This window comes from Flavobacterium piscis, assembly GCF_001686925.1.
Classification (GTDB): Bacteria; Bacteroidota; Bacteroidia; order Flavobacteriales; family Flavobacteriaceae; genus Flavobacterium; species Flavobacterium piscis.
Genome location: NZ_LVEN01000027.1, coordinates 288,358 through 346,028 on the forward strand (window position 1 = coordinate 288,358; position 57,671 = coordinate 346,028).

Consider the following 57,671-nt stretch of genomic DNA (forward strand, 5'->3'; position numbering starts at 1 on the left):
TGATTTTTGGTTAGTCACAGTTTTGATTTGCAATGCCATTTTGGATTTAGGTAATAACAGTACGAAGTTTTCTGTTAGAAAAAACTTAGTCCAAAATGGCATTCTTTTTTTAATGTTTACAAAAATGTAAACGAATCAAATAGTAATATGAAGTTTAATACAATTCACTTTTTTATATGGTTATTAGTTTTAAATGCTTTTTCGTTAAGTATTTATGCTCAAGACAAAGTAAGTTTAAACTCTTCTGATATCGTTTGGAAAGTCAAACCGCAGGCAGAAGTAGGACAGGACAGTCTTAAAATATTTACCCCAAATTATTCAGGAACAAATTGGGTAAATGCCGTTGTTCCGGGTACCATTTTCAATTCGTATGTCGTAAGCGGATTAGAAAAAGATCCTAATTATGGCGACAATATTTATCAGGTTGATAAAGCAAAATACGATCGCAGTTTTTGGTATCGCACCGAATTTAAAGTTCCGGAAAATTTTACAAAAGATATTATTTGGTTAAATTTTGAAGGAATCAATCGCGAAGGTGATGTTTACCTTAACGGAAAAAAAATAGCCACACTTAGCGGAATGATGCAACGTGGTAAATTTGATATTACTAAGTTGGTGCATCGCAGCGATAAAAATGTTCTGGCAGTTTTGGTAAGCATTCCCAAAACGCCTTTAAATAATTACGGAAGTCCAACCTATATTTCAAGCGCCGGCTGGGATTGGATGCCGTATGTACCAGGATTAAATTCCGGTATTACAGATGATGTTTTTCTAAGCAATACAAATAAAATTACGATTGTAGATCCTTGGATTCATACCAATTTACCTTCGAATGCACGAGCAGATCTTGATGTAAAAGTAGAATTGAAGAATTCTTCGGCACAAAATCAGGAAGGAGTTTTGACAGGAGTAATTATGCCCGGAAATATTACTTTTTCTAAAAAAATAAGTTTAGATGCAAACGCAATTACAAGCGTACATTTAAATAAAGAACAATTTCCGGAACTTTCGATTCAGAATCCTAAATTATGGTGGCCAAATGGTTACGGAGATCCTAATTTATATACGTGTCAGTTTACTTTGAAAATTGGAGATGTAGTTTCGGATACTCAAAAAATAACTTTTGGAATCAAGAAATATACTTACGATACAGAGGGCGGAGTTCTGCATGTTTCGATAAACGGAAAACGTGTTTTTCTAAAAGGTGGAAACTGGGGAATGAGCGAATATATGCTTCGTTGCAGAGGAGACGAATACGATCTAAAAGTGAAACTGCACAAAGAAATGAATTATAATATCATTCGTAACTGGTTAGGTTCTACCACAGATGATGAATTCTATGAGGCTTGTGATAAATATGGAATTATGGTTTGGGATGATTTTTGGTTAAATGCAAATCCAAACTTGCCATTAGACATTCACGTTTTTAATAGCAATGTAATCGAGAAAATAAAACGAGTAAGAAATCATGCGAGCATAGCAGTTTGGTGCGGGAATAACGAAGGATTACCACAACCTCCGTTAAACGGCTGGATTGCCGAAAATATAAAGACTTTTGACAATAATGACAGATATTATCAGCCTTGTTCAAACACGGGAAACTTAAGCGGCAGCGGACTTTGGGGCAATAAAGATCCGAGGTTTTATTTTACCAAATATCCTGCGGCTTATGTGGGGACAGGAGATGGCCCAAGTTGGGGTTTAAGAACTGAAATTGGTACAGCCGTTTTCCCAAACATTGAAAGTTTTAAGAAATTTATTCCTGAAAAAGACTGGTGGCCAAGAAACGATATGTGGGACAAACATTTCTTTGGGCAGAAAGCTTTTAATGCTTCGCCCGATAATTATGATAATAGCATAAATGAACGTTACGGAAAACCAAATAACCTCGAAGAATATACCACAAAAGCCCAATTATTAAACATCGAAACCAACAAAGCCATGTACGAAGGCTGGTTAGATCATATGTGGGAAGATGCTTCAGGTATCATGATCTGGATGAGTCAATCTTCTTATCCTAGTATGGTTTGGCAAACGTATGACTATTATTATGATTTAACAGGAGCATATTGGGGCGTAAAATCAGCTTGTGAGCCCATGCATATTCAATGGAATTCAGTAAATAATTCGGTTAAAGTAATTAACACGACAGGAACTGATTTCAAGAATTTAAAGGCCGAAGCCGAAGTATTTAATATGGATGGAAAATCAGTATCGAAATTCAAACAAAATGCGACTGTCGATTCGTATTCGAATACTGCGACAGAAAGTTTCGTGATTCCGTTTTATTCGAACCAAAAAGATCTTGCTTTTCAAAAAAATGCAACAGCTTCTTCAACAGACGGAGGAAATCTAAGAGACGTTACAGACGGAGATTCAAACAGCCGTTGGGCAAGTAAATCAACAGATAATGAATGGATTTATGTAGATCTTGAAAACGAATATACCATAAACAGAGTAGTTTTAAATTGGGAAAATGCCTTTGGAAAAGAATATAAAATTCAGGTAAGTATAGATGCCAAAAACTGGACAGATGTAAGTGTTATAAAAGGGGGAAAACAAGGTCTTGAAACCATTTCGTTTGACGAAGTAAAAGCGCGTTATGTTCGAATGTTGGGTGTAAAACGCGGTTCAGGTTGGGGGTATTCACTTTACGATTTTAAAGTTTTTGGTGCCGATGCCAATACTTCAGATTTAAGTCCGGTACATTTTATTCGATTAAAATTAAAAGATGCCCAAAACAAATTAGTTAGTGAGAATTTTTATTGGAGAGGAATCAACATGAAAGATTTCACAGAACTTAATAAACTGCCAAAAGCAAACGTAAATGTTTCCAGCAAAGTGGTAAAACAAAACGGAAAATATGTGATAAAAGCAAAAGTTTCAAGCCCACAAGGAATTGCTTTTGGAATTCATATTCAAACATTAAATGATAAAACCGGAGCTCAGATTTTACCAGCAATTGTAAGCGATAGTTATTTTACTTTGCTAAAAGGAGAAAGCAAAGAAATTATAGTAGAATTTGATGAAACACTTTTGAAAAATGGCGAAAAACCGGTTATAAAAGCTGTTTCTTATAATAAATGACAAAGTATTCTCAAAGCAAACCTGTCAGGTTTAATAATAACAAAATCGGTTAAATAAATTTACCACTAATTAAAATCATTTCAAATCCTTTAATCAGTGGCAAAAAAAGATAATTATGAATATCAAAAAATACAAAGCATTACTTTTTATATTACTGCCTTTTTTAGGTTATTCGCAAAGTAATCCGTTAGAATTATGGTATACAAAACCTGCATCTCAATGGGAAGAAACTTTACCATTAGGAAACGGGCGTTTAGGAATCATGCCGGATGGCGGAATCACAACCGAAAAATTGGTGCTAAACGATATTACTTTATGGAGCGGATCGCCACAAGACGCCAACAATTATAAAGCCTATACTTTTTTACATCAAATAAGAGAATTATTATTAGCCAATAAAAACAGTGATGCCGAAAAACTAATTAATGAGAATTTTGTCTGTACAGGCCCGGGTTCAGGAAGCGGAGACGGAGCCAATGTACAATTTGGCTGTTATCAGGTTTTGGGAGATATGACTTTAAAATTTGATTACAAAACCAAATCGCAGCCTGTAAATTACAGCAGAAATCTCGACATACAAACGGCAGTTGCAGCGACTCAATTTGTACTTGACGGAGTTACTTACAAGCGTGAATATTTTGCAGGTTTTGGCGATGATGCGGCTTTTATCAAATTGACTGCAAGCAAAAAAGGGAAATTAAATTTTATTGTTCAGTTAGACAGGCCAGAGCATTTTAAAACCGTAAATGGAAACGATAATTCACTTGTAATGTCAGGTCAGTTAAACAACGGCAGCGACGGAAAAGGAATGCGTTATAAAGCAAAAGTAAAAACGCAGTTAAAAGACGGAAATGCATTATATACTAATAATACAATCGAAATAAAAAATGCAACCGAAGTAGTACTGTTTATTTCGATGGGAACAGATTTTAAAGATAAAAACTTCGAATCTACAATAGATAAAATTTTAGAGGCAGCGATGCAAAAGAAATATCAGGATCAGAAGAAAACACATATCGACAACTATCAAAAGTTATTCAATCGTGTGGCTTTGAATTTCGGAAAATCAACAAAAAAAGCGTTGCCTACAAATGAGCGTTTAGATGTTTTTATGAAAGATGCTGATTCAGATACCGGACTTCCTGTTTTGTTTTACCAATACGGGCGTTATTTAAGCATCAGCAGTACCAGAGTTGGATTATTACCGCCAAATTTACAAGGATTATGGGCGCATCAGGTTCAGACACCCTGGAACGGAGATTACCATCTTGACGTAAATGTACAAATGAATCACTGGGCATTAGAAACGGGCAATTTATCAGAATTGAATCTTCCGCTAAAAGATTTGGTGAAGCAAATGGTGCCTTACGGCGAAAAAACAGCCAAAGCCTATTACAATGCCGATGGTTGGGTAGCACACGTAATTACAAATGTTTGGGGCTTTACAGAACCGGGAGAAAGTGCTTCATGGGGAATTGCAAAAGCGGGTTCCGGCTGGTTGTGCAACAATTTATGGAACCATTATTTGTATACAAATGATAAAGAATATCTCGCTGAAATTTATCCAATAATAAAAGGTGCGGCCCAGTTTTATAACAGCATGTTGGTAAAAGATCCGGAAACGGGCTGGTTGGTCACTTCACCATCTGTATCGCCTGAGAATTCATTTTTCTTGCCAAACGGACAGGATGCACACGTTTGTATGGGACCAACAATTGACAATCAAATTGTTCGTGAATTATTTGATAACGTAATCGCAGCATCTACAAAATTAGGATTGGACAATGATCTCAGAATCGAACTTGAAAAACGATTAAAATTATTACCTCCGGCGGGAGTAGTTTCGCCTGACGGAAGAATTCAGGAATGGCTAAAAGATTATAAGGAACCAGACGCTCAACATCGTCACATTTCTCATTTATACGGACTATATCCAGCGTCTTTAATAACTCCGGAAAGTACGCCAGAATTGGCAGAAGCCGCTAAAAAAACACTTGAAGTAAGAGGTGATGACGGGCCAAGCTGGTCAATCGCCTATAAAATGTTGTTTTGGTCTCGTTTGAAAGAAGGAAACCGAGCTTATAAATTATTAAAAACAATTCTTAGACCAACGCTTGCAACCAACATAAATTATGGAGCAGGAGGAGGAGTTTATCCTAATTTACTTTCGGCGGGACCGCCATTTCAAATTGATGGAAATTTTGGTGCAGCTGCCGGAATTGGCGAAATGCTGATTCAAAGTCATGCAGGATTTATCGAATTATTGCCCGCAATGCCAGATGTTTGGTTAAATGAGGGAGAAGTAAAAGGGCTTAAAGCCGAAGGGAATTTTACCGTAAACATCAAATGGGAAAAAGGTAAAGTAACTAAATATGAGATTCTATCTCCAATACCATCAAAAGTAAAAGTGAAGGTAAATGGAGAATTAAAAGAAATCACTTCTTCTAAATTGTAATAACAACAAGACCTAACAGGTTTTTAAAACCTGTTAGGTCTAATAATTGAATAGCCCCCAGCTTTAGCTGGGGATTATAAAATGATTATGCAATATGGCTTTAGCTGAAATCATAATGTATTTCGGCTAAAGCCATTTTTATATTCGACTCTTTTGATCTCCAGCTAAAGCTGGAGTCTATTCATAATGAAATTCAACACGATCTTGTTATTTTAATTCCAAAGCTTCTAAAGAGAGATCACACAAGAAACTCCGCAACTAAAAGAACTAATCTTTGTCGATTTACTAATGTGATCCTTCGTTCAGAATGACAAGATTACGTAAAGTTAATTATGAGCAAAATAAAAAATCCGTATTTATCTGCGTTTTCGCGAAGCGAATCCGTATAATCCGCGTACCATATTCTATTCTGAGAATGACAAGATTATGACAATAAAAAAAGGTTTGATGAAATTAATCATCAAACCTTTTTTGTTTCCAAAGACCTGAGAGGTTTTCAAAACCTGTCAGATCTAATATTTAAACTACTAACTTAAACAGAAACGGATTCTTCATTCCTCAATAAAGACAAATGAATCGTAACTCCTGAATGACTTTTTTCTTCAGATAAAACACTTTCAAAAACTTGCTCAGCTTCCGCTTTTTTATCCAAACCTAAAAGTCCTAATCCCTGCATATACAAACAGTGAATTTTGTTGCGTTTATCTAAATCGTCTTCCCAAATCATAAGATCCGGAAGTGAAACTGCAAAATAATCTATTGTAACATGATCGTTGAGGTGTTTTTTAGCGTAAGCGACTAATTTTTCAAAACGTTTATCAGCTTCAGATTGTTGGTTTAATTTTAAGAAAGCCCAGCCCTGATAGAAAATTTTATCCGGTTGCTGATCGTTATAGAAAATCGCTGCCGTTGGTTCTTCTAAGCCCTGAGTTGCTTTGTTCCACCAGTTTTTGGCTTCTTCCGGATTATTCTTTTTCTCAAAAGCAACACCCAACCAATAATGAATATCATTTTCCTGAGCGCCAGGTAATTTTCCTTCACCTAAATTATCAGGATACGTTTGTGCTTGTTCCAAAAGTTCAATGGCTTTATCGTAATTTCCTTCGGAGATTTGTTGTTTAGCAATTTCGGTTAAAGCAACCAGATATTGTCCGCTTACTTTTCCTTCGCCGCCTTCCCACGGATGGAAAATTCGGTTTTGTAATAAGGTTAGCGCTTTGTCGTGTTTTCCTAAAAGGTTGTATAAGGCCACTCTTTCTAAGTAAACATCATCACGCTGAATTACCAATTCTAAATGTTTTTCTAAGAAAGCCAATCTAAAAACCAAATCCCTGTTCAAACGTTTGTACAACTGGTCTAATTCCATTAAAATTCTGGAATCTTCTACATCTAATGAAAATGCTTTTTCTAAACTAGAAAGTGCCTTTTGTTCGTTTTCTAGTTTGTTATAATACGCCAAAGCCAAATTACGGTGCACCGTTGGGAAACGATCATCTATAGCGACAGATTCTTCCCAACAAGCAATAGCATCGTCATAGAATTTTGAAGCGTACCAAAAGTTGCCTAAAAAATACAACGCTTTTGCATCATTGGTTTGCTTCTGAATTACATTTTGAAGTACCAATGCAGCTTCAATCTGGTTAGGGAAACAATAGTCCGGTTTTGCTTTAGAAGCCATTTTGAAGCATTCTTCGGCTTGACCGAAATCATTTAATTTTTCATAGAAAGAACCCGCATAATACCACGCCATTGGATACGTTTCTTCGTCTTTTAAACCTTCAGATAATAAATTTACAGCTTCCTTATATAAACCTGCCGCGGCGTAATCTAAAGCATATTCTATATACGTATGAATATTATTTCTGATCAATGAGTTGAAATATTTCAGCTCTTTTTTGTCATTGCTTAAAAGGTATTTCTCGTAAAGCAATCCAAAATTGAAACAATCATTTTCTAAATAAGTATTCGCCAATTGAAGCGCTTTTTCTTTTTGATTTAACTTTCTAAGAAAGGCAACTTGCAAATGCAGCGCTTTATGATCTTCGGTATTTTTAGAAATCGCTTTTTTAATGTGTGTTAATGCCAATTCATAATCATCGTTTAAAGCATCCAATTGCGCTACATAAAAATAGCCTTGATTTTGCCAGGCCGCATTCCACGTTGATTTGTAGAACGCATCGTAAGCTTCCTGGTTTTTATTCTGATATTTAAGGCACAATCCTAAATTAAAATAAGCTTCACCTTCATACGGATTTGGATTTCGTTGTGTCAATGTTTTAATAGCCGCTCTAAAATAAGGTTCCGCTTCTGCAAATTTTGCTCTTCGCATTAACCACAATCCCATTGCATTATTCGAGCGAATATCTCCTGCATCACGTTTTATGGCTTCTTTATAATACGGAATCGGACTGTAAGTGGCGTGTCTGTATTGTTCTAAATGTTGTGCTGTCAGGAACAATTGTTCGTTGTTTTCGATCTCTTCGGGAGCTAGAGCTGGTTTTGCAGCTTCAGGAATTTCGTCTTCATTTTGTCCTTCATAAATCCAATCTACCAAAACTTTATCATCAGCATCAGTTACAGAAATCGATAATCCTTCTAAAGAAGTATTCTCAAAATCAATCGTTTCTTCAAATGAATTGTAAGGTGAAGCATCATATTGTTTTTGGAATAAAACAGTTTCATTATTCTTTAAAGTAACCGTGGTATTCGGATAAACGCCAGTTGTATACGCTTTTATGACTAAATTGTTTTCGATACTTTCCAGATTTACCATTGCATTTTTGGTCGCATTTTTTACAATACCTAAATCACGATACGGCATAAAATACTGCGTAAAATCTTTTTGTTCACCCGGCATAATCCAGGTAAAATCGGGTTGATTATCGGTGTAAACGCCACACATCAATTCGATATACGGCCCATCTTCATCGGTAAGATTGCGATCCCAGGCACGACCAAAATCGCCGTGACCCCAAGTCCATTGTTTTTTTCCCGGAGAAACATGGTGATTGGCTACGTGCAATAATCCGCCTTTAGAATCATTTTCGTAGCCTCCCACAAAATTATATTTGGATGCAATCGCCATATACGACGTTGGAACCGGAATGTTTTTATAGCGGGAAATATCAGTTCCCGGCGAATAATCGACTTTATAATAGGTTCCTTTCGCAATTGGGAAAGACGAAACATCACGTTTACCATGATCAAAAACAGCATTTACGTCCGGCGGAAAAACCGACTGATAATCATCATTTACCTTAACAGCAGGATTGGCCCACCATAAAAACGTTTGCGGAAACGATGTTCTGTTATACAATTGCGCTTTAATTTCCAGATAAGCTTTGTCAGGATACAACCTGAAACCCGCCATACCTTTGGTTCTGAACATACGTTCGACTTCGCTGCACCAAACGGTTGCGCTGCCGTCTTCGTGTTCTTCAATTGTAAAATCAACAGGATCAAAAGTCGTTGGTCTGTGGTGTTGTGGCCAGTTAAATTCGATTCCGCCAGAAATCCACGGACCGGTAAGTCCAACCAAAGCCGGTTTCACCACCTGATTGTAATATACAAAATGACGTTCTTTGGTTTTATCATACGCCATATGAACGCGCCCGCCAAGTTCAGGCAGGATCATTATTTTAACGAACTCATTTTCAAGATAAACGGCTTGATATTCTTTGTCGATTTTTTCGTCTGCTATTTTTTCAATAACCGGATAAGGATATACAGATCCGTTACTTCCCTGATACACTCTTTTCTCAATAAATACAGGATTTTTTTCAGGTTTGCCCACCTCATAGGTTGGCAGGATTATTTTTTCCTTCCAAACATTTACTTTTTGCATGATGTAATGAAATTTAAATTATAGAATATTCTTTGATTTTTTATCAGAAACCATCAGTTCTTCAATCTCTTCGAGACTTTTGTTTTTGGTTTCAGGAAGTTTTCTAAATACAAACACAAATCCTAAGGCACAGATAATACCGTACAACCAGAAAGTGCCTGATGTGCCCAGATATTCGTTGAAAATAGGGAAGGTTTGTACTAAAAGTGCAGAGGCGATCCATAGCGCAAATGTGGCTACAGACATCGCAACACCTCTAATTCGGTTAGGGAAAATTTCAGATAAAATCACCCAGGTAATAGGAGCGAGGGACATGGCGTAGATTGCAATCGCCAGTAATACCAGTAATAATAAAGGGAAACCAGTAACATTCGTATAATAAAAATAACCCAATAAAGCATAGATTACGGCAAGTGCGCCGGAACCAAAAAGCATTAACTTTTTACGGCCAATTTTGTCTACAGTTCCCATGGCAACCAACGTAAAAATCAGGTTGATACTTCCGGTAATGACAATATTCATAAACAAATCATTGATGCTGTAACCAGCCGAAACAAAGATTTCCTGAGCATAGTTAAAGATGATATTGATCCCGCACCATTGTTGAAAAGCAGCTAATACGATCCCAATTACAAGTATGGGCAATGCTTTTTTGTCCAATAGCATTCTGAAATCGGTTTTCTCTGTTTCATGAGAGAACGTTTCTTTTATTTTTACCGAAGCTTCTTTGGCGTAAGCCAAACCGCCAATTTTGGTAAGTGTATTTTCTGCCGAATCATAATTTCCTTTTTTAGCCAAATATCTCGGACTTTCCGGAATTAAAAACATTAAGATGAAGAATAAAACTGCCGGAAAAAATCCTGCCCAAAACATCCATCTCCAACCCGTTTGTCCGTTCCAGGAAGCCAGAATCTCAGCGTGCGTATAACCAGCCGGAATAACTTCGGTGATTAACATATTGGTAATTTGCGCGGCAAGAATACCAATAACGACGGTAAGTTGATTGATCGATACAAAAAGTCCTCGGGTTTCTTGTGGCGCAATTTCGGCAATATATAAAGGTGAAATTGTCGATGCAATCCCAATTCCGACACCGCCAATAATTCTCCAGATAATAAAGATCGTAAAGGTTTCTGAAGCCCCAGTTCCAATCGCCGATATAGAGAATAATACTGCGGCAGCGATCAACATTGGGCGTCTACCGTAAGAGTCTGCCAGTTTTCCTGCAACGGCTGCACCGGCAACACAGCCCACAAGTGCACTACTCATTGCCCAGCCTTGTAAAGCCGGAGAATCTGAAATGCCAAAATAAATTTCGTAAAATGGTTTTGCACCACCTATTACAACCCAGTCGTAACCAAAGAGTAAACCACCCAATGCTGCGACAAGGCTAATTGATAGTAAAAAGGTATAATTATAATTTTTCATAAAAAGGTTTTAATAGCTTTTGTAAAATTAGCAGAATGGGAACCTTTGATTTATGGATATTTTTTTTGAATAGATGGACTATAATACGATTTTTTTGTGCTTTATCCTAAAATACGAAAACAATTGCGCTACTGCTTGTATTCGGTGCGATATTGTATGGGCGAAGTACTCATTATTTTTTTGAATAAACGAGAGAAATACAACGGATCATTAAACCCCAAAGCAAAGCTTATTTCCTTTATGCTCATAGTGGTAAAACTAAGATACTGACAGGCTTTTTGCATTTTTAAGTAATTGAAATAATGTATAGGAGAGTAACCAGTTTGCTTCTTGAACAAGGTAAAAAAGTGAGAAGATGAATAGTTGAAATAAGCCGCCACATCATTGATTTTTAAAGATAGATCAAGATGTTTTTTCATGTAATCAATGGCAGACTCAATAGTATTATCCTCTGAAAAGATCCTGTTTTTTTTGATGAAAAATCGCTCATATAAAAAGGCATTCAATAATTGCCATAACGAGAGATTGGCATATTCGAGATTGCTGGCGCTGTAACCGTCTTCCATAACGTCCAGAATATTTTCAAAAAGTTCAATTCGTCTTTCTTCCAGCGATAATTGGGGCGCTGTGTCCGGAAATTCGGTGATGAATTTTTGATAGAAATGCGGTGCTTGCGGTCCGGTAAAATGAATCCAGTAAATGCTCCACGGATTTTGCTTTAAAGCATAATAATCATGTGCCACTTCGGGAGGTATTATATAAAAGGTATTCGCCTTAAGGGTTATGGTTTTATTTTCTTTACTAATAATGCCTTCACCTTTGTAACAATAAATCAGGATATATTGTTTGCTTCCATGTTTTCGTTTGATCGAATGGTGGCTTGCATTGGGGAAAACGCCAATATCAGTAAAATACAAACTGGCAATAAGTGCATTTTGCTTAATTTCTGAAAGTATGTTTTTAGGAATCACAATCATACGCTGTCCTAAAAAACCTTCTTTAACTTTTGTTTTTTCCTTTTGTGCTGAATTCTTCATTTTGATGAGACTATTTTTCAAATATCGTAATTTAATCCATGTTTTTAGAAAAAATGTCCATTTTGATGCAAATAATCAGAATTACATTTGAAACATTAGAATAACAATGATGTTTTCAATCTCTTTTTTTAATCAATATGAATCCTAATAATAAGATTGTACACGAACCTTTTGGAGTTTGTGAGGGCAAAGAAATCTTTAAATTCAAACTAACCAATGTTCAAGGAAATTCCGTTGAACTGCTTAATTATGGTGCCGTAGTAAAGTCCATAGTAGTGCCGGGTAAAAATGGAAAGAAAGAAAATGTAGTTTTAGGATTTTCAACTTTAGAAGGATATTTACAAGATACCTCTTATATAGGAGCAACAGTTGGGCGTTTTGCCAACAGAATCAATAATGCCGAGTTTTCTATCGAAAATAAAACTTTTCATCTCGATAAAAATGACGGTAAAAACAATAATCATAGCGGTTCGGCAGGATTTAATAACAAGATATTTGATTTTATTGTAAACGAAGATTCGGTGGTTTTTTCTTTAGAAAGCAAAAATGAAGAAGGCGGTTTTCCTGGAAATGTAAGCACAAAAATCATTTATAAATGGACGGATAAAAACGAACTTAAAATTGAATTTTTGGCTGTAGCCGATGAACCAACACCGCTCAATTTTACCAATCATTCCTATTTTAATTTATCGGCCTGCGCCGAAAAAATACACAATCATAAACTGAATATTCAGTCGACTAAAATTCTCGAAAGTACTCCGAATTATATTCCGACAGGAAAAATAATTCCCGCTGATGATTATTTGTTTTTTAATTATAAACTAACTGATGTAATGCAAAATAACGGATTGAATATCTATTATGTTTTTGATAGAATTTCGGCCAATGAAAATGCGGTCTGCGAATTATTCGAAGAAAAATCAGGAAGACTAATGCGCGTTTATACCTCATATCCAGGCGTGCAATTGTATACCGGAGATTATTTAAACAGCGCGACAATTGGAGAACATTCAAAAAAATACAAACCATTTGACGGACTTTGTTTAGAATGCCAATATTATCCGGATAGTCCTAATCATGCCAATTTCCCCAATACCATATTCAAAGCAGGACAGATTTATAATGAAACGATTACATATGCTTTTGATGTTATGATTCCAAAATATGCCACAGATTAAAAGATTTTTTTCTGCCACGACCCGAGCCTGAAAGAGCGAACGGACGAAGTAATTCCACGAATCAGCACGAATTAATTTGTGAAAATTTGTGCAATTTGTGGCTAAAAAAACTTAACGTAAAACAATGTTCACGTTTTTTTTTGCGACGATTTGCAAAAAGTAATTCGTGAATTCGTGGCGAAAAAAAACTTTACAAACCAATAAGACTTTACAAACTAATAAGACTTTACAAACTAATCTTTAAAAACTATATAAATGAAAAAAAATTTTATTCATCGCTCTTTAAGTTTGCTGATACCTGCACTATTTTTTGCACAGGTCAGCGTTAAAGCACAAAATGAAGGACTTTCTCTGAAGTCAAAAGACAATCTAAATAAAATTGAATTGTCTTTAGCCGAAGGAGGAAAGCTGTCTTATAAAGTTACCCGCAAGGATAAAACGATAATTTTAGATTCTCCGCTTGGTTTGACTTTCGAGAACAATGATTTTACATCTGGTTTATCAGTTGTAAAAGTTTCACCTGTCGAAGAAAAGCGTGAAAAGTATGAGCTTAAAGTAGCCAATAATAAAGTGGCAGATCATGTTTTTAAAAGCAAAAGCATAACATTCAAAAACAACCAAGGCGCTTTAATGACAATAGATTTAATTGCCGGCGCAGAAGGCGTTGCTTTTCGATATAAGTTTACTGAAAAGGAAGATCAAAAAAGAGTGGTTACCAATGAAATTACAGGATTTCATATCGAGCAAAATGCAAAAGGCTGGCTTCAACCGTATAATAAAGCAGGAGATTATACGCCGGGTTATGAAGATTTTTATGTTAATGTAAAGTCAGGCGATCCAATAAGTGGTGCGCGAAATGAATCTGTAGGTTGGTGTATGCCGGCGCTTTTTAATGTAAATGGTACTAAAAACTGGGTGCTGATTGCAGAGTCAGGAGCAGATGGCACATTTCCGGGCTGTCATTTATTACCAGATGCTAAGAATGGAATTTACAGCATAGGATTTGCTAAAAAAGACGAAAAATTTACCCTGCCTTTACCGGATAAGGAGGCATATCCCGAATCAAATTTACCATGGACAATGCCTTGGAGAGTGATTATGATTGGTGATAAAGCTGGTGATATTTTATTGTCGACGATGATTACAGATTTGGCTCCGGCCTCTAAAATTGAAGATACTTCCTGGATTGTACCGGGAAAAGCAGCTTGGTCTTGGTGGTCACATCCTGAAGATTTTACGCCTGAAATGTATAATAAGTTTACGGATGTTTCGGCTTCGTTTGGATTCAGATATACACTTTTTGATGCCGGATGGGAAAAGGCCAATAAAGAAGGAAAAATTATTGATTATGCTTTGTCAAAAGGAGTTCAGCCTTTGGTTTGGGGATATTCGGCAGAATATTTTGATTCGCAAAAAAGAAAAAACAGGTTCAAAGAATTGGCTCAAATGGGTGTAAAAGGTGTTAAAATAGATTTTTGGTGCTCAGATCGTCAAGAGGTTATGGCAGCGCTGCAAGGCGTTTTTGAAGATGCCGCCAAAGAACATTTATTGGTAAATTTACACGGTACAACAATACCAAGAGGCTGGCACAGAACATGGCCTAATTTTGTAACGGCAGAAGCTATTTTAGGAACCGAAAGTTATTTTTATGAGCCAAGATTTCCAGAAAAAGCAGCAGAACAAAATACAGTATTGCCTTTTACAAGAAACGTAGCCGGACCAGCTGATTATACACCGTTTGCGTTAACTTTTAGAAAATATACACGTTTAAATACTGCAACACACGAACTTGCAATGGCGATGATTTATACCTCGGGTGTTATTCATTTTGCCGATTCGGAAGAAGTTTTTAATTCACTTCCTGATGCGCTCAAGAATTTATTGAAAGAGATGCCTGCAACTTGGGATAAAACAGAATGTATAATTGCAGATCCGGGTAAAGCAATCGTTTTATCACGCCAAAAAGACAATCTTTCTTACATAGTGGGGATAAATGGTACAAATGCAGCAGAGCCAATTTCAATAGATCTTAAAAAATACGGTAAAGGTTTTTCGAAATTCAGAATTATCTCTGAAGGAAAAGATCCTTTAATGGATTTTAAAGTTGAAACATATCCTTTAACTTCAAAATGGCAATATAATTTAGCTCCAAAAGGCGGATTTATTATTCAGTTTATAAAGTAATACGACTTTTTTAATTGTTGGGATATTTAGCCGCAAAGCACGCAAAGTTTTTTGCTAAGCAGGATTTTATAAAACGCAAAGTTCGCAAAGCTATATGTAGAAATAGCTTTGCGAACTTTGTGTAAAAACCTTGCGCACTTTGCGGTAAAAAAACTTTACGGTTAAAATACCCTGCGGTTAAAATTCCTCCATCCAAAACCAATCAACAATAAATTGAAAAATAGTAAAGGCAAAAAGGCTTTGGCAAAACTGATTTCTGACGGATCATGAAACGTTTTAACTTTAAATTTAGACCAGTTTTCTTTGCTAACCTCTGCATTATCAAAGATTTTTGGATAAAAATACAAACGCATTCTTTCATGAAACTGCTTTGTTTCTTTCAAAAATAAAAGCTGATTTCCTAAGTCAGATTGGGCAATTTCGTTCAGTTGAAGCTGCGTATGCAAGGTAGGAATAAATTGCGCTATAAGCTGACTCGCTTTATTGCGTTGCTGTAATTTATGCTCTAATTCCTGAGATTGTTTCGCCGAATCATCATCGCCGGCTTGTTGCATGGCGTAATACCAAAGCCAGCTGAATTCCTTATCCGGCAAAGGATAAGTTTTAAATTGCGGATAATGATTGTAGAATTTATCCATCGTTATTTTTTTATCCATATCCCATTTTTCATGATAGGCATTTCGTTGTTTTACCGTTAGTTCCAGAGCTTCGGGAATTGGAAATTTATTGACAATATAAGTATTGATTACGGCTGGTAAAATAATAATCAAAAACAACCAAATTGTTAATAAAATAACCGCATTAAAGTTGGAATTCTTTTGTAAGGAAACAATGAAAAAGCTAATTGCAAACCAAAAAAGAATGTACAGAATTCCGAGCCCGTAAAATGTAAAAAGTGACTGGTTTAAAGGAATATTCAAAAACAGAATGGCTATAAAAAGCACAATCGTTAGTAGTGCAATCAGACTTAAAATTCGGATATAAAACAATTTCAGAATGTAGAAAAAAGTGTTTTGGCTTTGAGTAGCCACAATTTTCCAGGTGCCGCTTTCTTTTTCCTCTGAAACCAGATTATAAGAAAAGGCAATGATTAAAAGCGGAAAAAGATAAATCAAAACAAAGCTAAAATCGATATTTCCGGACAAAAGATTATTAGGGTTGTTAAGTTCCGAATCGTATTTCTGACCTTCTAAACCACGAATCGTCACACTTTGTATCGACGGATTTACATCTCGCTGACCAATAGCCAGACTATTAACGGGCAAAGTTGCATTAACCAGCGAAAATTTGATGTAATAGAGCAGAAGCCCCATTTCGTCTTTATGAAAAGCAGCATTTCGGGCAATATGTTCTTTTTGATAAAGTGCCGCTTCTTTGATATTATTTTGTTGCTTTTGCTGAAATTGCTGACCAATCAAAAGGCTTATAAAACAAATTACTAAAAGGAAAACCAGTCCAATTTTGGTTCCTTTAGATCGTATGAAATTTTTAAAAAGTAATGCTAACATATTAAATGGCTTTAAGGTTTTTAGCTGCAATTCGAATCAAAACAAAAAGCATTATTATCCAGAGAATTATAGAAATAAAAGAAAAAATTTCGGATTTTAAAACCTCCAGAATTCCTTTTGGTTCATAGTGAAATTCGGCCACATCAGCCCAATGTTCTTTGTTGATTGTTAAAGGTTTGTCATTAGGGCCAGGTTTTTTATTACTGATGTATTTTACCTGCAAACCATTCATTTTTTGCGCCATATTGTAGCGATAATCCTCGGCTTGTTTTTGAAAATCGATATACGAATCGTAATCTGTATTCGATAATCCCATCGATACGTTTTTTATCGCGATATAGGGATTTAAAAAAGAAACGGTTTTAGAAAAACTATTTTGCTTTTTATACACTTCAAGTAATTTTTCTAAATGCTGATTGTATATTCTGGAGCTTATTTTTTCGCCTTCGGTCATAATAAATCCGGAATAATTGAAAGGAAGTTTTTGTACCGAATCGACTTTGTAAACGCTTAAAAGAGAATCCTTAATGGCTTTATAATGCAAATCATTCGGATTATGGCTGTCTCCTTGTGTAAGGATGTCTTTTTCGATATCACTCTGAAACTGGATTTTAGATGGTGCTTCAAAAATATAAGCCCCAATTGCCTGAGTGGTTCTTGGTAGAATAATGGTAAAAACCAGCCAAATCCCGATCAATGAAATCAATGCTTTTTTTGATGTTTTGCTTGATGCAGAAACTAAAACGGCAATGATGCAAAAGAAGATCAGATAAACAAAATGAAACAAAATAAACAACAGCATTTTGATGGTTTCATCTGCAGAAATGCTAAAATTCTGAAGTAATAACCAGATCAAAACCAATACAATAATTGTGGGAACGAAAAGAATCATGATCACGCCTGCAATTCCGAGTATTTTACCTCTTAGTAATTGTTTCCAGCTAATTCCCTGACTTAAAAGCAATTTTAAAGTTCCGTCTTCTCTTTCGGCGGCGACCGCATTAAAACCTAAGAAAAAGATCAATAAAGGCAATAAAATTTGCAAAACCATGGCAATACTTATTTCTCCAAATCGAAGCATACTGTTCGAAAATCCTGCTTCAGAGAAATTGGCAGTATTTTGTTTGTGCGCTTCGAGAAAAATAGCATTCCCGAAAAACGGCTCCATTCCAAATTCAAAAACACTTAAGGGTGTACTTTTTCTGAAGGCAAAATTCCCGTAATGTGCCATTCGATGCGGGTTTTTGTCCGGATTTTTCAACCAGTCTTCTCTGGATTCGTGTTGGTATTTTTCGCTGGTTTCGTTTTGATTGCTATAATTTTCCCAACCTGAAAACGCAGCATAAAGTAAAATGATCCCAATAAAAAGGGTAATAATAAAAACTGCCGTATTCTTAAAAACGGAGTTCTTTAAATGTTTGGCGATTAAAATTTCTATGTATAATGATTTCATACCAATTAAAATTTATAAGTTACAGTCAGGCTAAAATTTCTGGGAGCACCGGGAAATAATCTCAGGTAATTCTGAGCACCTAACCAATATGTTTTATTGAATACGTTACCCGCATTAAGCGCAATTTGCATATTGCTTTTGTTGGGTTTGTAGTAAACAGCGGCATCAAAAACGGTAAAATCAGGAAGTGTAAAAGCTCTTGTAAACCACGGCACTTTGCTGCTCTGGTATTGCATGCCAAAACCAATTCCTAAATCCTTCAAACCCGAATCGGAATTGAAATTATAACGTGTCCATAAATTGGCGCTGTTTTTTGGCGTATTTTGTTTTCGTGCACCAATTAACGAAGCATCGCGATCGTTTGTAATTTTGGCATCGATATAACTGTACGAAGCATTTATTTGCCAGTCGGCCGTGATATAACCTGCCAGATCACACTCGAAACCACGGCTTCTTTCAGCACCTCTGGTGACCAGTAAATCGGGATTGGCCGGATTATTAGCATTCATCAGAATATTACGCTGATTGATCTCGTAAACTGCTGCATTAAAACTCATCGAATTATTGAAGAAAGTCGCTTTTAAACCTACTTCTTTCAAATTACTTTCAAGCGGATCAAACAAACTTCCGGCAGGTAAAGACCCCGTTTGAGGCATCAAAGTCACGGTATTCGATTGTGGCTGATAACCTTCAAGATAAGTTGTGTAAACATTAATTTCGTTGTTAATAGCATAAGTAACACCCACACGAGGCAATAAAGCCGACTTTTTAACCGTCAATTCATTGTTGGATTCATAATTGGTAATGTCTTCAAACCATTCGTTTCTCAAACCCAGTAAAAAAGTAAATTTCTCCCACTGAATCTGATCCTGAATATAAATGGCATTTGTAGTAGTCAATGCAGATGGCAGCGCTGTTCGAACATTTAGCGTATAATCATCTGCGCTCGTAATAGTATACGTTGGATTATTCAAATTGAAATAATTGACATTGGGTTTTGGTAAAATGACACCATCAATCGTCGTCGTTTGATAATTGGCAGCGTTTGCCGGAACAAAAGTACCCGCTACAGTTCCGTCTTTTAGTACATAACCTCTTGCTGCATTTTGTCCGCCGCCTTTGGTTTTATTCCAGGAACTTAAATCGTATCCAGCCAATAGTTTATGTTTGATTTTTCCGGTTTTTAGATCGAAATTAAAATACGCACTCAAATTATCGATATCCCAATATTGCTGGCGTTGTACAAATTGCATCATGGCCAGACTGGTTACCGGCTGATTGTTCATATCAACTGCAAAACCGTTTGTCGTTCTGTGTTCCTGAAGATCTTCTGTCCAGGATTGTTTCATGTATTGGGCATTAAAACCTATTTTAGAACTGAATTTATGAGCGAAACTTGTCGTAAAAATCATTTCTTTCGACTTGAAAAAATCGCTGGGAGCGCCCAGATTTAAACTAATTGGTGTTTTATTTAAATTCGTAACTCCCGCAACCGCACCAAAAATAGGCTGACCACGATCGAGAATTCCAGTCATGTCACTCAATATCAATTCAGTATTAATCGCCGTTTTTTCATTTGGGATATAACTGAAAGACGGAGAAATCAAAAACGACTTATTATTCACTAAATCACGAAAGGATTTGGCTTCCTGATACGCTCCGTTTACTCGGTACAAAAGTGTTTTAGATTCGTTAAGAGGCCCCGTAAAATCTAAGCTTCCGCGAAAAGTACTAAAACTCCCTACACTCAGACTCACTTCTTTTCGATCGATAGATAAAGGTTTTTTAGTCACTAAATTGATGCTTCCGCCCGGATCTACAGAGGAAAATGTGGCACTCGACGGACCTTTAATCACTTCAACACGTTCGATATTGGTAGTTAAAGGCTGTAAAAAGTAATATTGACGGGTTCGCATTCCGTTGATGATCTGTCCTTCTTCATTTTGGCTGATACCGCGAATTGTATATTGATTGTAATAACTCGCCGGAATCACGCCGCTGGCCATCTTCACGGCATCGGCAAGATAAAAAGCACCTTTGTCAGCGATTAATTCTTTGGTAATTGTCGATATTGATTGCGGAATATCTTTGTTTAAAGCCGCAGTTTTTGTGGCAGCAAACGAATAATCACTATTGTATTTTTTTGATGAACGACCAACGATTTCAACTGTTTGCAATTCATTTCTGGCCACTTTTACAGAGTCTGGTGCAATGCTGTCTTTGGTTTTTTTGTTAATGATTTGAGATTGTACGCAGTGAGTACCAATGATTAAAAATATAAAAGGATATATATGTTTCATTTTATGTTAATGGAAATTATACTTCCTTTTTTATACCGTTTGTAAATACAAGTCTTCCAGTTCATTTGCCGATATTTTATCGGCTTCAATAACTGTTACCAGATTGCCTTGTTTCATGATCCCAATATGAGAAGCAACTTCCCTGGCTCTGAAAATATCGTGTGTAGCCATCAAAATTGCCGTTCCGTCTGCAGAAAGTTCTTTCAGGATTTGCGAAAATTCGTTTGAAGCCTTTGGATCTAATCCGCTTGTAGGTTCATCCAGCAGCAATACTTTTGCTTTTTTTGCAATGGCAATGGCAATACCTACTTTTTGACGCATACCTTTAGAATATCCGCCAAGGTTTTGTTCGTGAGCTGTGACTTGTAAGCCCGCTTTAGTCAGGAAATAAGTCAGTTCGCCTGTAGAATATTTAAATCCGGCAAGAGACGAGAAGAATTTCAGGTTTTCTAAACCGGTAAGATTAGGATACAGCATTACGGTTTCAGGAATATATGCAACATATTTTTTGGTTTCCTGAGCATTTTCTATAACCGAGATATTGTTGATTTTCAATTCTCCTTCTGTTGGCTCAATAAAACCAAGAAAGAGATTAATTGTAGTCGTTTTTCCGGCACCATTCTGACCTAAAAGTGCAAAGATTTCACCTTCTTTAATGGTTAAATTCAATTTATTCAAAGCAGTATGTTGGCCATATTTCTTGGTCAGGTTTTCAGCTATAAGCATAGTTTTTATGTATTTGGAATGATTTAATTTTGTTTTTTAGTTGTAGTCTCAGTCGCAGTTTTCAGTCTCAGTCTCAGTCTCAGTCGCAGTTATTGAGAGTCGCAGTCACAGTTTTGATTGTGAGGATAGGGATAGTTTATTACGGTTTCTGTAGAAAGAAATATTAGTATTTTTAAATAAGAATGATCAGCTAATGTTAATAAAGTAAAAAAACATAACCAACGGTTTCAACCGTTGGGGCGCATTTATTATGACATTTCAATATGACATTTTTCAATATGAGATTTCATTGCCAATAACTTATCCCAAGATTAAAATTTTAGGCTATTATTGAAATAATAAAAGATAATATTGAATTCTTTCTCACTTTAAATACTTCATTTCTAAAGTTCAAATGTGTGTTGATCCGTAGGAAGCATTCTTAATTTTTCGAATAAAATGTAGTAAACTAGATTAGGGCAGGAGGCGCTCTAAGGGCAAAAAGACTGCCTTTAAAGAAGGTTGAAGCCACTTTTGTATAAAAGAATACACAACAAGTTTGGGTATTTACCTTTTGAAAAGATAAGGATTGAAATGTGTTGGGAATAAATGTGCTAAAAGCAAAATGACAAATGTGACAATTGCCATCTACAGTGTGACTGTGGGTGATTTGTTTTTGTCCTTCAACATATTGATGATCACAAGGTTTTTCTGTTAGTTGCTTGTAAATATGTTCATAAGAATGCACAGTCTGAAACAGCATTGCGAACAATACAGTCAAAGACATAAAAAGATTAATTAAGACAATTTTCTTTTTCATTCTTGTTTTGTAAATCCTTTGTTTATGGCGAGTACATGAGTTTTTAACTAACGCAACTCGGTTGCAAAGATAGATATCTTAATTAAAAAAGTACCGGAATTGAATATTAATTTTAAAAATAGAAACTCAAAATAGTGAGTGCTACTTCTTAAAAATTACTATACAACAATTGCAGCGTATGAAAATCAGAAGATCCATCGAAATATTTATCTAATACTTCTTCAAATATGGGTTCCGAATTTTGAACGCTGGCAAACAAAGTCATACACGATTGTAATTTTTCATTATCAGGATTTCCAAAAATATCTTCAGCCGTTTTTTCGTCTGTTTTGATTAATTCGGCCGTAATTTCGATAAGATGTTTCCCCAGAATGGGATGTTCAAGAAAAGCGATTGCTTCATCGGCATTTTTAATTTCGTAGAATTTTGAGGTATCACAAGAGCCAAGCCCTTTTATCTGCGGAAAAATAAACCACATCCACGGAGATTCTTTTTTACCTTTTTTAATTTCTGAAAGTGCAGACAGGTATAATTTATTTTGCGCGTCAAGAAAACGAACCAACTCTTTATTATTGTAAGCCATTATGTACTGATTTTATTTGGGGCAATCAGGTCGTAAAACTACTGAAAATAAATAAAGTGAAGTATTCTGAAAGTTTTTTTTACGTCTGTTTTTTTCTATATATTAAGCGGGAAATTATCTGTAGTATTTATCGGAAATTTTGGCTGATTTGAGAGAAATTTTTGTTTTAGAAGTAAAGAAAATAATCTCGCGCAATCCCGATAGCTATCGGCAGCAAAGGCGCAGAGTTTTTTATTTGATTCTTTTTAAGTTTTTTAACTTGGCGCCTTTGCGTCTTTGCGCGAAATTGTAGACGTATATAGAATGCAAAAAAATAATCTCGCAATCCCGATAGTTATCGGGAGCAAAGGCGCAAAGTTTTTATTTGATTCTTTTTAAGTTTTTTAACTTGGCGCCTTTGCGTCTTTGCGCGAGATTTAGGCGTATATAGAATGCAAAAAAATAATAATCTCGCAATCCCGATGATTATCGAGAGTAAAGTCGCTAAGTTTTTATTTTAATTTGATTTAGAATTTTGAATCATTTTTAATCCTTTAATCTGTGGCAAAATAAAACTTTGCGATCTTTGCGAAAAACCTTTGCGACCTTTGCGGTTAAGAAAAATCCAATAATACTAAACTTCTAATAATATAAAATGTTTTCACATTATTATTCCTGTTAAGAAAGCTATTTTTTGTTACATATCCCGGAAATGGTGAGAGATCTTGTTATAATATTTCTATTTTTACTAATAGAGTTTCATTATCTGCTTAGATAATAATTGATTTTTTGATTTGACATTAGTTTTAAAAAATGTCAATTTCTGTAAACGGGCGTTCTGTCCAATAAAAAAATAAAATATGAAAATAGGATTAATCGGATTTGGAAAAACTGGAAAATCAGTAGCATCAATACTACTTGAAAACAAGAAATTTTGCCTGGAATGGGTTTTAAGACAAAGTACTGTTTTAGAACACAGATCAGTTCCCGAATTTTTTGGAATTCAGTCAGACGAACCCGGATTAATTTATTCCAGTTCAAAAACTACGATGGAAGAGTTGTTAGACAAACACCCGGTTGATGTAATCATTGATTTTTCGTCTAATGAAGGGATTTATACGTATGGAAAACTTGCCGCAAGCAGAAACATTAAAATTATTTCGGCCATCTCACATTATAAAGACAAAGAATTGCAATTATTAAAAAAACTGGCCCATAAAACCACCGTATTTTGGTCGCCAAATATTACACTTGGAGTTAATTATCTACTTTTTGCTGCTAAATTTTTAAAAAAAATTGCGCCATGGGTGGATATTGAAGTTAATGAAGAGCATTTTAAAATGAAACAAGGAACATCGGGAACGGCTGTAAAAATCGCAGAAGCTTTGGATGTTGATAAAGAAAATATCAATTCGGTCAGGGCAGGAGGAATCGTGGGTAAACATGAAGTAATCTTTGGTTTTCCGTATCAAACAGTTCGGTTAATTCACGAGTCGATTTCGAGAGAAGCTTTTGGTAACGGAGTTGTTTTTGTGGCCGAAAATTTGGAACACAAACAAAAAGGATTATACAATTTTGAAGATATTTTGACACCTTATTTTACTGTTTAGTTTTACTGCTAGTTTTATTGCTAGTTGTTTTGCTAGTTGTTTTGCCACAAAGGCACTAAGACACAAAGTTTTTTAATAAGGTGTAAAATAATCTAGCAATCCCGATGTCTATCGGCAGCAGAGACGCAAGTTTTAACCACAATCTTGTCATTTCGACGGAGGAGAAATCTTCGCAAGTAACTCCGCAACGAAAACCCAATCTTTGTTCAGCTTCTCTCGAAGATTTACTTCGTCTGTTCGCTATCGCTCGAGTCTCCTTCGATGAAATGGCAAAAAAAACATCAATAATTTGCACGAAATTCTCATTTCTATTGCAAAAAAAAAAACTTATTTCCTTTACTGTTAACCCGACGGATTTTTTAAATCTGTCGGGTTTATTGTATACGCTAATTTGATTCGAATAATAATTAATTCAAAACTATTTGATATATCAAATAAATAATTATATTTGATATATCAAGTAATTTTCAAGTTAAAGAATTATATATGAGTCAGAAAACCCCAACAGGAACAGTTCTCTACACAATAGAACAAGCGATAAAAGAATACAGGAAAGTGTGCCAAAAAAACATTCAGAAGATTGTTAGTGACATTACAGTCGATCAATGTTTGGTATTGATTATCTTAAACGATAACGCAAAAATTTCTCAGATAGAAATAGCTAGATTAATTTTTAAGGATAACGCATCGGTTACAAGAATAATTGAATTGATGGTTAAAAAAGATTATCTGACCCGGGAAACAGATGAATTGGATAAAAGAAAAACCAAACTAAAAATTACTAAAAAAGGCAGCGATACCATTGTTCTTTTGACTCCTGTTTTTAAACTTAATCGTAAAACAGCCCTTAACGGATTATCAACGGATGAAATCCAATTACTGGATCAAATCCTTCATAAAATAATTTTAAACTGTAAAACTTCATAAATAATGAAACACCTATTTGCCTTAGTATTGCTAATATTTTCGATTGGTTCGTATGCCCAAAAAGAATCAGCAGCAAAAGAAGATATTACTTTTAATGAATTAGATAAAAAACAAATTATTGATTCATTGACCAAACAACTTCAAGAATTCTACATACGGCCAAATGCTGTTGGTGATATTAAAAAGAAACTGAATGACAATTATAAAAAAGGGCTTTACAAAGACATGATTAAACCAAATGATTTTGCTGGTAAGTTAAGCTCAGATCTTATAGAAGTTAGTAAAGATTTGCATTTTGCTGTAAGGTATGATCCTGAATGGGTAGAAAGTCAGTTAAAAAAAGGAGATAAAGAGGTAGAAAAGAAAATTAAAGCTGAGGAATTAAGCGAAGCAAAAAAGAAGAATTTCGGTTTTGAACAAGCGCAAATTTTGGAGGGAAATATAGGCTATTTAAAGTTTGATTATTTCGAAGATCCGGCAATAGCTAGTGAAACTGCAGCATCGACTATGCAATTTTTAAGCAGTACTGATGCACTGATTATCGACTTACGTCAAAATAATGGCGGTGCTATGGAAATGGGACAATTTTTAAGCAGTTATTTCTATTTAGGTAAAGAATTACCTCTTTATAAATATTATTATAACGAAAAAAACAGAAAAAAAATCGAAAGAGAAATGTGGCTATTGCCATCTGTTCCCGGAAAACGTATGGAAGACATCGACATTTATATCCTGACAAGTTCAGTTACTTTTTCTGCTGCTGAATGGATGAGTTATTCGCTTCAAAATTTAAAACGTGTTACAATTGTTGGCGAAAAAACGGCTGGAGGCGCACACCCAATCGATCGAAAAGTATTACCGCATGGTTTTTCAGTTAATGTCCCTTTTGGAGAAGTAAAAGATCCTATCACGAATCTGGATTTTGAAGGAAAAGGGGTTATGCCTGATGTTTTATGCAAAAGTGAAGAAGCTGTAAACACTTCGCATATACTTGCTTTGCAAAAGCTTTCGGCAAAGAATAAAGATGCATTAAACAATCTGGACTGGTATATTCCGATAGTTAAAAACAGACAAAAAAACGTAAATATTACTACTGAAATTTTAAAGTCTTATGAGGGTAAATACGGGAAAGCCGAATTAAAATACGAAAACAATAATCTGTATTATAACTGGAATAATATAGCAACGCTGTTATTAAAACCTTTGGAACAGGATTTATTTTTGCTTGATGGAATAAATGATTTCCGCATAAAAATCGTTTCAGAAAATAATGTTGTCACGGGAATTAAAAGAATTTATCAGGACGGGCAGGAGAAGTTTTACAAAAAAGAGTAAAGGTTTTTAGAATTTAATCTCGCAATCCCGATGGCTATCGGGAGCAAAGGCGTAAAGTTTTTTGTCATTTCGACCGAAGAGAGAAATCACACTAGAAATGCCGCAAAGAAAATAAACTAATCTTTGTCGAATACGAGTGTGATTTCTCTCTTCGGTCGAAATGACAAACTTAACGGTTACAGATTGAAAAAAACTTTACGACTCTGCGTCTTGCGAGAAATTTTTTATTCCTATTAATCACTTCCTAAAAATCAAAGATTTACTATATTCCTCATTCATTTTGGCGATCGATAGAAAAACTCTTTTTGAAGTGTCGTTGTATCTAAGACTTCATTTATGTAAATTCCCAACAATGTTTTATGAATTATCTAATTCCCAATGATTTCTTTCCTGTGCAAAGTTCCCCATTCACTTAATGCTCCAATCACACTATACAAAGTGTGGCTGTGTTCTGTTCTTGCGTATTCAACAGTTGGCGGAAACGTATCATAAACCGTTCTGGTAACAAGTTTGTTTATTTCCAGATCTTTAAGTTCTTTCGAAAGCATTTTATCTGTAATTCCGTTGATGTCTTTGGAAATTTCCTTAAATCGTTTTGGCCGGTTTGATAATGCAATCAATATGGGCAGTTTCCATCTTCCGCTTAAAACTTCTAATGCGTCTCTTACAGGACGTAATGCTCCCAGACATTCTTCTGGTTCACAATTCATCTCTTTTGTTATATCGATTTTTGTTTTCATATAGGATTGTAGCATTTATTTTGTGCAGGTTTTGCAGATTAAAATCAATCTTTAAAAACCAGCTGGAGTCTGCGTAGAACTTTATTCATTTGAATTAAGACATTACTATCCTCAAGGATAGCACTATCCTTGAGGATAGTACTATAAAAGAGATAGCAAATGTAGATAAGTTTGTATTGTAAAACAAAATAGTCATAAAATGAGTAAAAAGATTCTGAATATAGTAACAAGTATCAAAGGAGATGCTTCATTTAGTAATAAATTATCCACTGCAATTCTTGAAAAACTGACAAAAGAATATCCGGCAAGCGTGGTAAAAACGTTTGACCTTTCAAAAACTCCTTTGCCGTATTTGGATGAATTGCAGCTTAATGCATTTTATACTCCTGAAGAAGCGCATACAACAGCTCAGGTAGAATCTATTCGACTTTCTGATGATGCGATAAAAGATTTATTAGAAGCTGATATCATTGTAATTGGTGTGCCTATTTATAATTTTGGAATTCCGGCATTATTGAAAGGATGGATTGATCAGGTCGCAAGGGCAGGAAAGACTTTTAGTTATGACGAGAATGGACCAAAAGGTTTAATAAGCGGTAAAAAAGTCTATTTGTCTGTAGCCTCAGGAGCTGTGTTTTCTGACGGACCTTATAAAAGTTATGATTTTGCTGAACCGTATTTGCGTGTAGTTTTGGGCTTTTTAGGCATAACTGATGTTACAACTTTTCGCGTAGAAGGAACTGCAATTCCTGATTTTGCAGCTAGTGCTTTGCCAAATGCTTTAGCAACTGTCGAAGAATTTGCTTTTTAAATTGACATAAAAGTACGAGAGTTGGACATTTTCGTAAATAAGAAACCCGACAGATTTATTTAAAATTGTCGGGTTTTAATATTTTGTAGTTCGCCACTAATTACACCAATTTTCACGAATTATTCTAAAGAGTTTGACACTAAAATTCGCTAAGATTGGTTTAATTTGCGGTTAAAAAAAGTACAATCTTAAAAAAATGGTTTGAATTTATTAGCTTTTATATCGTTCATCAAGATGAAGCTCTTTATTAAATTGATTGTTTGAGATTTCTTTCAGAAGATCTATAAATGAAATTTTCATTTTAACAATCACCGGATCGGCAGCGTAAACAAAGGAATATACATCTAAATTTTCATCGACGGCGAGATAGTTGCCGTCTTCTAAATCGTAAAATTCGTAATACGTTTTTCCGTCAAAATCCGTATCAAATACATTATTATAATCTAGCCTTTGTTTGATCTCATTGTCTAACTGATCGTAAAAGAGATCGACTTTACGTGCGGGAAATTCAAAATGGTTTTGGCTTAAATTGATGTTTTTAATAGAGGATAAATCAAATTCATCGGCTTCATAATTTGAATTGTGAATTTTTATCGCCCAGAGCAAATTATCCCAAAGCAGAATTTCAATTTCTTCGAACTTGTTGTTTCGTTTAGAAAATATCTTAAGTCCGGAAATTTTGCTGTTTTCGCCTCTTTTCTTGAATTTAATATAGTTTTCTCCTGGATAGGTAATCTCTACATATTTAAAATCAGGATGTAAGGACCATTTTTTAAAACCCCAAAAATTATTTTCGACAGGTTGTCTTTTTATATCCGATAAATAATCAGGTAGTGCATTAATAATGGCTTTAAAAAGTTTTTCCTGTTCTCTTAAAACCAGATCGGCTTTGTATTTTGGAGAAATCGCCCCAAACATTTTTTGTAAAAAAGTCATATTTATTTTTCGATTATCATAGTAACACCTTGTCCTCCGGCAGCACAAATAGAGATAAATCCTCTTCCGGAACCCTTTTCGTTTAATAATTTTGCCATAACACCAATGATTCTTCCTCCGGTTGCGGCAAAAGGGTGGGCGGCAGCGAGACTGCTTCCTTTTACATTTAGTTTTTCCCTGTCAATCGCGCCAAGCGTTTTCTTTAAACCCAATTGTGTGCTTAGTTCCGGACTTTCCCATATTTTTAAAGTAGCCAGAACCTGAGCTGCAAAAGCTTCGTGAATTTCATAATAATCAAAATCCTGCAAAGTCAACCCGGCCTTATCAAGCATTCTGCTGGCTGCAAATAAGGGCGCTAACAAAAGGTTTTGTTGGTTTTTGACATATTCAATCGCAGCAATTTCGGCAAAAGTAATGTAGGCCAAAATAGGAAGTCCTTGTTCCTTTGCCCATTCTTCGCTCGCCAAAAGTATACAGGAAGCCCCATCTGTAAGTGGAGTCGAATTTCCTGCCGTCAGCGTTCCGTTTACTTTATCAAAAGCAGGATTTAATTTGGCCAGCTTTTCAATTGTACTATCTTTTCTAAGATTATTGTCTTTATCCAATCCGTTAAACGGGCTAATCATATCCTCAAAAAAACCTTCGTCGTATGCTTTTGCCATATTCAAATGACTTTTAAGCGCCAGATGATCCTGATCTTCACGTGAAATTTTATAATGTTTTGCCGTAATTTCAGTATGCCCACCCATCGAAAGTCCCGTTTGAGACTCTTCGTTTTTAGGCACCAAAGGCGATAAATCCTTCGGTCGAAGTTTTAGAAACCATTTTATTTTTTCACCAAATGATTTCGCTTTTCTGGCATTCAGTAAAATTTTTCTCAGATTTTCGCTAACCGCAATTGGCATATCACTTATAGAATCTACACCGCCCGCAATACCTGATTCTATTTGCCCTAAAGCAATTTTATTGGCAATATAAATGGCACTTTCTATTCCGGTATCGCAGGCTTGCTGCAAATCGCAGGCAGGAGTTGCAGGATTAAGAGACGTTTTCATGACACATTCTCTGATCAGATTATTATCATAAGTATGCTTAATAACGGCACCTCCGGCGACTTCACCCAATAATTTTCCTTTCAGATTGTATTTATCTATAAGTCCGCTGAGGGCAGCTGTCATCATTTCCTGATTTCCAACATTCGCGTAAGCGGTATTTGCCCTTGCAAACGGAATTCGGTTGTATCCAACAATGGCAACTTTTCTAATAGTGTCTGTGGTATTCATAGCGAAGGTTTTTGTTTCCGTAAAGTTTTTTTCCAGATTAAAGATAAGCAGAGTTGGTTGTTATTTAGGTATTTTAACTAAAAAATCTTTGACTAGTATAAGAAAAATCGATTTTTATGTCAATAATTATAATGCGCTTTTAAAAAGTCAATATACTTGAAAATGAATGACTTATTTCTTTTTTTAATTCTTCTTTAGAAAAAACTTGAGATTGTTTTTTATTCCTTATTTAGAATAATTAAAAATAATTTTGGTTAAGAAGGTTTTAGGAATTACTTTTGCCATCGAAATCAAAACTCACATAATAATGAATATCTTAAATATAAAAAAAGCGCTATTTATCTTACTTTTTCTAACGTCATTGCAAATGATGGCTCAGGAAGCAGGAAAAGTAACAGGAAAAATTTCGTTAAGCGGAAACGTTCCGGCAGAAAATGTTTCTGTTGCTCTAAAAGGAACAAAATATACTGCTGTTACCAATGAAAATGGTAGTTATGAGATTAGAAATGTTAAACCTGCCACGTATACAATTAGTATTCATGCTGTTGGGATTCATCCGGTTGAAGCTCAGATTACCGTAAATGCAAAACAAACGGTAACCAAAAACTTTATGCTTACTGAAAGTCAGCAGGATCTTGACGAAGTAGTAATTACCAAAAACAAGTACAAACAGGATAAACCTTCTTTGTCGTTACGTCTTCAGACTCCGGTACTTGAAATTCCGCAAAATATTCAGATTATAAGTGCTCAGACTTTAAAAGATCAGCAAATTACAAGTATGAGTGACGGAGTAATAAGAAACGTGAGCGGTGCTGTACGTTCAGAACACTGGGGAGATTTATACACAAATATTAAAATGCGTGGTTCTCAGGTTCAGGCTTTTCGTAATGGTTTTAATGTAGTGTCTTCTTCGTGGGGACCTCTTACAGAAGACATGAGTTTTGTAGATCATATCGAGTTTGTAAAAGGACCGGCGGGATTTATGCTTTCGAGCGGTGATCCAAGCGGACTTTATAATGTGGTAACTAAAAAGCCAACCGGAATTACTAAAGGTGAAGCTACTGTTATGGCAGGAAGTTATGACTTTTACAGAGCAAGTATTGATCTTGACGGAAAACTGGATAAAAAAGGAAAATTATTATACCGTTTTAATGCAGCGGCACAAAACAAAGGTTCTCACAGAGCATATGAACACAATGACCGTTATGTAATTGCTCCGGTGATTACGTATCAGGTTGATGATAAAACAAAAATTACTGCCGAATATAATTTTCAGTATGCGAACATGACTGAGGTGGGTTCTTATTATGTATTTGGTCCTCAATCTCAAGGATACGCAACTTTACCAGTTGATTTTACTATGACACAACCGGGATTGCCTGATACTAATATTCAGGATCATAGCGGTTATCTTATGTTCGAGCATAAGTTTGATGACAATTGGAAATTGACGGCACAAACTTCTTATTTTAAATATTTACAAGAAGGATATAGTTCATGGCCAAGTGCTGTAGGTTCTGAAAAAAATACATTAGGAGTAGGCAACATTATAAGAAATGTTAGTATTTGGGATGCAGAAAGCAATATGTACTTAGGTCAGATTTTTGTAAACGGAAAATTTACTACCGGACCAATTACTCATAAAGTTTTAGGTGGTGTAGATTTAGGAAGCAAAGATTATATGGCAGATTGGGGACAATCGCATAATCTTGATACTCCTGCAAATCCGTTTAATGTTTACAATCCAAATTATGGTCCACCAGTAAATGGTATGCCCGCTTTTGATCGTATAACGCCGCTTTCAGTAAGAGCTGGCGGAAAAATAACTTCAGAATATGCAGCGGCATATATTCAGGATGAACTTGGTTTTCTTGAAAATAGATTACGATTGACTCTTGCTGCCAGATATACCTGGATTACTCAGTCAAGTTTTGGAGGAACCCAGGAGGACAGCCATATTACACCACGTGTTGGAGTTAGTTTTTCTGTAACGGATGATTTGGCTGTGTACGGATTATATGATCAGGCTTTTACACCACAGTCAGGTATTGTTAAAGAAGGTAAAATAAAACCACTTACAGGAAATAATGTTGAATTTGGTATCAAAAAAGATTGGTTTGATGGTTCTTGGAATACCAGTTTATCTGCTTACAATATTTTAAAGAAAAATGAGCTTACTTCTGACCCGAAAAATATTCCGGGTGGTCAGCAATATAGTGTTGTTCTTGGAGAAAAAAGAGCTCAGGGTATTGAATTTGACGTAAGAGGAAAAATCTTTGATGGTCTTAATTTAATTGCTAATTACGCTTTTACAGAATCTATTGTACTTGATTCAGATGTTACAACTATTAAAGAAGGTTCTGTTGTTCCGGGATATTCTAAACATACAGCGAATGCATGGTTGAATTATACGGTTCAAAACGGAAAGCTAAAAGGATTAGGTGCTTCTATTGGAGGTACTTATCTTGCAGGACGCGAAACGGATACGTGGAGCGTAGCATCAGAAAGATTACCGGACTATTTTAAACTTGATGGTGGTTTATCTTATGAAACAGGAAAAATAAAAATTACTGCTAACGTATTTAATATTTTGGATAAATATCTTTACAGCGGTTCTTACTATGAGTGGCTTGAATCTTATTACTGGCAAACAGAAGCACCAAGAAATTTTAGAGTTGGTGTAACGTATAAATTCTAATTTACAGGCCACAGATGACGCAGATTTAAACAGATTTTCACTGGTTTTTATTTTGCCAATCTTAAGCTAAAAACAAAAAGCATCCGTCGTAATGGCGGATGCTTTTTTATGTTTTTATGTTTTTTGCCCACGGATGAAACGGGTTAAACGGGTTTTTGCTGGTTTTTTTTATTGCTAAACTTTAAAAATGCGTGCGCTATTTAGCCCACAGATGTTACGGATTTATACAGATTAACACGGATTTTTATTATTATTTTAAATAAAAAAAAACGTGTTAATCCGCTTAACCCATGTTATCTGTGGGCTATCTATAATGCATTTTCATTAAAAATTTAAAATGAAAATCCGTTTAACCCGTTTCATCCGTGGGCCAAAAAAATGTCCAGTTTATCCTTTATGAATTAATGGAATTACTTTTGAGCCAATAAGTTCTATAGCGCTCATTAATTGCGTGTGTGTAAGTCCAGCATTATCCATTTGAAATGTAAATCTTGAGATTCCGCCAAGAGATTCGCTGTGGCGTAAGATTTTCTCGGCAATGCGTTCAGGATCGCCAACAACGAGAACACCAAGATCGTCAATAAGTCCATCAAATTTGTCTTTGGTTACGGGCGGCCAACCGCGTTCTCTTCCTAATTTTGTCCAAAGTTCGGCGTAACCCGGGTAATATTCTTCGATGGCTTTTGCAGTTGTGCTTCCCACAAAACCTGGTGAATGTAAACCTACTTTTAGTTCTTCGGGTTTATAACCTGCTGCTTTTCCGGCTTCACGATACAAATCGACCAAAGGTTTAAATCGGTGTGTTTGCCCGCCAATTACAGCAACCATCAACGGCAAGCCCAAAGATCCTGCGCGTACAAAAGATTCGGGAGTTCCGCCAACACCTAACCAAATAGGCAATTTTTCCTGTAAAGCTCTGGGATATACGGGCAGATTATTCAAAGCCGGACGAAATTTTCCGGACCAGGTAATAAATTCATTATCTCTAATTTGTAACAGAAGGTCTAATTTCTCACTAAAAAGTGCGTCGTAATCATTTAAACTATAACCAAAAAGGGGATAGGCTTCAATAGCAGATCCTCGGCCTACAACAATTTCAGCTCTTCCTTTTGAAATTAAATCTAAAGTTGCAAAATTTTGATAAAGCCGAACCGGATCAGCAGCACTTAAAACCGAAACAGCACTTGCCAGCCTAATGCGTTTTGTTCGCCCGGCAGCAGCGCCCAATATTACGGCTGTAGCCGAATCTAAAAACTCCTTTTTATGATGCTCTCCAATTCCAAAAACATCAAGTCCGGCCTGATCAGCGAGCTCGATTCTTTGTAATAATTGTTCCATCGCATCGACACTACTCAAAGTGTTGTTGTCTCCGTACATCGCCGAAGCAAAACTGTCTATACCAATTTCTATCATCTAGTAAAGATATTAAAATTTATTTTTTCTGTTATCAAAAAACTGTTTTAAGGATATTATTTGAACGCAAATAGTATTCATCAATTTTGAACACGAATTGCACGAATTTGCACAAATTAGTTGGTGCAATTAATTTCACAAGCTAAGCTAATCAATTATAATTTGTGCAAATTCGTGCAATTCGTGTTAGAATTTTGACCTGACAATTATTTTGTCATCTGTACCCTTAAATTAAATGATTTTTGTATCTGTGTCTGATCTTTTTTACCTCCTAATTTTGTTCAATAATTAAACAACTACAGCGATGGATACAACTAAAACAGCCAACATTCAATTTGATTCAATTACCATATCGTCTTTAAAATCTGTTGTCAATATTTACCAGGGTAAGGTTGCCGATAGCCACAACAAACTGGTAAAATCTCCGGATCATTTTGGTCTTCCGTTAAGTATTGCCTCTTTTGATAATCGCGTAATTGGTTATGCTTTTGTTTTAATTAATAACCAGGGAAAACCCGAAATTAACTCCTATTGGGAGCAGGAATTTTATAGTATTGAGGTAGAGCAGGATTTAAAATTTCATGCTCAGAATACTTTTTTTAATGCATTTAAAGATCCTGAAACGCGCACGAATAAAATTCAAACTGCTGCAGAAAAACTATTCAGCTGGCTAAATGTTTGCAATTAATATTATAAAGGATACAGATTGAATTTTAGTAAATTTACAGGATACAGATAACGATCAAAAAAATGGCAAGAGAGGTTTTATATCAAAAAATTGCAAATACAATTCAGGAACAAATATTCTCCGAAACTTTAAAAATTGGAGATAAACTTCCATCTATTCGTGCTTTCCAGAAATTGCATAATGTAAGTATGAATACCATAAAACAGGCATTTTTAGAATTAGAAAGCAAATCGTTGATAGAATCCCGTCCAAAATCAGGTTTTTATGTTAGTAAAACCTCGAATAGAAAATTGCTGATCCCTTCTATGAATAAACTGAAGTTATCAGAGCAAAAAACAACTTCGGAGGATTTGATAACCAAGGTTTTTGATAGTCTGAGCGATAAAGGCATCACCCGATTTTCGATTGGAGTTCCGGATCCCGGTTTGTTGCCCATTGCAAAGCTTAATAAGGGTCTTGCAAAAGTGGTGCGCAATCTGGCAGAAAGCGGTACAAGTTACGAACCCGTTCAGGGAAGTGCCAATTTGAGACGAAATTTGGCAAAATGGGCCATTGTATTAGAAGGAAAATTGACAGAAGATGATTTCGTGACTACTTCGGGAGCTATGAATGCTATTTTTAATTGTTTAATGGCCGTTACCAAACGCGGAGATACTATTGCGATTGAAAGTCCGGTTTATTTTGGCATTATCCAGATTGCCCAAAATATGGGACTAAATATTATTGAATTGCCTACGCATCCTACAACAGGCGTTGATTTAGAGGCATTAAAAAAGGTGATTCATAAAGTAGATGTTTGCTGTTTTATGAGCAATTTCAGTAATCCTTTAGGAAGTTTAATGCCCGATGAAAACAAACAAGAGTTGGTAAAGATGCTCACGCACCATAACATTCCTTTAATTGAAGATGATTTGTATGGTAATCTGTTTTTTGGAACCGTTAGGCCAAAACCTTGCAAGTATTATGACGAAGCAGGAATAGTAATGTGGATAGGATCAGTTTCTAAAACTTTGGCACCGGGATATCGGGTAGGCTGGGTGGCTCCTGGGAAATTCAAGGATAAAATCATCAGGCAAAAAATGGCGCAGACGGTTTGTATGCCTTCGTTGTATCAGGAAGTAATCGCCGATTTCCTGGAGCACGGAAGATACGATCATCATTTAAGGAATTTAAGAAGTACATTATATACCAATTCACTGCATTTTCAGCGCACAATTGAAGATCATTTTCCGGAAAACACTAAAATTTCACAACCGCAGGGAGGTTCTTTTCTTTGGCTTGAGCTGGATAAAAGTATCGACACCGCTGTTTTGTATGACACCGCGATTCAGCAAAAAATAGGTTTTGCTCCCGGCAGGATTTTCACGCAGCACGATCAATACCATAATTGTATGCGGCTGAATTTTGGTTTGGAATGGAAGGAAAAAGTAGAATTCGATCTAAAACGATTAGGGCAATTAGTAAAAAATAGTCTTTAATGAACTGCAATTCTTTTTAAACACATAAAAACATAGCTTTTGTAAACTTATAAAACTTATAAAAAGGCGTTTCACTTATTTTAAATTCACATAGCTAGCCAGACAGCTATGTGAAAGAAATGGGTTTCTTTTTTGCATTCTTTAATTTACACATAAAATCTATGTTTCTATGTGTTTAATAAAAAAAGCGAGTGTTATCTAATGAGAAAATCCAAAAGAAACACTGATCAGAATGATTACAATAACGATTAATGTAATTACGACATAGAGATAATCTTTTTCTAAGAGAAAAGAAAACAGCGACAGTAAAACACGTAATACAGGCGTTAGAAAAAGGAAGATGATCCCAACGAATATTAGCGATTCTCCTTTTCCCTGAATGGCGCCATTATAGATTGCTGCAATTACTTCGAATATATTACGGTCATTTTCTTTAAAAACAGAATAGTTTTCGATATCGTTACTGTGTCCCATCAAATAAACAATTCCGCCAATAAAAGCGACAGATAATGAGATCCAGACACCGTAGCGCAATAAGTTTCCAATAATGGTTTGAAAATCTTTTTCTCCAAATTTTTCGTGTTGCATTGTCTTAGATTTTTCCATTAAGTCCGTTGTATATCATGTTTACTGCAAGCACAAAAATCAGGCACGCAAAAAAGATTCTTAGTTTTTTAGGATTGGTTTTTACCAGTACTTTTGCTCCGGCCATAGCGCCAAACAAAACACCAATAACAACCGGCATACAAATTCCAGGTTCGATATACCCTTTCTGAATATAAATTACAGAACTCGCCATTGCGGTAACACCCATCATAAAATTACTGGTTGTGGTAGAAACCTTAAACGGGATTCTCATGATATTATCCATAGCAATCACTTTAAAAGCACCGGAACCAATACCTAATAAACCTGACATCATACCGGCGATGCCCATCATTCCAAAACCACCCACTACGTTTTTGGTTCCGTAATGTACCACTTGCCCGTCATGAGTTGGATAAGTGCCTTCCAATCGTAGTTTTTTAGCCAAAGGGCTTGATTGTAAAACAATATGTTCTTCTTTTTTTCGAAGTGAATTTATAGCCGAGAAAATCAAAGTAAGTCCGAATAATACGGCTATGAATGAAGTAGGAGCGATGGTCGAAAGTAAAGCTCCGCAAACAGCTCCGATTGTTGTGGCAATTTCGAGAAAAATTCCCAGTCGCATATTCGTGATTCCTTCCCTGACATACGCCGCGGCTGAACCTGAGGAAGTTGCAATTACAGAAACCAAAGCCGCACCAATTGCATAATGAATGTCAACGCCAAGAATGACTGTTAAAAGTGGAATAATGATGATTCCGCCCCCCAAGCCTGATAATGAACCAATAAAACCTGCTAAAAAAGCACCAAGAATCATAATCAGGGTAAATGTAAGTACTGTCATTCGGATAAATTTTGTTGGTGCTAATTTACGAATTGATATTTGTTCGGGAGGGATTTAGGAGCTTAAATATACCTTAAAAATGAGGAGTCTTTAATTTATATTAGTGTAAAATTTTGTTAGTCAGTGAGATATTGTGTTTTGTTTCGTCTTTAAATTTCTAAGAGTTTCTCCAACTATGCACAATTTTGTCATTTCGATTTCTATGATAAAAACAAATTTTTTTTTGAGGAGCTGATCCCGCTATACGTTCCAATCTTTTTATTTTTTAAAGAAAAAAATAAAAAGGATTTCCACTTCTATCGGGGCTAGGGCACTCGTTTTCATAATAATATTTTCGTGTAGTTTGTCATCTTGAGGAACGAAAGATCGCACGAGAAATGCCGCAAACTAAATCGCCAATCTTTGTAGAGTTCCTTGTGTGATCCTTCGTTCAGGATGACAAGATTGCGGGTAGCATCATGAGTAAAATAAAAAATCCGCATAAATCTGCGTTTTCGCGATAGTGAATCTGTATTATCCGTGTGCCATTAAAAGCAAAGTACCCAGAATCTAAAAACCAAAAAAAACTCCACTATACAATGGAGTTTTATAAAAATAATAGTTTAAATCCTTTAATCAACAGGATCATGATCTATTTTTTTGCTTTAGCAATAGAATCTCTTTTTATAGCAGTTGTATCTGTAATTACAGTTGCTGTGTCTAATGTAGCATCTACACTATCAATTGTTGTTTCGGTAGAGTCAACATAGGTATTATCTGCCGGGATGGTATCGTTTTTCTTGCAGGAAAACGAAAGTCCGATTAAAATAAAAAGAAATGCGATTTTTGATTTGATTAGCGTTTTCATAATTTCATCTATTTCGTTAATAATTAATTATTTCAAAATTAGAGGTTTACGTTTTTAATCCTTTACATGATTCTTAATTTTGTTTTATAAAATACTCATTATTAGTGAATTAATTTTTTTACTTGAAAACCGGATATATTTTACGTCAACATAATAAGATGCGAGGTTAATTGATAATCTGGTTTTTATAAATACTACAGCCCATATTTATTTTTTAAATCCGTCTTCTTTATCTTTAAAAGCCCATGTTGCCATGGCCTCAATTACAGGCATTAAACCCTTTCCTGCGTTGCTGAGTTTGTAGGTTACAAATGGCGGAACAACCGGTTTGGCTTCACGAATAACAAGATTATCTGCTTCGAGTTGCTTGAGATGCTGAATGAGCATTTTCTCGGTAACTGCCGGAATCGCTCTTTTAAGTTCGCTATAGCGTTTGCTTCCGCCCGAAAGATGGTAGATGATAATGGGCTTCCAATATCCGCCAATTTTTTCCATAACATAAGTCACAGGACATTGCTCTAAGGCATATTGCTTATTTTCCTGAATAGTCGATGATTCTTTGATTGCTGTCATTTGTGCATACTTTAGGGTAAGTACTTGTATAAAAGTAAGTACAAATATACCTTTGTTACAGATAATAAAAAAATAATTTAGCTATGAAAATCACGATCTCAGGTTCTTTAGGAAATATAGGAAAACCTCTAACCACAAAACTAATTGCTTCGGGACACGAAGTAACCGTAATTACAAGTAATAATGACAGAATTGAAGCTATCGAAGCTTTAGGCGCAAAAGCTGCGGTAGGTTCAGTAAGCGATGCTGCCTTTTTGAAAAATGCTTTTACAAATGCTGATGCTGTTTTTGCGATGACGCCGCCAAATTTAGGTGGATCTGATATTATTGCAAATACCACAGCTGCCGGTAAAGCTTTGGCAGCGGCGATAAGCGAAGCAGGAGTAAAGCGCGTTGTCATGTTAAGCAGCATTGGTGCCGATTTGCCAGAAGGTACCGGACCAATTGCGGGACTTTATAATATCGAAAAAATATACGAAGGTTTAGAAAATGTATCGCTGACTTTTCTTCGTGCAGGATTTTTCTATACGAATTTGTATAATGATGTTCCCATGATAAAAGGAGCGGGGATTATAGGTTCTAATTATCCATCAACTGCTAAAATTCCTTTTGTACATCCTGAAGATATTGCAACTGCAGTCGCTGAAGAATTGCAAAAAACTGCATCAGGAAAAAACATTCGTTATATTGTAAGTGATGTGCGAACTCCAATTGATGTGGCAAAAGTTTTAGGAATTGCCATTGCTCAACCGGAATTACCGTGGATTGAGTTTACAGATGAACAAGCGATTGGCGGAATGACACAAGCAGGATTACCAGCGGAAATGGCTGGATTGTACACCGAAATGGGTTCAGGTTTAAGAAGCGGTAAAATTCAGCATGATTTTTTGAGTAATACAATTGCTGTTGAAGGAAAAATTAAGTTGGAAGATTTTGCAAAAGAATTTGCTGCAAGATTTTAAGTAAATCATTGTTATAGAAGAAAGCCGATTGTAAAATCGGCTTTTTTTGTTTAGGTCTTTTACAGTAACAAAAATAGATTTGGTAAATTTATACAGATATACAATCAATTTATACCATTTGTAAAATTTGGTCAGCGATTATATTTGTTATCAGAAATTCAACTTAAAAATTAAAATATGAAAGCTATAGGATTTAAAACATCATTGCCCATTGCTGATAAAGAAAGCTTTATAGCGTTTGAAACGCCAAAACCAATTCCGGGTAAACGTGATTTGTTAGTAAAAATAAGTGCCGTATCTGTTAATCCGGTTGATTTTAAAATTCGTCAGAATAGTGCGAAAGATACTGTTCTGGAAACGCCAAAAATTATTGGCTGGGATGCCGTAGGAATTGTTGAAGCCGTAGGAGAAAATGTGCGCCTGTTCGAAGTAGGCGATCCCGTATTTTACGCCGGGGATATTACGAAACAAGGGAGCAACGCCGAATATCAGGTTATAGATGAACGAATTGTGGGTAAAAAACCAACATCATTAAGCATTGAAGAAGCTGCTGTTATACCCTTAACAGGTTTAACAGCCTGGGAAATATTATTTGACCGCATTAGAATTAATCCTGAAAAAGACAAGGGAAAATCGATCCTGATTATTGGCGGCGCAGGCGGAGTAGGTTCGATTGCGATTCAGTTGGCTAAGAAAATTGCGGGTCTAACGGTGATTGCCACAGCATCCCGTCCGGAAACGATCGATTGGTGCAAACAGCAAGGTGCTGATTTTGTAGTAGATCATAAAGATTTGGTGGCTTCGGTTCGCGTAGCGGGATTTGAATATGTAGATTTTATTGTAGATTTTGTTGATACTAATGCCTATTGGGATACTATGGTCGAATTGATCAAACCTCAAGGTCATATCGCATCAATTACCGGAAGCAGTGATCCAGTTGCCTTAAATAAACTTAAAAACAAAAGCGCCTCATTTTCCTGGGAACTAATGTACACACGTTCTATGTTTGAAACCGATGATATGCAGGAACAACATAACATCCTGAATAAAATTGCCGATCTTTTGGATGAAGGGATATTAAAAACAACCCTTAACGAAACTCTTTTGGGATTAACTCCTGAAAATTTTAAAAAGGCGCATGAGTTGCTGGAATCTGGAAGGACTATTGGGAAAATTGCTATTAAGTTTTAGCTCGAATATTAAACTCAAAAAGAGTATAGATTAGTTTCTATACCCTTTTTTTGAGTTTTTTTTAGAATGTAAAAAGTTACCTTGCTGTTAAATTTAAAGAAATCGTGGACATATTTCCACTTCCGTCATAACGTTCTGCCCAAATTTCAATATAATCTCCTGTTTTCATTTGGACAGTACCTACAATTGGCAGGGCTGTAATACCGGAAGTAACTAAAATACCTCCACTAGGTCTGCCATATACTTTTGTTTCAGGAAGTACAAGGTTATTCTTTGCTATGTACAAAATAAAGGTTGCATCAGCTGTATTTTGGTATGAAATTGAACCCACAATTTGGAAATATCGCGGTTTGTTTCCTCTATATGTGATTTTATTATCACCATCTTTTGTAAAGCGGAACAAACTGTTAGAAAGGGTTGCCCCAAGAACTTTTTTTCTACTTGTAGTTCCTGTACCTGAGAATCCTGTGGGCGCACCACTGCCAACTGTAACATCAAAATTAATATCTCCGGTAGCCTCACTGTCCGCTTCTCTTGGGATCCCGGGTGCATCTACTGTCCAGGCATTACTAAAATTATATCCTGTATAGGTTGATGCCGCAGGATAACCTCTAACGTAACCTGCAGTATTTGTTGTGGTACCCGAAAAAACGGTACCTAATAAAATCCCGGTTCCTAATGTTGTAATACCGTTAACATCTAATGCTAAATCAGCTCCGTCAACTGTACTAAAACCACTATTTTTTTGTATTAGACCAAAAGTTCCGGTTAACGTCTCAAAAGTTCCATTATTAGTATTTAACCAAGCCTGATTGCTTAACAATAAGCTACTAATACCAGAATACGTAATTCCGTTGGTATTGTTAATAAATTGAACTATGTTGCCAAAATATAAACCGACACCTGAAATAGTTCCAACATTTGTAGTCATCCCGTCTATAATGATGTTTTGAATAAAAAGAGAAGTTCCACCGGTAATATTAAAAGCTCTTGCTGCCGCTTTTAATGTAACATTTCTGATGCTTCCACCTGTGTTTCCTGAAAAAATAATTCCACCTGGAAATGTTAAAATATCTTCATTAGTATCAATTCCGGTTACATAGGCGTCATTTAAATTGATAGGAGCTGCTAGCGTTATTGATCCATTTATTTCATATAATGTATTTGAACTTAACTGATAAACAGATCCTCCAAGAGCAAGTTCCGGTGCAAGATCTGCTGCAGATTTTACCCGTTTAAAATTGGTTCTTCCCACAGAGCTGTTTAAAAGTGGTAACCAACCACTTGGGCTAGAGAAATAATAAAATAATTTTAAATCGGTATCATAAACCAATAGTCCCTGCGCAGGGGTTGTTATGGCAGTTCTTTGTGCAGTGGTCATTCTGGGAGCTAATATTCCCTTTTCTGTTGAATTGATATCCAAAATCGATGTAGCATCCGGCGTTGTTGTTCCAATCCCAATTTGTGCATTTCCTATAAGAGTAATAAGAAAGAAAAACAATAGTAAGAATGTTTTAAGACTTTGTAGAGTAGATTTAGTGCTCATAATTTCTAAATATTAGTGTGTGGTGTATATTTTTATAGCTATAATTTTATTTTCCTGAATTTGAAATGATAATTTTTTCGGTGAATCTTTCATTATCAATAGTTAAAAACTCTGTAATGTAAACGCCGCTGCTTAGTCCGCTGGTAGAGAAAATATAATTTTCATCTGTTCCAAGGTCTTTTTTAGACAATACTGTTTTGCCTAAAACATCGTATAATTTAAATGACTTTAATGCGAGATTATTTGGGTTAGAAGCCTTTAGGTTTTTATTGACATTATCCTGACTGACGAAAAAAAGTTTGGCAGTTTTGTCAGCAATACCAAGTGTTGTTGCGTCTCTAAAGGCAATTTTAAATCGGTCATTGTATATACCAGGTGTGAGAGCCACTTCGTAAGTTCCGTTTTTAATGTCATGATAAGAGTCATCCAGCGCATCATAAATGTAGATTTTCTGAGTTGGGTCAAAGTTGATCACTTCCGGAATAAAAAACTTGAAAGTAGTATTGGTAGCTGCTTTTGCCGTAAGTGCTATTTTTTTATTTTCATCAAAATTGACTCCCTGAATGACGTAGCTTCCATTTTCTAACCAAAAAGTAATATCGTTTGGTAAATCATCATCCATGTTTAGTGCATCCATACCATAATCGATTCCATCAGTCGCTTCTGGTACAAAAGCCAATGCTAATTGTCTGGTAAATTGATTGTTGATGATGGTGTTTAGTTTAAAATGTGAAACTTCTTCAGGAGTATCTTCGGCGCTTTCTTCTTTTTTATTGTCCTTATCTTTCGAAGCTGGTCTTTCAAATTGAGATGAACCGGGAGCTTCTTTCATAAAAATTCTATGAATATTTTTGAATGTTGCAGTTCCTGTTGCATTAGCATTAATAACAAATCCTTGCCCAATAGGTAAATACCTGCGATTAATTGAAAGCGAAGATGTCGAACCACCAGGATTTATTGATCCATCGCCATTATAAGAGCTAAAAGTTGCGGCAGTGTAAACACCCTGACTCGTTCTCGTCATTGGAGCGTAAGAATCATAACCACCTCTATAATTGATGAGGGTATGAGAGTTTACTGTTTTATCCTGCACCCAAAAATAAGCGGCACCACCAGTTGCCGTATTTTCGCTATCAAAAAGAAACTCATTTAAATGTAAAGCTGAGGGATACGGATTTCCTGTTAAAGTACTGCTATTGGCAGCTAGTGCAATGGTGATGTTACCGTCATTTGGTCGTCCTCTAAAATCATATCGTTGGGCACTTCCGGGGTTATTTGTAACTCCTGTTCCTTCCGGATCTGCTGTGTCAGTTCCGCTGGTTCCTTTCATAGAAAAACCTTCTCCGGGAGCGAGTGTTGTAGTATTGCCAACGAAAACCCATTGCGAATAAGTAGTAGCAGTACTTAACTTGTAAATCCATTTTGAGGCTATTGCAAGCGGGGATGCTGTTCCGTCAGAATTGGTTATCGGTAAAATAGTGGCCTGAGTAAATGCAGTAGCGCTTGTAGGCCTGCCTAACATGGTGATTCCAAATTTCCCATTATCTGCAGGAACAGTACTTCCAACAGGTGCGCACCAGTAATTATAACTATAGTTGTTTGTGGTACCTTCCTGGTAAACAGATAGAGTGCCAGTTCCCGTATTGGCTGAAGTTCCGGTTGTACCCTGAACTAATTGTGCATTATTCCTCAAATACAAATTTGAGGCTGCGTCTAAATTGATATCCTTTTCAACATATAATACTTCGCTTTTTACATACATATAGGCACTGGGAGCAAAATAAATTTGCGAAAAGCATTTTGTAGTGGCTATCATTAAAATGAGTAGTATCTTTTTCTTCATAACTTTCACTTTTAGAGTAGAGTAATAGGTTTTGATTTTCTATGATCCTGAAGCTGTAGATTTTGGTTTCTTTACGAGATAAAATACACCAAGCAAAATTCCGCCAGCAAAAAGTAATGCTATTTCGCTGTTTATTGGTACGGGATCACCCACCGGAGGAATCCCTCTGGGCTGAGGTTCGGGAGGGGGCGGAAAGGCATAACTATTAAAAGTGATGCAAAAAAATAAGGCTAATAGTAATTGTAACTTTCTAATTTTCATATAGTAATTTTAGATCTGGGTAAATAAAATTCATGAAATAAATTATTCTTAATTTATGAGTAAGAATAATTTTATAAAAAATAAAGCTGGCCTGTAATAATCTGAAAATGCGTGTAAAAATGTAATTCTTTGGCTACGAAAATAAAATTTAATAATTTGTTAAAACATCAAACAAAATGATAAAAAACAACCTACTAATCCTACACAAATTATATTTTTCCTATTTTTTTAAGAATTGTTCTCTGTAGTATAAGTAAGATATTTACTCTAATATATTGATTATAAACGTATATTTTTACTGTTTGTCGATATTTTTTTAAGGAAAATCTTATTTAGTGGCTTTATTTAAGAAATTAAAGCGTTGTTTAAAAATGAAGTAAAAGTGTTGTTTTGTTGAAGAAAATTAAAAAGGATAAGTACAAAAAAAAGAGCTGATCACATGATCAGCTCTTTTTTTATAAATATCAAATTTTTATTATTTCAGGGTAGTTTGAAAATCTTATTATTGTTCGATAATAGAAAGAATGCTTTTAGGTATTTCGTCAAAAGCTTCAATAGAATAAGGTTTTATGAGGTACGCTTTTACGCCCATCAAATCACATTTTTCTTTATAAACAGGATTTATACTTGTGGAGTAAACAAAGCAGGGAATCGTTTTTAAATTGTTGTTATTCAAAATTTGCTTTAGAGCTTCAATACCGTCAAGAATAGGCATGTTGATATCGGTAAGAATAATATCCGGTGTTTCATTTGAAGTGTCTTCTAAATAATTTATAAGTTCTTCACCATTCGCTACCAGGCTTACTTTTGCGAAGTCGGGATTTTTATTAAACGTATGGCGGATGATATCTGCATCATCGATATCATCTTCGGCAATAATAATATGTAAGTTATTTAATTGTGGCATTTTATAAGATTGGGAAATAAAGATTAAATGTGGTACCCTCATTCAGTTTACTTTCTACAGTAATGTTTCCTGAGTGGTTTTCCATGATTTTTTTGCAAATGGCAAGACCAATCCCGTTTCCGGAATATTCATTTTTGGCATGCAGGCGCTGAAAGATAGTGAAAATTTTAAGTAAATGATTTTGTTCCATTCCGATTCCGTTGTCCTTGATTTGAATTTTCAAATATTGTTCGGTCTGATTGGGCACTTCAGATTCAAAATTTTCGATTTGAAAAATTTGAATAATAGGAGCACCTTCTTTTTTTCCATATTTAATGGCGTTCGAAATCAGATTAGAAAAAAGCTGACGCATTTGCACTCTTGAAGCTTTTAAAGTAGGCAGTTTTCCGATCTCAATAATTGCTTTTTTATCAGATATTATAATTTCGAGATCATCGCATACTTCCCTGATTATATCTGCGAGGTTAACGTTTGTGCGTTCTTCCTGCGCAGTATGAGAAGAATAGCTGACCAAATCATCTATAAGCGAATTTAATCTTAAAGCTGCTGATTTCATGACATTCATAGATTTGGCATCAGCTTCAGAAAGGTAGCTGGCATCTATTCTGCCATTATACATTACAATTTTTCGAAGCGGTTCTTTAAGATCATGTGATATTACATGAATAAATTCCTCCAGATTTGCGTTTATTCTGTTTAATTCATGAATTTTTTCTTCGAGATCTTTTTGATGCTTTATTAATGCATCTTCGTGCTTTTTCTTCTCCGTTAGGTCTGTAATCACAATTCCAATTCCCTGAACAGCGGGTTCAAGATCGGTTACGGCTATATAGGCAGGAAAAGTATTTCTGTAGGTTTCTGTTTTAAATACAATTTCATGTGTTGTGATACCATATTTTAAAGCTTCGAGAATAGGTACAAAATTGTCCTTACTATTGAAGTATTCATAAATATAAGTTCCAATTATTTTTTCGGCAGGAATACCTATAAGTTTGGAGAAATAGTCGTTACAATATAATACGAGTCCATTTCTTGAAATACTTAGGGCGCCTTGTCCAAATTTTTCAATTAAGAGCCTAAAAGTATAATCAGCAGTTTCTAACGAATAAAGTTGCGGAGTTCCATTTGTATTCACTACCAAGGCATCAACATCTCCCTGTTTTATAGCATCAACAATACTATTAGATTCGTAAAGTTGTTCTTTCAGGGCAGCTATTTCAGCTTGTAGGGATTCTATATTTGTATTATTGTCCTTCAAATTATTCGCGTATGTTTAGTATTTTTAATACCTTTTCTTTGTCTGATAGATCTCCAAGAATTATTCGTCTTGGAGCAGGATTTATTTTTATCAGAGTAGGTATCGCCACTATTTGATGTATTGCTGCCTGCTCTGTATCGCGACTAATATCTATAATTTCTAACTCGTAATCATCTTTGAGATATTGGTCGCAGATTTTACGCAGGTTTTCGATAGCATGACCTGACTTAACAGACATACCCGAAACAAAAAGCATAAATTGATGTTTGGTTGTACTTGAGCCATCAGATGAATCATCCATTATTCTAAGAGTTTAAGGGTTTTATATTAAGCCCAACAAGTACTCGTTCCTCATTCGAAAGATCGCCAATGATCTTGCGAATGGGTTCTGGAAATTTTCTCACTAAAGTAGGTACAGCAAAAATCTGATCGCCTTCTGCCAATTGCGGATTTTTAAGCAAATCTACAATTTCGATGCTGTAAATTCCTTTTAGATGCTCTTCGGCATATTTTTTTATATTTTCCAGTGCCGTTATTGATTTTGGCGTTTGACCCGCAATATATAATCGTAATTGCCATTCGGCTACAGCTTCTTTTTTCATTTTAGTCTATTTTTTTTTAGAAGACAGTTTTTCCTGTAATTCCTCTGTAGCTTTCAGAATACTTAATTCTTCTTCTGCAGATTCAAATTCATTTTTGAGCGCTTCAATATTGGCTTCAAGAACCCTGCGTTTGCGCTCGATTTCCCTGTCTTTTCTACTAATTTCGTTCTGAAGTTTAATATCAGAAATTGTTTTCTTGAACTGATGTGTTTTTCTTGCAGCACCTGTCAGGATACCCTGAGGACCTAATTCGACATCCAGTAATTCTATACCATTATTGGTAATCACAAATTCCCTTACCTGATTAGAATGGCCCATTCCTCTGGCTTTTACAATAAATATTCCGCGGTTTCTTTCTCCAATTCCTTCCATATCACGTACAGTAATCCAGGTATCAACCAACGATGATACTGATTCTTCTGCAAGGTCAGGTCTAAAATTATCCGTTTGTTTGTTTAATGACGTAAAAAGAGCCGTAATATTGTTTGCCTTCAGCATATCAATCAGCCTCACCAGCATCGAACGTACTTCATGTTCACTTCCCACGGTAATTAGATTACTAATAGGATCGATAATAATAGTAGTAGGTTTAAACTCCCTGATTAATTTTCGAAGTGTAAGCAAATGCAGCTCAAGACCGTTTAATGACGGACGTGAAGAATGTATTTGCAAAGTACCGTTGTCAATATGCTTTTGAAGATTAACATTGATTGATTTCATGTTACGAACCAATTGCTGAGGTGATTCTTCAAACGCAAAATAAATTGTTTTTTCTTTTTTCTCGCATTGTTCATTCGCAAAGTAACATGCAATGGTAGTTTTAGCCGTTCCTGCTGTTCCGGATACTAATATATTACTTCCGCGATAAAACCCGCCGCCCTCAAACATTTCGTTTAATCCCGGAACTCCGGTCGAAATAACATCCGAAGAGACTTCGTTATCCAGTTTTAATGATGTAATAGGCAATACCGAAATTCCGTCTTCGTCAATAAGAAAAGGATATTCGTTTGTACCATGTGTAGACCCTCTGTATTTTACAATACGAAGTCTTCTGGTCGAAACCTGTTCAATAACACGATGATCCAGAACGATAACACAATCTGAAACGTATTCTTCCAGTCCCTGACGCGTTAAAGTTGCTTCACCACGTTCTCCTGTAATAATTGCTGTTACGCCTTTGGTTTTCAGCCAATGAAATAATCTTCGCAACTCTGCTCTAAGAATCGCCTGATTGTCAAGACCTGCAAAAAGAGATTCTATAGTATCAAGTACAACGCGTTTTGCTTTTATAGAATCAATGGCATGTCCTAACCTGATGAATAAACCATCAAGATCGTATTCGCCGGCTTCTTCAATTTCAGATCTTTCAACTCTTACATGATCTACAACGAGTTTTTTATCTTTTTTCAGCTTTTCCAGATCAAAGCCAAGTGATTTTACGTTTAAAGTAAGGTCATCCGAAGGTTCTTCAAAAGACATGAAAACTCCGGGTTCGTTATATTCTGTAATACCTTTAATAAGGAATTGCATTGATAACAATGTCTTTCCGCAGCCGGCACCACCGCAGATTAAAGTTGGCCGTCCTTTCGGAAATCCGCCATCAGTAATCTCATCAAGGCCGTCTACTCCAGTAGGAGTTTTGGGAAATAAAAAACTATGTGATTTTGATTTTTCTTGCACGCTATTTAATATTCTAGTTACTCAAATATACGTTTTCCTAGAATATTAACAATCAATATTTATTAAAGATTTAACAGCTGTTTATTGTGAAAAAAAATATTTAAATAACACATTGTATATAAGCGTGAGGATGTTATGAAAAATTATTAATAGTGTAAATCATTTATTTCTGTTTTAATTTTTATAACGGAGTTGCTCAATATTTTTAGTAAAAATTTTTTTATCAGAACTGGTTGTGGCCAATTCAAGGGCCTTTTGAAAATGTTGCAAAGCCTTCTTATTATCATAACCCGGATATAAATTTCTGAGTAAAGGATATTTCAAATGCATTAAACAAAAGGGAATAGATTTAAATGCTATTCCCTTTTGATACAAATTGAATTTTCATTATTAAATTTAAATTACTTAATAATGATTGTCATATTTGGAGTAATAATACCAGTTGTGGTACCAGAATTACGTTGAGCATACACTTCGATATAATCATTATTTGATAATTCAACAGAGGCACTTAGCGGAAGCACAACAATATCGAGCGCCTGTAAACCCTTTCCGTAAATTTTATACTGTGTTATGGGAGTTCCATTTTTGGCAATATAAATGATGTAGGTTCCTGCATTTGTTACCTGAAAAGAGATTGAACCTGCTATTTGAAAAATCCTTTTCTTTTTGCCCAAATATCTTAATCGATTATAATTGTTTGGAGTTAAATCATTTGCGAATCTAAATAAGTTATAAGATGTAGATATACCATTTACTTTTATAATATTACTGGGAGTATTACTGTCAAAATTAGTTGCGGCACCACTATTAACGGGATAATCCATTGAAAAATCTCCAACTGCATTTGCATCTGCTTCAGTAGGTATTCCGGCAGATCTTACGCTCCAACTGTTGTTAAAATTATATCCGGTATATGCACCTGCAGTATAAGGTTTTACATAACCAGTAGTATTAGCACCTGTAAAAACAACTGATTCTAATACAGCATCGCCACTTATAACAGGGTTTGCAGATACGTCAAAACCTACTGCACTACCCTCAATCTGACTAAAACCGCCTTGCTTTTCTACAAGGGTAAAAGTTCCTGTAAGTTTTTCATAAGTTCCAGTATTATTAGCAAACCATCCCTGGTTACTAAGTAATAGTTGGTTAATGTTATTGTAAACGATTCCGTTTGCATTTGCAGAAAACTGAATGATACTTAAAAATACTAATCCGAAACCTGAAATTGTACCCACTGCATTAGAATTTGCCACAACACAATCCCTAAATATTAAATTTTGGCTTGCTGCCCCACTAAGATTAAAGACATTTCCAGCTGTAGCTATAATGGTGATACCTTTGATGCTTCCTCCATTTGCTCCTTCAAAAAGATTTCCTGTTGATTTAATGATAATATCGTTATTGGTATCTAATCCCTGAACATAGGCATTGTTTAAATCAATAGGAAAATTAAATGGTACCGTACCATTAATTTCATACAGGGTATTAGCATTTAAAACATATTTTGATCCTCCTCCGGCAGCAAGTTCAGCAGCTAAAACCGTTGCCAAAACATCTGTAGATTTTATACGTTTAAAATTGATTCGACCTGGTACACCGCTAACAATTGGTACCCAGGCACCTGTTGAATAATAATAAAATGCTTTCAAATCAGTATCATAAACAATTAATCCCTCTGCAGGAGTTGCAATAGCATTTTTTTGTGTCGTTCCCATTCTGGGCGTCAACATTCCTTTTGTGCCGGACGTAACATCCAAAACAGAACTTATATTGGGTGTTATCGTTCCAATCCCGATCTGAGCATTTCCTGTTAAATTAAAAAGAAGAAAAAATAACAGTACTATTTTATTATTTCGAAGAGAAGATGTAGTGATCATAATTTTTAATTTTAGTTAGTTGGGGTATCTTTTATTTACCTGAATTTGATATGATGATTTTTTCAGTGAATCTTTCATTATCAATTGTTAAGAATTCTGTAATGTAAACGCCGCTGCTTAATCCGCTGGTCGAAAAAGTATAATTCTGATCTGTTCCCAGATCTTTTTTTGATAGTACAGTTTTGCCTAAAACATCATATAATCTAAATGATTTTAAATTTAAATTATTGGGATTTTCCACTCTTAGCTTACTATTAGTATTATCCTGAATAATGAAGAATTTTTTCGCAGTAAAGTCACCAACGCCAAGGGTAGTCTCCTTAAAAGTTATTTTAAAACGGTCATTGTATACTCCGGGCGCAACAGTAACCAGATACGTTCCATTTTTAATATCATGGTAAGAATCATCAAGGGCATCATGAATGTAAATTTTCTGAGTGTTGTCGAAGTTAACCACCTCCGGAATAGAAAATTTGAAACTAGCTGTAGCGGTAACTTTTACTGTAAGTGCAATTTTCTTTGTTTCATCAAAATTAATCCCCTGAATAACGTAACTGCCGTTTTCTATTAAAAAAGTAACATCGTTAGGGAGTGCATCATCCATATTTAGGGCATCGATTCCATAATCAACTTCATCGGTGGCCGTTGGTACAAAAGCTAATGCTAATTGTCTTGTAAATTGATTGTCAATGATGGTGTTTAATCTAAAATGCGAAACCTCTTCCGGAGCTTCTTCTGCGGAATTTTCTTCTTTGGCGTTTTTTTCTATTGGCGTTTGTCTTTCAAATTGAGACGAACCAGTGCCTTCTTTCATGAACATCCTATGACTATTTTTGAATGTGGCTGTTCCGTCTGCAATAGCACTAATGACAAATCCCTGACCTATAGGAGAATATTTTCTACTTATTATAAGTCCGGATGATGAGCCACCGGTGTTTACTGAACCATCTCCGTTGTATGAACTAAAAGTTGCGGGTGTATAGATACCCGCAGATCCCAAACTTACAGCAGAATACGATCCGTAGCCTCCTCTGTAATTGATAAGAGTATGAGAGTTTACCGTTTTATCCTGTTCCCAAAAGTAGGCAATGCCACCAGTTGCCGCGTTAGAACCATCTAAAAGAAAAGCATTTAGGTGCAAAGCTGATGGATATGGATTCCCGGTTAGGGTTGCATTATTGATGCCCAAATTGATAGTGATAGTACCATCATTTGGTTTTCCTATAAAATCATATCTCTGTGCACTTCCGGGATTATTAGTTACTCCGGTGCCTTCAGGATCTGTTGCATCTGTTCCGCTAGTACCTTTCATAGAAAAACCTACACCGGGAGGCAATGTTGCAGTTCCGCCAACGAAAACCCATTGCGAATAATTATTGGCGTTAATGAGTTTGTAAATCCACTTTGAAGCTATTGCCAGTGGGTTAGAGGTTCCGTTAGAATTGCTTGCAGGTAAAATAGCAGCTGTTGTCGAGGCGATCGAAGTTGTTGGTTTGCTTAACATCGTAATTCCAAAGTTTTCATTTCCGGATGCAGCAGAAGCATTTCCTACCGGGGAACACCAATAGTTATAATCAAAATTGTCTGAAGTGCCTTCCTGATAAACAGACACAACACCTAATCCTGTATTGATAGACGCTCCCGAAGTTCCTTGTAATAACTGCGAATTATTTCTTAAATATAAATTTGAACTTGACGCTAAATTGATATCCTGCTGAACATATAAGACTTCATTTTTTACATACATGCTTGCATTAGTACTAAAATAAATCTGTGAGATAGATTTTGTAGTTACCAGCATCAAAATGAGTAAAGTAGTTTTCTTCATGATTTTTATTTTTTAGGACATTAAAAGCTTTTGTTTTTGGCTCGTATCGTTGATTTTTTTGACAACGATTATGAGGTAGGTTTTGGCCTCTTTAAAAGAAAAAAGATGCCTAGCAAAACGCCGCTTGCGAATAATATAGAGATTTCGCTGTCTATTGGTACAGGATCACCTACAGGAGGCGGGATAGATCGAGGCTGCGGAGGCTCAGGAGCAGCAACACCTTTAAATGTTATACTAAAGCATAAGAGTAGTAATAACTGTAACTTTCTAATTTTCATATGATATTTTTAGATTTGGGTAAATAAAATTCATGAAATCGAAATTAATTTTACCTTATTGAAGAATCAATTGGTAAGAATAATGGTATAAAAAATAAGAGCGGCTTGTAGTAAAATAGTTATTTAACAGAATCCAGTATAATGTTTAATCTGTTGGCAGAGAGGGAATAATAGAACAATGTGTTAATTTGTGAAACAATCTGATGATCATTTCATTTTAATCTTGTAATAAGTAAGCTATTCGTACTTTTAAGATCTATTTAGGTTTAATAGAAGTAGGTAGGTGTTTTTTAAATGTATTGAAAAATTATTATTAATTTTAAATATTTTTAAAAAATAAATATAAAAATATTTTAAATAATGAAAAATTCGTAAAATTTAATTAAATACATTGAGAATTTTTTATTGAAGGAAAAATATCGTGTAATGAAATGATGGCTAATTTTTAGGTGAAATTTCTTTTCTTAAATAAGAAGTTTTGCGTGACAATTTTTAACTTAAATTAAAACGGCAGGCAAAAGAAAGATTGTTTTTTGAAGGAATATCTCAATTAAAAAAACTTTGTGCTTTAGTCAATTTTTTTTGAAAGTTCCAGCATGTTTTTGTTGATGATATTTTTATCAGAATTGGTTTTGGCTAAGTCAAAGGCGGTTTGAAAATGTTGCAAAGCTTTCTGATTATCATAACCCGAATATAAATTTCCGAGTAAGGAATAGTAAAAATGATTATCCGTTAATTGCAGTTTTTCTGCTTCAGCAATTGCTCCTTGTTTACCTATTACTTTAGATAAAACATAGGTTCTGTTTAAAGCTACAATTGGAGAATATTCTAGAATAATTAGATTGTTATACAATTCTAAAATATGTTCCCATTTTTCAGCAGTATCTTTCTTCTGGGTGTGCCAGTACGCTATTCCGGCTTCGAGATGATATTTAGAAAGTGTATTTCCAGTTGATGATTGACTCAAAAAATAAGTTCCTTTATCTATTAATTCCTGATTCCAAAGTGATTCATCCTGATCCTGATACAAAATAATCTCGCCGTTTTCAGTGGTTCGGGCCTCGAATCTTGAAGAATGAAAACACATCAAAGCCATTAACGCATTGGTTGCCGGTAAATGGGTCGTTTTATTCTGAATTAATAAATAAGTCAGGCGCATGGCTTCGGCACAAAGATCTTTTCGTAAAGTAGTATTTTGCGAAGTAGAGTAGTAGCCCTCAGAAAATAAAAGATAAATGGTTTTAAGCACCGTATCGATGCGTTCTTTTATTTCAGGAGGGTTTGGGTTTTGAATTTTAATATTTTCTTCCTTGAGTTTTTCTTTCGCACGATTGATTCTTTTGTAAATCACTTCTTTGTTCGAAAGAAAAGCATCAGCGATTTCGTTGATTCCAAAACCGCATAATAAATTCAGGGCAAGAGCAATCTGAGCTTCATCAGAATTGCTGGGATTACAAACCGTAAATAGCATGGCCAATTGGCTATCAGCAATATTCTGGTCTGATAAATCAATTTCGATTTCGGGATTGTTTATTGGAGAATTGTATTTTATTTCGGTTACAATTTTCTTTTCGAAAATGTCATTTCGCTTAAAGTAGTTTTTCGTTTTATTTTTAGCCACGGTATACAGCCATGCTGTTGGGTTTTCAGGAATTCCTTTAATTGCCCAGGTTTCGGATGCCGTCAGGAAAGTATCGCTCACAATATCCTCGGCAATCTCAATATGATGAATGCCAAACAAATTGCATAAAACCGAAACAATTTTTTGATATTCGGTTCTGAATAAATGAGGGATGAGTTCCTGGTTCATAAAGCTAAAGGTAAATAAATTCCAATACTAAATTTTAACATGAGATAAATTCCAAATTCCAATGAATTGCCCACGGGTTTTACGGATTAAGCGGGTTTTCGCGGGTTTATTTTTTGCAATATTTTCAAAGTTTGTCTGCGCATTTTTGTCATCCCGAGGAACGAGGGATCTCCGTAAGTAGCTCTACAAAGATTGGCGATTTGATTGGGGAGTTTCTCGCGGAGATCCCTCGTTCCTCGGGATGACAAGAATTATGGTTACGTTGTAAATAATTTTCGCCACAGATTTCACAGATTAAAATGATTTAAGAATCTTCTCAAAGTTTAAAAAACTTTGACAAAGATGATAAACATTGCAAAAAAAAAACGCGAAAACCCGCTTAATCCGTAAAATCCGTGGCCAATCATATGTATTGGAATTTGGAATTTAAAAAATTGGAATTTCAATTATTCTACATCGCCTGACGTATCTCTACATTTCCACCCAAGTCCAAAACGGGACATCCCTGAGCTATTTCGGAAGCTTCGTCATAATCTTTGGCTTTTATGATGATCAGTCCGCCAATAGATTCTTTGATTTCTACAAACGGTCCGTTTGTAATTCCTTTTGCTTTGCTTACTACTTTTCCCTGTCCGTCCCATTTTTGTAAAGGCCTTGCCAGTTTATCTTGTGCTGCCAGACCTCCAAACCAGTTTTGCCATTGTTTCAAATGTTGCTGTAATTCTTCCGGCGAAGGCTGATTTTCTTTGGTTGTAAAATCTCTTCTGAATATTAATATGAATTCGTTCATTGTTTTTGTTTTAAAGTTTAAAAGGGGCATTTTATAAAATGATTTTAAAAAAGACTGTCTTTTATCTGAGATATAAATTTAATGTTTTACCCCAAATAAAAAGCAGCCTGATGTATTTATCCAAATTGTCCCACTCTGTAAGTTCCCGGAGTATTAGGAAAAGCAAGGTTAAAACGATTCCATGTGTTAATAGTAGTAATTACAAGTGTAAGATCGATTAGTTCCTCGTCTGAGAATTCACTTTTTGCTATAGCATAAACATCGTTATGAACCTGACAAGTTGTTACAGCTTCCGCCCACGCCAATGCAGCTCTTTCTCTTGAAGTATAATACGGAGTTTCTCTCCAGGCACTTAAACCAAATAAACGTTGAGGTGTTTCGCCGGTTGCCAAAGCTTCTTTGGAATGCATGTCTAAACAATACGCACAACTGTTGATTTGTGATACTCTAAAATCGACTAAATCTAATAATGATTTTTCAAGTCCTGATTTTTTGATATAACCGGTAATTGCAAATAAAGTACTTAACGCTTTTTGACCTTTTTCGAATGCATTAATTCTAGTTTCCATAATGTATAATTTTTAATGTTATACCCTAATGACAACTGAGCTTTCGAGATTGGACAAATTTTCGAAAAAAAAGTATATTTTTTTTAAAATATTTCTAAAACCCTTGATTTTTCTGGGTTTTAATTTATAATTAAATCGATGTTTTTAGAATAGTTAGACAATAAAGGCTTGCCATTAAAACTATTTGTCATGGTCCACGGTACAAGTTGTCCTTTTTCGATGATTTCTTTTTTAGAATAAACCATACTAAAATACATTTCTAAATCATTTGGATTTTCCGGCATGGGTTTATTTTTTGATGCTTCGGGAATATCTTCGTAATAATATCTGGATTTTTTTAAAACCGGATATTTGTTTAATAAATATTCATTTAAAGTAAATCTCGGGCCATCACCTTGGTATAAATCATCAAATAAAATTGGTGTAATAGTCAGACTTTTAATATTCTGCTTTAAACTTTTATATTGCTCTGAAGTGGTAGAAAAATCAGATTCCTTCAAATTATCTTTTTCAGACAGCTGTCTGATAACCGAAAGACGGACGTAATCGCCATTGATTTCGATAACCTTAAATACAAAATAATATTTTTGATAACTCTGGCTTCCGTTAATACCAGTTTCTTTGCTAAAAATAAAACTTCCCAATTGCAGTTGATGCTCTTTGGTATTCAGGGCTTTTTTCCACATATAAGGTTTGTAGACTTTTTCTTTTAAGACATAAAAAGCAATTAAAACAATAACAGAAATCAGCAGTATTTTTTTCATTTGTTTGGATAAATGTGAATTAAAAATTAAAAATTACGAATTAAAAATTACAGTTCACATAATGCTATGAGTTTTATTACAAATGAAATGACTTTTTCAGCTATCAAATCGATGTCTCTATGTGTTTAAAAACTAAGCGCAAAGTTTATTAAGAATCAAGCCAATTCTTA

The 57,671-nt window shown here is 35.3% G+C and carries 46 protein-coding genes (1 of these 46 running past the window's edge); 14 read left to right on the forward strand and 32 right to left on the reverse strand.

The features are described 5' to 3' along the window. Positions 1–147: 147 nt before the first annotated feature. Both FLP_RS11820 and FLP_RS11825 read left to right on the forward strand, forming a co-directional pair. Entirely contained in the window at positions 148–3,087 is a 2,940-nt protein-coding gene (locus FLP_RS11820; RefSeq protein WP_065449709.1) for a discoidin domain-containing protein, read from the forward strand. A 115-nt stretch (positions 3,088–3,202) separates the two neighbouring features. Then, positions 3,203–5,542: a glycoside hydrolase family 95 protein gene (locus tag FLP_RS11825; RefSeq protein WP_065449710.1), complete on the forward strand. Its 2,340-nt coding sequence runs from the start codon at positions 3,203–3,205 to the stop codon at positions 5,540–5,542. A 532-nt stretch (positions 5,543–6,074) separates the two neighbouring features. Here the strand turns inward: FLP_RS11825 and FLP_RS11830 are convergent. The 3 genes from FLP_RS11830 to FLP_RS11840 form a co-directional block, all read right to left on the reverse strand. Next, positions 6,075–9,386: a tetratricopeptide repeat protein gene (locus tag FLP_RS11830; protein WP_065449711.1), complete on the reverse strand. Its 3,312-nt coding sequence runs from the start codon at positions 9,384–9,386 to the stop codon at positions 6,075–6,077. An 18-nt stretch (positions 9,387–9,404) separates the two neighbouring features. Then, the gene (locus FLP_RS11835; protein ID WP_065449712.1) at positions 9,405–10,814 is read right to left on the reverse strand and encodes a sugar porter family MFS transporter; all 1,410 of its coding nucleotides are present in this window, start codon (positions 10,812–10,814) and stop codon (positions 9,405–9,407) included. 128 nt (positions 10,815–10,942) lie between these two features. After that, entirely contained in the window at positions 10,943–11,851 is a 909-nt protein-coding gene (locus FLP_RS11840) for an AraC family transcriptional regulator (RefSeq protein WP_065449713.1), read from the reverse strand. Positions 11,852–11,988: 137 nt separating this feature from the next. On the opposite strand from FLP_RS11840, the gene FLP_RS11845 reads away from it, so the two are divergent. Both FLP_RS11845 and FLP_RS11850 read left to right on the forward strand, forming a co-directional pair. Continuing rightward, positions 11,989–13,029 carry an aldose epimerase family protein gene (locus tag FLP_RS11845; RefSeq protein WP_065449714.1) on the forward strand — a complete coding sequence of 347 codons (1,041 nt, stop codon included), beginning with the start codon at positions 11,989–11,991 and terminating at the stop codon, positions 13,027–13,029. 255 nt (positions 13,030–13,284) lie between these two features. Then, positions 13,285–15,213: a glycoside hydrolase family 97 protein gene (locus FLP_RS11850; RefSeq protein ID WP_065449715.1), complete on the forward strand. Its 1,929-nt coding sequence runs from the start codon at positions 13,285–13,287 to the stop codon at positions 15,211–15,213. 161 nt (positions 15,214–15,374) lie between these two features. Here FLP_RS11850 and FLP_RS11855 read toward each other — a convergent pair whose 3' ends face one another. The 6 genes from FLP_RS11855 to FLP_RS11880 all read right to left on the reverse strand — a co-directional run bounded on the left by FLP_RS11855 (position 15,375) and on the right by FLP_RS11880 (position 22,582). Continuing rightward, positions 15,375–16,721, reverse strand: a complete 1,347-nt coding sequence (locus FLP_RS11855) for a DUF3526 domain-containing protein (RefSeq protein ID WP_065449716.1) — start codon at positions 16,719–16,721, stop codon at positions 15,375–15,377. Between the two features lies 1 nt (position 16,722). Continuing rightward, entirely contained in the window at positions 16,723–18,174 is a 1,452-nt protein-coding gene (locus FLP_RS11860; RefSeq protein WP_065449717.1) for an ABC transporter permease, read from the reverse strand. A 5-nt stretch (positions 18,175–18,179) separates the two neighbouring features. Next, on the reverse strand, positions 18,180–20,474 hold the full coding sequence (locus FLP_RS11865) for a TonB-dependent siderophore receptor (RefSeq protein WP_065449718.1): 2,295 nt from the start codon (positions 20,472–20,474) through the stop codon (positions 18,180–18,182). A 30-nt stretch (positions 20,475–20,504) separates the two neighbouring features. Continuing rightward, entirely contained in the window at positions 20,505–21,200 is a 696-nt protein-coding gene (locus FLP_RS11870) for an ABC transporter ATP-binding protein (RefSeq protein WP_065449719.1), read from the reverse strand. Between the two features lie 448 nt (positions 21,201–21,648). Then, a complete protein-coding gene (locus tag FLP_RS11875) occupies positions 21,649–21,999 on the reverse strand; it encodes a hypothetical protein (RefSeq protein ID WP_065449720.1) in 351 nt (116 codons plus the stop codon). A 148-nt stretch (positions 22,000–22,147) separates the two neighbouring features. Continuing rightward, complete coding sequence (locus FLP_RS11880; protein WP_065449721.1) at positions 22,148–22,582, reverse strand: DUF1810 domain-containing protein; 435 nt, start codon at positions 22,580–22,582, stop codon at positions 22,148–22,150. Between the two features lie 839 nt (positions 22,583–23,421). Here FLP_RS11880 and FLP_RS11885 point away from each other — a divergent pair. The 3 genes from FLP_RS11885 (at position 23,422) to FLP_RS11895 (ending at position 26,433) form a co-directional block, all read left to right on the forward strand. After that, positions 23,422–24,171 carry a 4-hydroxy-tetrahydrodipicolinate reductase gene (locus tag FLP_RS11885; RefSeq protein WP_065449722.1) on the forward strand — a complete coding sequence of 250 codons (750 nt, stop codon included), beginning with the start codon at positions 23,422–23,424 and terminating at the stop codon, positions 24,169–24,171. A 486-nt stretch (positions 24,172–24,657) separates the two neighbouring features. Next, a complete protein-coding gene (locus tag FLP_RS11890; protein WP_065449723.1) occupies positions 24,658–25,098 on the forward strand; it encodes a MarR family winged helix-turn-helix transcriptional regulator in 441 nt (146 codons plus the stop codon). 3 nt (positions 25,099–25,101) lie between these two features. Next, positions 25,102–26,433, forward strand: a complete 1,332-nt coding sequence (locus tag FLP_RS11895; RefSeq protein WP_065449724.1) for a S41 family peptidase — start codon at positions 25,102–25,104, stop codon at positions 26,431–26,433. A gap of 368 nt (positions 26,434–26,801) precedes the next feature. Here the strand turns inward: FLP_RS11895 and FLP_RS11900 are convergent, their stop codons facing one another. Further along, a complete protein-coding gene (locus tag FLP_RS11900) occupies positions 26,802–27,173 on the reverse strand; it encodes a winged helix-turn-helix transcriptional regulator (RefSeq protein ID WP_065449725.1) in 372 nt (123 codons plus the stop codon). 199 nt (positions 27,174–27,372) lie between these two features. Here FLP_RS11900 and FLP_RS11905 point away from each other — a divergent pair, with 199 nt between their 5' ends. Further along, positions 27,373–27,984, forward strand: coding sequence for an FMN-dependent NADH-azoreductase (locus FLP_RS11905; protein WP_065449726.1), 612 nt, complete (start codon positions 27,373–27,375; stop codon positions 27,982–27,984). 210 nt (positions 27,985–28,194) lie between these two features. Here the strand turns inward: FLP_RS11905 and FLP_RS11910 are convergent, their stop codons facing one another. Together FLP_RS11910 and FLP_RS11915 are read right to left on the reverse strand one after the other, a co-directional pair. Next, on the reverse strand, positions 28,195–28,920 hold the full coding sequence (locus tag FLP_RS11910; RefSeq protein WP_065449727.1) for a hypothetical protein: 726 nt from the start codon (positions 28,918–28,920) through the stop codon (positions 28,195–28,197). Between the two features lie 2 nt (positions 28,921–28,922). Then, complete coding sequence (locus FLP_RS11915; RefSeq protein WP_065449728.1) at positions 28,923–30,203, reverse strand: acetyl-CoA C-acetyltransferase; 1,281 nt, start codon at positions 30,201–30,203, stop codon at positions 28,923–28,925. A 307-nt stretch (positions 30,204–30,510) separates the two neighbouring features. On the opposite strand from FLP_RS11915, the gene FLP_RS11920 reads away from it, so the two are divergent. Then, a complete protein-coding gene (locus tag FLP_RS11920) occupies positions 30,511–32,901 on the forward strand; it encodes a TonB-dependent receptor (RefSeq protein ID WP_065449729.1) in 2,391 nt (796 codons plus the stop codon). A gap of 387 nt (positions 32,902–33,288) precedes the next feature. Here FLP_RS11920 and FLP_RS11925 read toward each other — a convergent pair whose 3' ends face one another. Further along, entirely contained in the window at positions 33,289–34,311 is a 1,023-nt protein-coding gene (locus tag FLP_RS11925) for an LLM class flavin-dependent oxidoreductase (protein WP_065450264.1), read from the reverse strand. Between the two features lie 307 nt (positions 34,312–34,618). On the opposite strand from FLP_RS11925, the gene FLP_RS11930 reads away from it, so the two are divergent. After that, positions 34,619–35,002 (forward strand): hypothetical protein, encoded by a 384-nt coding sequence (locus tag FLP_RS11930; RefSeq protein ID WP_065449730.1) that lies wholly within the window; start codon positions 34,619–34,621, stop codon positions 35,000–35,002. A 62-nt stretch (positions 35,003–35,064) separates the two neighbouring features. Further along, positions 35,065–36,480 carry an aminotransferase-like domain-containing protein gene (locus FLP_RS11935; protein WP_065449731.1) on the forward strand — a complete coding sequence of 472 codons (1,416 nt, stop codon included), beginning with the start codon at positions 35,065–35,067 and terminating at the stop codon, positions 36,478–36,480. Between the two features lie 198 nt (positions 36,481–36,678). Here the strand turns inward: FLP_RS11935 and FLP_RS11940 are convergent, their stop codons facing one another. From FLP_RS11940 to FLP_RS11955, 4 genes are all read right to left on the reverse strand, one after another. Then, positions 36,679–37,068, reverse strand: coding sequence for a DUF1634 domain-containing protein (locus FLP_RS11940; protein ID WP_065450265.1), 390 nt, complete (start codon positions 37,066–37,068; stop codon positions 36,679–36,681). Between the two features lie 4 nt (positions 37,069–37,072). Continuing rightward, positions 37,073–37,909, reverse strand: a complete 837-nt coding sequence (locus FLP_RS11945; RefSeq protein WP_065449732.1) for a sulfite exporter TauE/SafE family protein — start codon at positions 37,907–37,909, stop codon at positions 37,073–37,075. A 631-nt stretch (positions 37,910–38,540) separates the two neighbouring features. Continuing rightward, positions 38,541–38,756, reverse strand: a complete 216-nt coding sequence (locus FLP_RS11950; RefSeq protein ID WP_065449733.1) for a hypothetical protein — start codon at positions 38,754–38,756, stop codon at positions 38,541–38,543. A gap of 207 nt (positions 38,757–38,963) precedes the next feature. Next, entirely contained in the window at positions 38,964–39,329 is a 366-nt protein-coding gene (locus FLP_RS11955; RefSeq protein ID WP_065449734.1) for a winged helix-turn-helix transcriptional regulator, read from the reverse strand. Between the two features lie 83 nt (positions 39,330–39,412). Between FLP_RS11955 and FLP_RS11960 the strand changes: the two genes are divergently transcribed. Both FLP_RS11960 and FLP_RS11965 read left to right on the forward strand, forming a co-directional pair. Continuing rightward, positions 39,413–40,291, forward strand: a complete 879-nt coding sequence (locus tag FLP_RS11960; protein WP_065449735.1) for an NmrA family NAD(P)-binding protein — start codon at positions 39,413–39,415, stop codon at positions 40,289–40,291. A gap of 177 nt (positions 40,292–40,468) precedes the next feature. Then, positions 40,469–41,482, forward strand: a complete 1,014-nt coding sequence (locus FLP_RS11965) for a zinc-binding alcohol dehydrogenase family protein (RefSeq protein WP_065449736.1) — start codon at positions 40,469–40,471, stop codon at positions 41,480–41,482. 76 nt (positions 41,483–41,558) lie between these two features. Here the strand turns inward: FLP_RS11965 and FLP_RS11970 are convergent, their stop codons facing one another. From FLP_RS11970 to FLP_RS12015, 10 genes are all read right to left on the reverse strand, one after another. Next, a complete protein-coding gene (locus tag FLP_RS11970) occupies positions 41,559–43,028 on the reverse strand; it encodes a hypothetical protein (RefSeq protein WP_065449737.1) in 1,470 nt (489 codons plus the stop codon). 46 nt (positions 43,029–43,074) lie between these two features. Then, the gene (locus FLP_RS11975) at positions 43,075–44,871 is read right to left on the reverse strand and encodes a T9SS type A sorting domain-containing protein (protein WP_243397594.1); all 1,797 of its coding nucleotides are present in this window, start codon (positions 44,869–44,871) and stop codon (positions 43,075–43,077) included. A 39-nt stretch (positions 44,872–44,910) separates the two neighbouring features. Beyond that, positions 44,911–45,132, reverse strand: coding sequence for a hypothetical protein (locus FLP_RS11980; RefSeq protein ID WP_065449739.1), 222 nt, complete (start codon positions 45,130–45,132; stop codon positions 44,911–44,913). Between the two features lie 502 nt (positions 45,133–45,634). Continuing rightward, positions 45,635–46,039 (reverse strand): response regulator, encoded by a 405-nt coding sequence (locus FLP_RS11985; protein WP_065449740.1) that lies wholly within the window; start codon positions 46,037–46,039, stop codon positions 45,635–45,637. A 1-nt stretch (position 46,040) separates the two neighbouring features. Then, positions 46,041–47,297 (reverse strand): PAS domain-containing sensor histidine kinase, encoded by a 1,257-nt coding sequence (locus FLP_RS11990; protein WP_065449741.1) that lies wholly within the window; start codon positions 47,295–47,297, stop codon positions 46,041–46,043. 1 nt (position 47,298) lies between these two features. Next, positions 47,299–47,598, reverse strand: coding sequence for a circadian clock KaiB family protein (locus FLP_RS11995; protein WP_065449742.1), 300 nt, complete (start codon positions 47,596–47,598; stop codon positions 47,299–47,301). A 4-nt stretch (positions 47,599–47,602) separates the two neighbouring features. After that, positions 47,603–47,899: a circadian clock KaiB family protein gene (locus FLP_RS12000; protein ID WP_055092894.1), complete on the reverse strand. Its 297-nt coding sequence runs from the start codon at positions 47,897–47,899 to the stop codon at positions 47,603–47,605. 6 nt (positions 47,900–47,905) lie between these two features. Beyond that, complete coding sequence (gene kaiC, locus FLP_RS12005; protein WP_065449743.1) at positions 47,906–49,579, reverse strand: circadian clock protein KaiC; 1,674 nt, start codon at positions 49,577–49,579, stop codon at positions 47,906–47,908. Positions 49,580–49,980: 401 nt separating this feature from the next. Continuing rightward, positions 49,981–51,462, reverse strand: a complete 1,482-nt coding sequence (locus FLP_RS12010; protein ID WP_065449744.1) for a hypothetical protein — start codon at positions 51,460–51,462, stop codon at positions 49,981–49,983. 31 nt (positions 51,463–51,493) lie between these two features. Continuing rightward, positions 51,494–53,290, reverse strand: coding sequence for a T9SS type A sorting domain-containing protein (locus FLP_RS12015; protein ID WP_243397595.1), 1,797 nt, complete (start codon positions 53,288–53,290; stop codon positions 51,494–51,496). Positions 53,291–53,395: 105 nt separating this feature from the next. Here FLP_RS12015 and FLP_RS25475 point away from each other — a divergent pair, with 105 nt between their 5' ends. Further along, a complete protein-coding gene (locus FLP_RS25475; protein WP_165606667.1) occupies positions 53,396–53,572 on the forward strand; it encodes a hypothetical protein in 177 nt (58 codons plus the stop codon). Between the two features lie 564 nt (positions 53,573–54,136). Here the strand turns inward: FLP_RS25475 and FLP_RS12025 are convergent. The 5 genes from FLP_RS12025 to FLP_RS12045 all read right to left on the reverse strand — a co-directional run. After that, a complete protein-coding gene (locus tag FLP_RS12025) occupies positions 54,137–55,378 on the reverse strand; it encodes an RNA polymerase sigma factor (protein ID WP_065449746.1) in 1,242 nt (413 codons plus the stop codon). A 451-nt stretch (positions 55,379–55,829) separates the two neighbouring features. Then, positions 55,830–56,168 carry a YciI family protein gene (locus FLP_RS12030; RefSeq protein WP_065450267.1) on the reverse strand — a complete coding sequence of 113 codons (339 nt, stop codon included), beginning with the start codon at positions 56,166–56,168 and terminating at the stop codon, positions 55,830–55,832. Positions 56,169–56,284: 116 nt separating this feature from the next. Further along, a complete protein-coding gene (locus tag FLP_RS12035; protein ID WP_065449747.1) occupies positions 56,285–56,737 on the reverse strand; it encodes a carboxymuconolactone decarboxylase family protein in 453 nt (150 codons plus the stop codon). 119 nt (positions 56,738–56,856) lie between these two features. Further along, a complete protein-coding gene (locus FLP_RS12040; RefSeq protein WP_065449748.1) occupies positions 56,857–57,501 on the reverse strand; it encodes a hypothetical protein in 645 nt (214 codons plus the stop codon). 148 nt (positions 57,502–57,649) lie between these two features. Further along, a protein-coding gene (locus FLP_RS12045; protein WP_065449749.1) for a LytR/AlgR family response regulator transcription factor crosses the window boundary here: on the reverse strand, positions 57,650–57,671 show its 3' portion. The gene runs 737 nt beyond the window's last position; 22 of the gene's 759 nt are visible here — the last part of the coding sequence; the start codon falls outside the window, past its right edge; the stop codon is at positions 57,650–57,652.

Coding starts and splice junctions, on each gene's coding strand:
- FLP_RS11820 (WP_065449709.1), top strand. CDS start 148: ATGAAGTTTAATACAATTCACTTTTTTATATGGTTATTAGTTTTAAAT.
- FLP_RS11825 (WP_065449710.1), top strand. CDS start 3,203: ATGAATATCAAAAAATACAAAGCATTACTTTTTATATTACTGCCTTTT.
- FLP_RS11830 (WP_065449711.1), bottom strand. CDS start 9,386: ATGCAAAAAGTAAATGTTTGGAAGGAAAAAATAATCCTGCCAACCTAT.
- FLP_RS11835 (WP_065449712.1), bottom strand. CDS start 10,814: ATGAAAAATTATAATTATACCTTTTTACTATCAATTAGCCTTGTCGCA.
- FLP_RS11840 (WP_065449713.1), bottom strand. CDS start 11,851: ATGAAGAATTCAGCACAAAAGGAAAAAACAAAAGTTAAAGAAGGTTTT.
- FLP_RS11845 (WP_065449714.1), top strand. CDS start 11,989: ATGAATCCTAATAATAAGATTGTACACGAACCTTTTGGAGTTTGTGAG.
- FLP_RS11850 (WP_065449715.1), top strand. CDS start 13,285: ATGAAAAAAAATTTTATTCATCGCTCTTTAAGTTTGCTGATACCTGCA.
- FLP_RS11855 (WP_065449716.1), bottom strand. CDS start 16,721: ATGTTAGCATTACTTTTTAAAAATTTCATACGATCTAAAGGAACCAAA.
- FLP_RS11860 (WP_065449717.1), bottom strand. CDS start 18,174: ATGAAATCATTATACATAGAAATTTTAATCGCCAAACATTTAAAGAAC.
- FLP_RS11865 (WP_065449718.1), bottom strand. CDS start 20,474: ATGAAACATATATATCCTTTTATATTTTTAATCATTGGTACTCACTGC.
- FLP_RS11870 (WP_065449719.1), bottom strand. CDS start 21,200: ATGCTTATAGCTGAAAACCTGACCAAGAAATATGGCCAACATACTGCT.
- FLP_RS11875 (WP_065449720.1), bottom strand. CDS start 21,999: ATGAAAAAGAAAATTGTCTTAATTAATCTTTTTATGTCTTTGACTGTA.
- FLP_RS11880 (WP_065449721.1), bottom strand. CDS start 22,582: ATGGCTTACAATAATAAAGAGTTGGTTCGTTTTCTTGACGCGCAAAAT.
- FLP_RS11885 (WP_065449722.1), top strand. CDS start 23,422: ATGAAAATAGGATTAATCGGATTTGGAAAAACTGGAAAATCAGTAGCA.
- FLP_RS11890 (WP_065449723.1), top strand. CDS start 24,658: ATGAGTCAGAAAACCCCAACAGGAACAGTTCTCTACACAATAGAACAA.
- FLP_RS11895 (WP_065449724.1), top strand. CDS start 25,102: ATGAAACACCTATTTGCCTTAGTATTGCTAATATTTTCGATTGGTTCG.
- FLP_RS11900 (WP_065449725.1), bottom strand. CDS start 27,173: ATGAAAACAAAAATCGATATAACAAAAGAGATGAATTGTGAACCAGAA.
- FLP_RS11905 (WP_065449726.1), top strand. CDS start 27,373: ATGAGTAAAAAGATTCTGAATATAGTAACAAGTATCAAAGGAGATGCT.
- FLP_RS11910 (WP_065449727.1), bottom strand. CDS start 28,920: ATGACTTTTTTACAAAAAATGTTTGGGGCGATTTCTCCAAAATACAAA.
- FLP_RS11915 (WP_065449728.1), bottom strand. CDS start 30,203: ATGAATACCACAGACACTATTAGAAAAGTTGCCATTGTTGGATACAAC.
- FLP_RS11920 (WP_065449729.1), top strand. CDS start 30,511: ATGAATATCTTAAATATAAAAAAAGCGCTATTTATCTTACTTTTTCTA.
- FLP_RS11930 (WP_065449730.1), top strand. CDS start 34,619: ATGGATACAACTAAAACAGCCAACATTCAATTTGATTCAATTACCATA.
- FLP_RS11935 (WP_065449731.1), top strand. CDS start 35,065: ATGGCAAGAGAGGTTTTATATCAAAAAATTGCAAATACAATTCAGGAA.
- FLP_RS11940 (WP_065450265.1), bottom strand. CDS start 37,068: ATGCAACACGAAAAATTTGGAGAAAAAGATTTTCAAACCATTATTGGA.
- FLP_RS11945 (WP_065449732.1), bottom strand. CDS start 37,909: ATGACAGTACTTACATTTACCCTGATTATGATTCTTGGTGCTTTTTTA.
- FLP_RS11950 (WP_065449733.1), bottom strand. CDS start 38,756: ATGAAAACGCTAATCAAATCAAAAATCGCATTTCTTTTTATTTTAATC.
- FLP_RS11955 (WP_065449734.1), bottom strand. CDS start 39,329: ATGACAGCAATCAAAGAATCATCGACTATTCAGGAAAATAAGCAATAT.
- FLP_RS11960 (WP_065449735.1), top strand. CDS start 39,413: ATGAAAATCACGATCTCAGGTTCTTTAGGAAATATAGGAAAACCTCTA.
- FLP_RS11965 (WP_065449736.1), top strand. CDS start 40,469: ATGAAAGCTATAGGATTTAAAACATCATTGCCCATTGCTGATAAAGAA.
- FLP_RS11970 (WP_065449737.1), bottom strand. CDS start 43,028: ATGAGCACTAAATCTACTCTACAAAGTCTTAAAACATTCTTACTATTG.
- FLP_RS11975 (WP_243397594.1), bottom strand. CDS start 44,871: ATGAAGAAAAAGATACTACTCATTTTAATGATAGCCACTACAAAATGC.
- FLP_RS11980 (WP_065449739.1), bottom strand. CDS start 45,132: ATGAAAATTAGAAAGTTACAATTACTATTAGCCTTATTTTTTTGCATC.
- FLP_RS11985 (WP_065449740.1), bottom strand. CDS start 46,039: ATGCCACAATTAAATAACTTACATATTATTATTGCCGAAGATGATATC.
- FLP_RS11995 (WP_065449742.1), bottom strand. CDS start 47,598: ATGGATGATTCATCTGATGGCTCAAGTACAACCAAACATCAATTTATG.
- FLP_RS12000 (WP_055092894.1), bottom strand. CDS start 47,899: ATGAAAAAAGAAGCTGTAGCCGAATGGCAATTACGATTATATATTGCG.
- FLP_RS12010 (WP_065449744.1), bottom strand. CDS start 51,462: ATGATCACTACATCTTCTCTTCGAAATAATAAAATAGTACTGTTATTT.
- FLP_RS12015 (WP_243397595.1), bottom strand. CDS start 53,290: ATGAAGAAAACTACTTTACTCATTTTGATGCTGGTAACTACAAAATCT.
- FLP_RS25475 (WP_165606667.1), top strand. CDS start 53,396: ATGCCTAGCAAAACGCCGCTTGCGAATAATATAGAGATTTCGCTGTCT.
- FLP_RS12025 (WP_065449746.1), bottom strand. CDS start 55,378: ATGAACCAGGAACTCATCCCTCATTTATTCAGAACCGAATATCAAAAA.
- FLP_RS12030 (WP_065450267.1), bottom strand. CDS start 56,168: ATGAACGAATTCATATTAATATTCAGAAGAGATTTTACAACCAAAGAA.
- FLP_RS12035 (WP_065449747.1), bottom strand. CDS start 56,737: ATGGAAACTAGAATTAATGCATTCGAAAAAGGTCAAAAAGCGTTAAGT.
- FLP_RS12040 (WP_065449748.1), bottom strand. CDS start 57,501: ATGAAAAAAATACTGCTGATTTCTGTTATTGTTTTAATTGCTTTTTAT.